This window comes from Sphaerochaeta sp. PS (assembly GCF_032144095.1).
GTDB lineage: Bacteria > Spirochaetota > Spirochaetia > Sphaerochaetales > Sphaerochaetaceae > Sphaerochaeta.
The window spans coordinates 1-48,459 of record NZ_JAVSNJ010000020.1; the positions used below are offsets into that span (position 1 = coordinate 1).

Annotated in this window: 43 protein-coding genes, 1 tRNA gene and 1 riboswitch; of the genes, 13 read left to right on the forward strand and 31 right to left on the reverse strand. The window is 50.6% G+C overall.

Annotation, left to right across the window (positions count from 1 at the left end; genetic code table 11):
- Both ROJ03_RS12235 and ROJ03_RS12240 read left to right on the forward strand, forming a co-directional pair.
- The coding region (locus ROJ03_RS12235) for a 5'-nucleotidase C-terminal domain-containing protein (RefSeq protein ID WP_313727349.1) at positions 1-1,939 on the forward strand (1,939 nt) is incomplete at its 5' end.
- Between the two features lie 124 nt (positions 1,940-2,063).
- A tRNA-Asn gene (locus tag ROJ03_RS12240) sits at positions 2,064-2,136 on the forward strand.
- A gap of 119 nt (positions 2,137-2,255) precedes the next feature.
- On the opposite strand, the gene galE is transcribed toward ROJ03_RS12240, so the two are convergent.
- Genes galE through ROJ03_RS12255 form a run of 3 tightly spaced genes read right to left on the reverse strand, consistent with a single transcriptional unit; the run spans position 2,256 to position 5,085 of the window.
- Entirely contained in the window at positions 2,256-3,248 is a 993-nt protein-coding gene (gene galE / locus ROJ03_RS12245) for a UDP-glucose 4-epimerase GalE (RefSeq protein ID WP_313727350.1), read from the reverse strand.
- A 31-nt stretch (positions 3,249-3,279) separates the two neighbouring features.
- Entirely contained in the window at positions 3,280-4,617 is a 1,338-nt protein-coding gene (locus ROJ03_RS12250) for a phosphomannomutase/phosphoglucomutase (protein WP_313727351.1), read from the reverse strand.
- Positions 4,618-4,626: 9 nt separating this feature from the next.
- Positions 4,627-5,085 carry a hypothetical protein gene (locus ROJ03_RS12255; RefSeq protein WP_313727352.1) on the reverse strand — a complete coding sequence of 153 codons (459 nt, stop codon included), beginning with the start codon at positions 5,083-5,085 and terminating at the stop codon, positions 4,627-4,629.
- Positions 5,086-5,255: 170 nt separating this feature from the next.
- On the opposite strand from ROJ03_RS12255, the gene ROJ03_RS12260 reads away from it, so the two are divergent.
- From ROJ03_RS12260 to rbr, 3 genes are all read left to right on the forward strand, one after another.
- On the forward strand, positions 5,256-7,880 hold the full coding sequence (locus tag ROJ03_RS12260; RefSeq protein ID WP_313727353.1) for a class I SAM-dependent methyltransferase: 2,625 nt from the start codon (positions 5,256-5,258) through the stop codon (positions 7,878-7,880).
- A gap of 387 nt (positions 7,881-8,267) precedes the next feature.
- Positions 8,268-8,672, forward strand: coding sequence for a transcriptional repressor (locus ROJ03_RS12265; RefSeq protein WP_313727354.1), 405 nt, complete (start codon positions 8,268-8,270; stop codon positions 8,670-8,672).
- A gap of 12 nt (positions 8,673-8,684) precedes the next feature.
- A complete protein-coding gene (gene rbr / locus ROJ03_RS12270) occupies positions 8,685-9,227 on the forward strand; it encodes a rubrerythrin (RefSeq protein WP_313727355.1) in 543 nt (180 codons plus the stop codon).
- A gap of 89 nt (positions 9,228-9,316) precedes the next feature.
- Here the strand turns inward: rbr and ROJ03_RS12275 are convergent, their stop codons facing one another.
- The 3 genes from ROJ03_RS12275 to ROJ03_RS12285 form a co-directional block, all read right to left on the reverse strand.
- Positions 9,317-10,570: an amidohydrolase family protein gene (locus tag ROJ03_RS12275; protein ID WP_313727356.1), complete on the reverse strand. Its 1,254-nt coding sequence runs from the start codon at positions 10,568-10,570 to the stop codon at positions 9,317-9,319.
- A 67-nt stretch (positions 10,571-10,637) separates the two neighbouring features.
- Complete coding sequence (locus tag ROJ03_RS12280; RefSeq protein ID WP_313727357.1) at positions 10,638-12,350, reverse strand: glutamine--tRNA ligase/YqeY domain fusion protein; 1,713 nt, start codon at positions 12,348-12,350, stop codon at positions 10,638-10,640.
- Positions 12,351-12,451: 101 nt separating this feature from the next.
- On the reverse strand, positions 12,452-12,973 hold the full coding sequence (locus ROJ03_RS12285; protein WP_313727358.1) for a hypothetical protein: 522 nt from the start codon (positions 12,971-12,973) through the stop codon (positions 12,452-12,454).
- An 85-nt stretch (positions 12,974-13,058) separates the two neighbouring features.
- Here ROJ03_RS12285 and ROJ03_RS12290 point away from each other — a divergent pair, with 85 nt between their 5' ends.
- Genes ROJ03_RS12290 through uvrB form a run of 4 tightly spaced genes read left to right on the forward strand, consistent with a single transcriptional unit; the run spans position 13,059 to position 18,250 of the window.
- Positions 13,059-13,865: a phosphohydrolase gene (locus tag ROJ03_RS12290; RefSeq protein WP_313727359.1), complete on the forward strand. Its 807-nt coding sequence runs from the start codon at positions 13,059-13,061 to the stop codon at positions 13,863-13,865.
- Between the two features lie 9 nt (positions 13,866-13,874).
- Positions 13,875-14,846, forward strand: coding sequence for a PfkB family carbohydrate kinase (locus ROJ03_RS12295; RefSeq protein ID WP_313727360.1), 972 nt, complete (start codon positions 13,875-13,877; stop codon positions 14,844-14,846).
- Between the two features lie 39 nt (positions 14,847-14,885).
- Complete coding sequence (locus ROJ03_RS12300) at positions 14,886-16,178, forward strand: trypsin-like peptidase domain-containing protein (protein WP_313727361.1); 1,293 nt, start codon at positions 14,886-14,888, stop codon at positions 16,176-16,178.
- 2 nt (positions 16,179-16,180) lie between these two features.
- Positions 16,181-18,250 carry an excinuclease ABC subunit UvrB gene (uvrB, locus tag ROJ03_RS12305; protein WP_313727362.1) on the forward strand — a complete coding sequence of 690 codons (2,070 nt, stop codon included), beginning with the start codon at positions 16,181-16,183 and terminating at the stop codon, positions 18,248-18,250.
- Here the strand turns inward: uvrB and ROJ03_RS12310 are convergent.
- Genes ROJ03_RS12310 through ROJ03_RS12335 form a run of 6 tightly spaced genes read right to left on the reverse strand, consistent with a single transcriptional unit; the run spans position 18,247 to position 24,577 of the window.
- Positions 18,247-19,182: a caspase domain-containing protein gene (locus ROJ03_RS12310; protein ID WP_313727391.1), complete on the reverse strand. Its 936-nt coding sequence runs from the start codon at positions 19,180-19,182 to the stop codon at positions 18,247-18,249. The two genes, uvrB and ROJ03_RS12310, sit on opposite strands and share 4 nt — an antisense overlap.
- Before the next feature lie 54 nt (positions 19,183-19,236).
- The gene (locus ROJ03_RS12315) at positions 19,237-20,181 is read right to left on the reverse strand and encodes a caspase family protein (protein ID WP_313727363.1); all 945 of its coding nucleotides are present in this window, start codon (positions 20,179-20,181) and stop codon (positions 19,237-19,239) included.
- Positions 20,178-20,741, reverse strand: coding sequence for a hypothetical protein (locus tag ROJ03_RS12320; RefSeq protein WP_313727364.1), 564 nt, complete (start codon positions 20,739-20,741; stop codon positions 20,178-20,180). The genes ROJ03_RS12315 and ROJ03_RS12320 overlap by 4 nt, the downstream gene beginning before the upstream one ends.
- A 53-nt stretch (positions 20,742-20,794) precedes the next feature.
- The gene (locus tag ROJ03_RS12325; RefSeq protein WP_313727365.1) at positions 20,795-21,832 is read right to left on the reverse strand and encodes an ABC transporter ATP-binding protein; all 1,038 of its coding nucleotides are present in this window, start codon (positions 21,830-21,832) and stop codon (positions 20,795-20,797) included.
- Between the two features lie 16 nt (positions 21,833-21,848).
- On the reverse strand, positions 21,849-23,543 hold the full coding sequence (locus tag ROJ03_RS12330; protein WP_313727366.1) for an iron ABC transporter permease: 1,695 nt from the start codon (positions 23,541-23,543) through the stop codon (positions 21,849-21,851).
- Complete coding sequence (locus ROJ03_RS12335; protein ID WP_313727367.1) at positions 23,540-24,577, reverse strand: thiamine ABC transporter substrate binding subunit; 1,038 nt, start codon at positions 24,575-24,577, stop codon at positions 23,540-23,542. The genes ROJ03_RS12330 and ROJ03_RS12335 overlap by 4 nt, the downstream gene beginning before the upstream one ends.
- 40 nt (positions 24,578-24,617) lie before the next feature.
- A riboswitch (TPP riboswitch) is annotated at positions 24,618-24,709 on the reverse strand.
- Positions 24,710-24,782: 73 nt separating this feature from the next.
- Between ROJ03_RS12335 and ROJ03_RS12340 the strand changes: the two genes are divergently transcribed.
- The 3 genes from ROJ03_RS12340 to ROJ03_RS12350 are packed head-to-tail and all read left to right on the forward strand — an operon-like array spanning position 24,783 to position 27,129.
- Complete coding sequence (locus tag ROJ03_RS12340) at positions 24,783-26,282, forward strand: NAD(P)H-hydrate dehydratase (RefSeq protein WP_313727368.1); 1,500 nt, start codon at positions 24,783-24,785, stop codon at positions 26,280-26,282.
- The gene (locus tag ROJ03_RS12345; RefSeq protein WP_313727369.1) at positions 26,279-26,704 is read left to right on the forward strand and encodes a hypothetical protein; all 426 of its coding nucleotides are present in this window, start codon (positions 26,279-26,281) and stop codon (positions 26,702-26,704) included. Before ROJ03_RS12340 ends, ROJ03_RS12345 begins: the two co-directional genes overlap by 4 nt.
- A gap of 11 nt (positions 26,705-26,715) precedes the next feature.
- Positions 26,716-27,129: an NUDIX domain-containing protein gene (locus ROJ03_RS12350; protein WP_313727370.1), complete on the forward strand. Its 414-nt coding sequence runs from the start codon at positions 26,716-26,718 to the stop codon at positions 27,127-27,129.
- Here ROJ03_RS12350 and ROJ03_RS12355 read toward each other — a convergent pair.
- The 6 genes from ROJ03_RS12355 to ROJ03_RS12380 all read right to left on the reverse strand — a co-directional run bounded on the left by ROJ03_RS12355 (position 27,126) and on the right by ROJ03_RS12380 (position 35,357).
- Positions 27,126-28,268 (reverse strand): hypothetical protein, encoded by a 1,143-nt coding sequence (locus ROJ03_RS12355; protein ID WP_313727371.1) that lies wholly within the window; start codon positions 28,266-28,268, stop codon positions 27,126-27,128. The two genes, ROJ03_RS12350 and ROJ03_RS12355, sit on opposite strands and share 4 nt — an antisense overlap.
- 243 nt (positions 28,269-28,511) lie before the next feature.
- Entirely contained in the window at positions 28,512-29,645 is a 1,134-nt protein-coding gene (locus ROJ03_RS12360; protein WP_313727372.1) for a hypothetical protein, read from the reverse strand.
- 339 nt (positions 29,646-29,984) lie between these two features.
- Positions 29,985-31,136, reverse strand: coding sequence for a hypothetical protein (locus tag ROJ03_RS12365; protein ID WP_313727373.1), 1,152 nt, complete (start codon positions 31,134-31,136; stop codon positions 29,985-29,987).
- A gap of 361 nt (positions 31,137-31,497) precedes the next feature.
- Positions 31,498-33,099, reverse strand: coding sequence for a xylulokinase (locus ROJ03_RS12370; RefSeq protein ID WP_409530499.1), 1,602 nt, complete (start codon positions 33,097-33,099; stop codon positions 31,498-31,500).
- A gap of 52 nt (positions 33,100-33,151) precedes the next feature.
- On the reverse strand, positions 33,152-34,150 hold the full coding sequence (locus tag ROJ03_RS12375; RefSeq protein WP_313727375.1) for a LacI family DNA-binding transcriptional regulator: 999 nt from the start codon (positions 34,148-34,150) through the stop codon (positions 33,152-33,154).
- 145 nt (positions 34,151-34,295) lie between these two features.
- Positions 34,296-35,357, reverse strand: a complete 1,062-nt coding sequence (locus ROJ03_RS12380; protein ID WP_313727376.1) for a LacI family DNA-binding transcriptional regulator — start codon at positions 35,355-35,357, stop codon at positions 34,296-34,298.
- A 288-nt stretch (positions 35,358-35,645) separates the two neighbouring features.
- Here ROJ03_RS12380 and araA point away from each other — a divergent pair, with 288 nt between their 5' ends.
- A complete protein-coding gene (gene araA, locus ROJ03_RS12385; protein ID WP_313727377.1) occupies positions 35,646-37,130 on the forward strand; it encodes an L-arabinose isomerase in 1,485 nt (494 codons plus the stop codon).
- Between the two features lie 146 nt (positions 37,131-37,276).
- Here the strand turns inward: araA and ROJ03_RS12390 are convergent, their stop codons facing one another.
- The 13 genes from ROJ03_RS12390 to ROJ03_RS12450 all read right to left on the reverse strand — a co-directional run bounded on the left by ROJ03_RS12390 (position 37,277) and on the right by ROJ03_RS12450 (position 48,305).
- Complete coding sequence (locus ROJ03_RS12390; protein WP_313727378.1) at positions 37,277-38,575, reverse strand: glucose-1-phosphate adenylyltransferase; 1,299 nt, start codon at positions 38,573-38,575, stop codon at positions 37,277-37,279.
- A gap of 1 nt (position 38,576) precedes the next feature.
- A complete protein-coding gene (locus ROJ03_RS12395) occupies positions 38,577-40,034 on the reverse strand; it encodes a glycogen synthase (protein WP_313727379.1) in 1,458 nt (485 codons plus the stop codon).
- Between the two features lie 72 nt (positions 40,035-40,106).
- Complete coding sequence (trxB, locus tag ROJ03_RS12400; RefSeq protein WP_313727380.1) at positions 40,107-41,042, reverse strand: thioredoxin-disulfide reductase; 936 nt, start codon at positions 41,040-41,042, stop codon at positions 40,107-40,109.
- The gene (gene tsaB / locus ROJ03_RS12405; RefSeq protein ID WP_313727381.1) at positions 41,035-41,748 is read right to left on the reverse strand and encodes a tRNA (adenosine(37)-N6)-threonylcarbamoyltransferase complex dimerization subunit type 1 TsaB; all 714 of its coding nucleotides are present in this window, start codon (positions 41,746-41,748) and stop codon (positions 41,035-41,037) included. The genes trxB and tsaB overlap by 8 nt, the downstream gene beginning before the upstream one ends.
- Positions 41,745-42,164, reverse strand: coding sequence for a tRNA (adenosine(37)-N6)-threonylcarbamoyltransferase complex ATPase subunit type 1 TsaE (tsaE, locus tag ROJ03_RS12410; protein ID WP_313727382.1), 420 nt, complete (start codon positions 42,162-42,164; stop codon positions 41,745-41,747). The genes tsaB and tsaE overlap by 4 nt, the downstream gene beginning before the upstream one ends.
- A gap of 6 nt (positions 42,165-42,170) precedes the next feature.
- On the reverse strand, positions 42,171-43,451 hold the full coding sequence (locus tag ROJ03_RS12415) for a tetratricopeptide repeat protein (RefSeq protein WP_313727383.1): 1,281 nt from the start codon (positions 43,449-43,451) through the stop codon (positions 42,171-42,173).
- Positions 43,452-43,803: 352 nt separating this feature from the next.
- On the reverse strand, positions 43,804-44,160 hold the full coding sequence (locus ROJ03_RS12420) for a hypothetical protein (protein ID WP_313727384.1): 357 nt from the start codon (positions 44,158-44,160) through the stop codon (positions 43,804-43,806).
- A gap of 38 nt (positions 44,161-44,198) precedes the next feature.
- Positions 44,199-44,558: a 50S ribosomal protein L20 gene (gene rplT, locus ROJ03_RS12425; RefSeq protein WP_313727385.1), complete on the reverse strand. Its 360-nt coding sequence runs from the start codon at positions 44,556-44,558 to the stop codon at positions 44,199-44,201.
- A 12-nt stretch (positions 44,559-44,570) separates the two neighbouring features.
- A complete protein-coding gene (gene rpmI, locus ROJ03_RS12430; protein ID WP_313727386.1) occupies positions 44,571-44,768 on the reverse strand; it encodes a 50S ribosomal protein L35 in 198 nt (65 codons plus the stop codon).
- Positions 44,769-44,852: 84 nt separating this feature from the next.
- Entirely contained in the window at positions 44,853-45,401 is a 549-nt protein-coding gene (gene infC, locus ROJ03_RS12435) for a translation initiation factor IF-3 (protein ID WP_313727387.1), read from the reverse strand.
- A gap of 176 nt (positions 45,402-45,577) precedes the next feature.
- Positions 45,578-46,570, reverse strand: coding sequence for a class II fructose-bisphosphate aldolase (locus ROJ03_RS12440; protein WP_313727388.1), 993 nt, complete (start codon positions 46,568-46,570; stop codon positions 45,578-45,580).
- A gap of 126 nt (positions 46,571-46,696) precedes the next feature.
- A complete protein-coding gene (locus tag ROJ03_RS12445) occupies positions 46,697-47,482 on the reverse strand; it encodes a TatD family hydrolase (RefSeq protein ID WP_313727389.1) in 786 nt (261 codons plus the stop codon).
- A gap of 85 nt (positions 47,483-47,567) precedes the next feature.
- Positions 47,568-48,305, reverse strand: a complete 738-nt coding sequence (locus ROJ03_RS12450) for a transglutaminase-like domain-containing protein (protein ID WP_313727390.1) — start codon at positions 48,303-48,305, stop codon at positions 47,568-47,570.
- Positions 48,306-48,459: the final 154 nt, after the last annotated feature.

A 48,459-nucleotide genomic window follows, 5' to 3' on the forward strand; every position in this document is an offset into this window, starting at 1 on the left:
TTGCAAGAGCCTCAACGGCATTGACCTGTTCGTCGACGGAAACGGAGACGCACTGGCCGAGACCGTGAACAACACGCTGATCGTACGAGCAGACGGTGGCCTGAAGAGCATCGGTGCAGTACAGCTCCATGTTGAGAACGGAAAGGTCACCTCGACCTATCCTGTGGTCCTTCCTGCCTCTGATGTGCTCGACCCGATGAAGAGCGCGATTGCCAAGGCGTACGAGCCGTTTGCGAGAGCAATGGGCTATACCCTTATGACCACCGTCCCTGAAGATCCAGCAGTAGTATCCTTGATCGGACCCTCACCGGTCGCCAAGGCTGCCGCTCCTGCACCGGCTCCCGCACCCGCACCAGCACCAGCACCAGCACCAGTTGCTGCCGCACCAGCACCCGCTGTTGCCCCAGCCCCTGTAGCCGTTGCAAAGGGCACTGTTGTATATCCCTATGGTGTAACCGAAATCGTGAAGAACGCTGACGGCGCCAAGGAATTTGACTTATTCATCGTCCACACCAACGATGTCCACGGACATATCGAGGCTGTTGATGGTGGAATGGGTTATGCCAAGCTTGCAACCATGTTGAAGATGGGTCGTGCACTTACCGACAACATCCTCTACCTTGATGCCGGCGATACAACCCATGGAACCAACCTTGCTAACATGTTCGAAGGTGAGACTGTAGGAGTCGCCCTTGACATGCTTGGCCTCGATGCCATTGCTCCTGGCAACCACGACTTCAACTACGGCAAAGATCGCCTCATTGAAGCTGCAAAGCTTGCTTCCGAGTACACGAACATCAAGGTCCTGAGTGCTAACGTACTTGATGCCAATGGGTACCTTGTGTTCCAGCCTTATCAGGTATATGACTTCAACGGCTTCAAGATTGCTGTCGTTGGTCTGACCACCCCCGATACTGCTACCAAGACCCATCCCAAGAATGTTGAAGGTCTTTCGTTCATGAGTGATGTTATTGTACAGAATGCCCAGGCAGCTGTTGATCTCGCCCACACCATGGTTGACTACGTTATTGTCCTTGGCCACATCGGCCTCGACTATGATGGAGCTTCCGGAGTGACCAGCGACTTGATCATCAATAACGTCAAGGGTATCGACCTCTTCATAGACGGTCACAGCCACACTGTTCTTCCCCAGGGTAAGAAAGTTGGTGACTCCTTGATCGTATCTACTGGAGACTTCCTTAAGAATGTTGGCCTGGTCCAGCTACATGTCAAGAATGACAAGGTAACTGCAACCTATCCAATGTTGATTTCCGCTAAAGATGTCCTTGATCCTGCAGCGTCCGAGCTTGCTCGTTCCTATGGGATTACCAGCATCCCTGATGATCCTCAGGTATCCGAATATGTCGGTTACATGAAGGCTCAACTCAGTGATAAGCTGAACAAGGTCATTGCAACCATTCCTGAGGCACTTGATGGAGTACGTGATAATGTACGCACCAAGCCGACCAACCTTTCAAGGTTGATCACACAGGCTATGACAGCTGAAAGCGGCGCTGACTTCACCATCACCAATGGCGGTGGCATCAGAGCTTCCATGAAGGCTGGTAATGTAACGATCGGTGATGTCATCAATGTACTGCCGTTCACCAACATCATTACTGTGTGTGAGATCAAGGGATCTGAAGTGTATGCCGCTCTCGAGCATGGCTACAGTATGCTCCCTGAAACGAATGGTGCTTTCTCCCAGACCGACCTGCAGGTTGTCTACAACCGCTTCGGTGCTCCTGGAAAGCGCATCCTGAGAGTCCTGCTCAACGGTAAGGCCATCGATAAGAATGCTACATACAAGGTAGCTACTAACGACTTTATGGCAGCTGGTGGAGACGGATACTCGATGTTTGGCCGAGTCCTTACTGAGGGTTCCTTGCTCAGCGACGTGTTCATGGACTTCCTGTCCAAGTACTATCCCGCTAAGTAAGAATTACGCACTATCCAGTGGGCGGTTTCCAATAGGAAGCCGCCCACTTTTTCTCTCATCTCAAGAAAATCGCTTGACATAATTTTTTCTATAAGGTATCGTACCAATCGTTCTTAGAGCATATTCGCCTGTAGCTCAGTCGGTAGAGCAGGTGGCTGTTAACCACCCTGTCGGGGGTTCAAATCCCTCCGGGCGAGCTAGGAATTACAAGCAATCCAATTTTTGGGTTGCTTTTTTTTGGCTGCAATGGCATCGTTGCCTGCAGACAGAAACAGCAGGGTTTCCCCTGCTGTATGATGCTTCTCTCCGTTTGCTGCTATTTGAACATTGCGCTTTTCTTCTGGTTTGCCTGATAGACCTTCCATGTTGAGGCAATGATGGATTCCACTGAAGAGTGTTCAGCAACCCAACCCAATTCCTTTTTAGCCTTGGTCGATGAAGCTATGAGCTTTGCAGGGTCGCCTGGGCGTCGTTCGACATACTGGACATCAATTCCCTTGCCAGTGATCTCGCGGGCCGTGTCGATAATCTGTTGCACCGATAGGCCTGATTCTGAACCCAGATTGACTATAAGGTTCTGGTGGTTCTTCAGCAGATAGTCTGCAGCAAGCAGATGTCCTTTGGCCAGGTCGGTGACATGTACATAGTCTCGTACCCCTGTTCCATCCGGGGTATCATAATCATCCCCAAATACCAGAAGGTTAGGACGCAACCCTGCAGCCACTTCCATGACCACGGGAATAAGGTTGGCTGGGTTCATCTCAAGGCCAAGCATCCTACCATCCCCATCATATCCGGCTGCATTGAAATACCGTAATGAGACAAAATTGAAATCCTTGAGCTTTGAGTACCACTTGAGGTTCTCCTCGATACAGAGCTTGGTGTACCCGTAGTAGTTTGTAGGATTAGTAGGATGGCTCTCGTCCACTGGTAGGTAGCTAGGCTCTCCATAGACGGCTGCAGAGGAGGAGAGTATGAAATTCTTCACCTTCGCCCTGACACACTCTGTGATGAGGTTCAGGGAGCCTGTAATGTTGTTCTCGGAATACTTGAATGGTTTGAGCATGGATTCACCGGCTGCCTTGAAGGCGGCAAGATGGACAACCGCATCCCAACCCTCACTGAGGGCTGCCTTGACTTGGTCCTTGTTTAGGATGTCCCCCTCTATGAACCGGCATCGCTCATCTACATTGGATCGCAGGCCTGAGGAGAGGTTGTCGAATATGCCTACCGTGTCATTGCGTTCAAGAAAGGCTAGGGCGACGTGGGTACCTATGTACCCTGCGCCTCCAAATAACAGTACTTTCATGGAAGATACTCCTTCATGTGGAATGGTGGTATTAGTTAAACTGCTTGATTATTGCAGTAAGCGCATCTGTTCGTTCTTGTAGCTCTTCGTTGCTCTTTGCCTCTACGACTAGCCTGAGGTAGGGTTCCGTATTTGATTTGCGAACATTGAACCACCAGGTGGGAAACTCGATTCGGTACCCATCGAAATCAAGGACCTTTTCGGGTTTGTCCTGGGTGACAAATCTTTCATAGAGGGCATCCATTGCCTTATCCTTCTCTTCCAGTTTGAAGTTTATCTCCCCACTATTGGCGTATGCAATGATGGTATCGATGAAACTGCTCAGGGTGATGCCCTGCTTCTTGAGGTCGGCTACCACCTCAAGCACAATGAGGGAGGCCAGGAAGCCACTGTCACAGTTGAAGAAATCTCGGAAGTAGTAGTGCCCTGCAAGCTCTCCTCCAAATATTGCGCCAAGCTCCCTTAGCTTGATCTTTGCAAACGCATGGCCGACTTTCCAGACATGAACCGCTGCCCCATGTTTGGAGAGGTATTCGGTTGTGGACCTGCTGGTTCGAATGTCAACCAGGACATTTCCCTTCTCGCTTTTGAGGTAGTGGTATCCAAGGACCGCTGTAATGTAATCTGGTTGTATGAAGCGTCCTTTCTCATCGATGAACATGACTCGGTCGGCATCGCCATCGTAAATGACTCCGACATCGCTTTTGTTGGAAAGGACCGCCGCCTTGATATCCCGGCAATTTTCCTCTTCAAGGGGATTGGGCTCATGGGCAGGGAACGTCCCGTCAAAATGGTCGTAGAGATAGCTTGGCTTTTCGCCAAACAGGTCCTTGGCCAGGAGATTGGCCATACCGTGGGAAAGGTCAAAGGAGATGTTCAGTTTTGAGGTATCGGGTACAAAGGGTGCAAGGAATGCAAGATAGGGTGTCTTTGCATCCTTTTTGATGATGGTTCCCTTCTTTTTCTCCACGACGATGGGTTCGTTTAGAACCATCATCTCCAGTTCCTTCAGGCCAGAGTCAGAGCCGACCGGGACAGCTTTCGTCCTGCTGATCTTCAAGCCGTTGTACTTGGCTGGGTTATGGCTTGCAGTGATCTGGACCGAAGCGCCGGATGCAAAGTGGACGGTGGCAAAGTAGACCATGGGAGTGGTGGCAAGGCCAATGTCCCAGACATCTGCGCCACTGTCGGTTATGCCCCTGCTCAATGCCTCAAAGATCTCGTCACTGGTAGTACGGACATCCCGTCCTACCACCACCTCTTTGCAGTTCAGCAGTTTTGGGAGAAAAAACCCTATTTTATAGACGGTTTCCTTGTTGAAATCCTGGTTATAGATTCCTCGTATGTCGTATGCCTTGAAAGCACCCATATGTTCCTCCTATGCTTGTAGAGCAACCGCAAATGCCTTGCGATCTATCAATTCGAAGAAATGGACAGTCCCATCCTTGAGGATGACCATTTCAACCATTTGCCTAAATATCCTGTCCAGTAGGTTGGCACTGGGTAGGTCATCGGTTTTCTTCAGCCCTTGGGTTACCTTCAGAGCTTGGGCTTTGACTACCTGTCTGGTGGTACCCAGTTCATCAAGAGAGAAGGAGCCTTCATATTTCTGAAACGGTTGCTTGCTCTTCTTGGGTTTGAGGGAGATGCCAAACATGCTTGGGTTTCTTTCAAAATCCTCAAAGAAAAAGGTGTCGCCGCATCTATAGAGGAATACTCCGAACTCCCGGGAGATCTCATGGTTATTCCCATACCAGGTTGCATAGGTTTTCCATGTAATTTTGGCTTGGTGGCGTGTCTCCAGTTCATCAATAAAGGCTTGAGCATCTTCATCCATAATAGTTTTTCCTTCGCTTCTCTAGCTTTTTTCTATAGTAGCATATACACTGCATTGCAGAAAGAGCTATCAGGGGCGTCATGGATTATACGGAAAAGGATTTTGGAAAGATTTTAAAGGCAAACGCTTTGAAAATGCGTCGTTTGATGCTGAAAAGTGGAACGACGTGCATGAGAGTGTATGATAGGAATCTTGAAGGATTTCCTGTTACTGTTGATATTTATGGACCCTATGCACGAATTACTGATTTCAGTGAAGACGGATTGGACGACCAGACTGAGGCAAGCTGCTGTGATATTGTCTCGAGGATGCTCTATGTCCAGTCTACCCATGTAGTGTTTCATCGCCGGCCAAAGAGAGTCGGCAAGGAACAGCATGAGGTGCAGAGTGAAGAGTCTCTTCTGGTTCAGGTAACGGAAAACAACTTGATTTTTACCGTCGATCTGACCAAACGTATCGATACCGGGCTATTCCTGGACCATATGGTTACTCGTGATATGGTCAGGTCTATGAGCGAAGGGCTTTCGGTACTGAATTTGTTCTCCTATACTGGATCTTTCTCTGTGTACGCTGCAAAAGGCGGAGCAAGGAGAGTCGAGTCGGTGGACTTGAATGCCAGCTATACAGCATGGGCTCAGAAGAACCTTATGGATAATGGGTTTCCAGAGGAACTCTTCCCCTGTATTGCCAGCGATGCTTGGCAATATGTTGTAGATGCGGTACAGGAAGGGCGGAAGTATGATCTGATCGTGTTCGATCCGCCAAGTTTCTCCAATAGCAGGAAAATGGACCATGACTTTGATGTCCAGAGAGATTACCTGCGTTGGATACGGGTGCTGAATGCACTGTTGACAAGGGATGGAATTCTCTTGTTCTCTACAAACCTTAGTTCCTTCGGAATGGACAAAGGCAGAATTCGCGGTTATGAGATTCAGGAAATAAGCTCGAACGTAGCAGCACCGGGCTTTACACACAAGTTGGGGATCGCGAAAAGTTGGTTGCTCTATAAGCAACAGGAAGTACGGATCTATGCAGAAGACCTGCAAACCGTTGACAAGAAAGCTGGCAAGAACCAGCGCGATATTGAAAAAGTGGAAATAATAACCATGGCTAAGAAAAAAGAAAAGATTGAAGAAATGATTGAAGACGTCAAGATTGACGCAGTAGTTACTGAAGATACCGTACAGGCTGATACCAACGTAGAAGAAACTGTAGAGAAAACTGTAGTTATTGAAGAAGAAATCCCTGAAGAAATGGAACTCTCTGATGATGACACCCTCGAAGAGGATGAGTATCAGGATGAAGAGGAAGGCGAATTTGATGAGGAAGAAGCCCCAGTGGCAGAAGCCAACAGCATCGAAGACGATGTCCTGACCCTTCAATGGGATGATGATGATATTGCCCTTGCTACTCCTGTAACCCAGGAAGAAGCACCTGAAGCAGATCGTAGGGCACCACGCTCATATGATGACCGTGCTCCAAGAGACGATCGTGGTGGTCGTGATGACCGCCGCCCCTCCTATGGTGACCGTGGCGATCGTGATGGTGGCCGTGGCGATCGTGATGGTGGCCGTGGCGATCGTGATGGTGGCCGTCCTTCCTATGGCGACCGTGGTGGTCGTGATGGTGGCCGTCCTTCCTATGGCGATCGTGGTGGTCGTGATGGTGGCCGTCCTTCCTATGGCGACAGACCCTCCTATGGTGACAGAGAGCGCAAGCCCTTTGACCGTGATGGAGCCCGTCCTTCCTATGGCGACAGACCCTCCTACGGCGACAGAGAGCGCAAGCCCTTTGACCGTGATGGAGCCCGTCCTTCCTATGGCGACAGACCCTCCTATGGCGACAGAGAGCGCAAGCCCTTTGACCGCGATGGAGCCCGTCCTTCCTATGGCGACAGACCCTCCTATGGCGACAGAGAGCGCAAGCCCTTTGACCGCGATGGAGCCCGTCCTTCCTATGGTGACAGGCCCTCCTATGGCGATCGTGAGCGCAAGCCTTTTGACCGCGATGGAGCCCGTCCTTCCTATGGTGACAGACCCTCCTATGGCGACAGAGAGCGTAAGCCCTTTGACCGTGATGGAGCACGTCCTTCCTATGGCGACAGAGAGCGCAAGCCCTTTGACCGTGATGGAGCCCGTCCTTCCTATGGTGACAGAGAGCGCAAGCCCTTCGACCGTGATGGAGCCCGTCCTTCCTATGGCGACAGAGAGCGCAAGCCCTTTGACCGTGATGGAGCCCGTCCTTCCTATGGCGACAGAGAGCGCAAGCCCTTCGACCGCGATGGAGCCCGTCCTTCCTATGGCGATCGTGAGCGCAAGCCCTTTGACCGTGATGGAGCCCGTCCTTCCTATGGTGACAGAGAGCGCAAGCCCTTTGACCGCGATGGAGCACGTCCTTCCTATGGCGATCGTGAGCGCAAGCCCTTTGACCGCGATGGAGCACGTCCTTCCTATGGCGATCGTGAGCGCAAGCCCTTTGACCGCGATGGAGCCCGTCCTTCCTATGGCGACAGAGAGCGCAAGCCCTTCGACCGTGATGGAGCACGTCCTTCCTATGGCGATCGTGAGCGCAAGCCCTTTGACCGTGATGGAGCCCGTCCTTCCTACGGCGATCGTGAGCGCAAGCCCTTTGACCGTGATGGTGGCCGTCCTGCTTTTGATGGTCCAAGCAGAGAGAGAAAGTCTTCTCCCAAACCGTATGGCTTTGACAAGTTCAAGGAAACACGAACTAGGGGTGAGGAAGAGAGCAGAGACTCGTTCTTCTGGCTTGATGACAAGAAAAAGGATGACAAATAACCACATAGGTTATCCAACGAAAGATCCCAGGCCTAACGGCTTGGGATTTTTCATTGAGGGTAGAAATGAACACCAAAGTGGGGTTTCTGCCATGAAGGAATATCTTGTAACCATTCTGATAAAAATTGCTGTAACCATAGCTTTGCTATGATATACTCCCATTTATACATACTAATGGGTACGCGATGGTGCTATTTTTGGAGATCCTCTTATGGATTTGGACAGGCAGTTTGGAAATAGACTCTTGCTTCTCTGCTTTTGCAAAGGTTGGTAGGGAGAAGACTTTCCAAAATCGAATACACATGTGTTGATTTGCTTAGATACGTTGACACACGGGAATAGGTGAGTTATTCTCTTATATGAGAAAAGCTATCAATTAGGATTATTATGAAAGAGAAAAGACAAACGATACAGAAAGGCTTGATTTGGGAAGCCGTCTCTGCAGCCGATAATCATCCCAATGCAGAACAGATATATGATAGTATAGTGGTTAAGCATCCTTCCATCAGCCGTGCCACTGTATATAGAAATCTGAACATGTTGGTCGATGAAGGAAAGGTGAAGCGTATCCGGGTTCTTGGAGGACCCGACCACTTTGATAGGACTCTTGGCAACCATTTTCATATCCAGTGCATAGAATGCAAGAGTGTTGGTGACATTGAGATGCTGGCGGACCTCTCCATTTCTGCTGATAGCCTTGAGACCTATGGGTATGAACTGGACTCTTATGAACTGGTCTTTAACGGGGTTTGCCCCGATTGTAAAAAATCGCATGCTGCCAAAGTGCAGTGAAGGAGCAATTGTATGGAATTGAAAGGATCGAAGACTGAAGCTAACCTGGCCGCAGCTTTTGCAGGAGAATCACAAGCAAGAAACAAGTACACTTACTTTGCCTCAAAGGCTCGTAAGGAAGGATATGTCCAGATTGCCAACCTTTTTGAGGAAACTGCAGGAAACGAGAAGGAACATGCCAAGATTTGGTTCAAGCTTCTTCAGGAAGGTGGCGAAATTGCCGATACTGCAAGCAACCTCAAGGCTGCTGCTGCCGGTGAACACTATGAATGGACCGACATGTATGTAAATTTTGCCAAGGATGCCCGTGCTGAAGGCTTTACCAAGATTGCTGCCCTGTTTGAGATGGTTGCTGCCATTGAGAAGCACCATGAGCAGCGCTACCTTGACCTGTTGAAGAATGTTGAGGATGGTGTGGTATTCAGCAGAGACGGTGAACAGATCTGGAGATGCTCCAATTGTGGTCATATTGTCATTGGAAAGAAGGCTCCTGCCATGTGTGCTGTTTGTGCGCACCCCCAGGCCTATTTTGAGATCGTTGCAAAGAACTACTAAGAGTTGTCCTTCGGGACGCACTTGGAACAAACGGCAGGCTGTGAAAAGCCTGCCTTAATTATTATGCAAGGGTCAATGCCAAATGTTCCTTACTCTACGATTCCCATGTAAGCCATTGGGTTGGTCTGGACAAACCTGTGAATGTTCTCATCCGCGAATGGGGAAAGCTCAAACATCCTGTAGTAGCTGGTGTAGGATTCTACCTTCAGTAAATTTACATTGAAATCTGAACCAAAGAGGGAACGGGAGAGTACCGTTTCGGCCTTCATCTCATCCAAGGTCTTGATATAGTTGTCAAGCAGTATATAGAAGTCGCTGTTTGTCCCGCTGAAGGAGAAGTCAGCATATACATTGGGATAGAGGTGCATCAGCTCCACCAGCTCAAAGAACCAAGGGGAGTCAGGAACCTTGGCTGCCGCCGCAGTCAGGATGGTGAGAGGTTTCTTGTGCAGTGGATTGTACTGCCAACCGTAGTGGGCAAAGTCGATGCGCAACGTTGGATAGGCTTCCAGAACTGGCTTGTAGGTTGCTGGGGAGGTGTACTTCCACGCTTCCTTTGGCGATATCCCACGAAAGCCCTGGTCATCACAATGGGTCATGATAGGTACATCATACTTTGTGCAGAAGTCGTAGATGAGGGTAACCTTATCCCTCTCCTTCTGGTCTGATGGCCACGGGTTGTAGCCCAAGGGTGGATAGAACTTCACCCCATAGAATTTCTGCTTTCCTTCCTTGAACTGGCCTTGCCTTGAATGGGTTTTGGTCACATAGGTCTCAAGCAACTCCTCGATGAACTCAATGGAGTGCGTTGGAGGGGTAATGCCAATGAAGGGGAAGAATTCAAACAGGCCCTCAGGATGGTCCTTGCGATAGAGGTCGAAGCCTGCAAGGGTATCTTCAGCATATTTGAGGATCCTACTGGTCTTTTTTGATGGATAATAGAGGCCTTCCCGGCTGATCTCATTGCTGGAGAAATCCATCAGTTGAGGGCACATGGCAAGCTTGTCATAGCTCTGGCTACGCATGTGCATCTTTCCCTCCCTGATGTAGGGCTGATCGGGTTTTGGGGCTTCTTCCTCATGGGAGGTGAATTTTCCCTCCAGGTCATCCTCCATGACAGCCAGCGTCTCCCCGATTGGTTGTTCGAAGGTGGTGAGCGTGTTGGTTATTCTGTTGAGCATCAAGGATCCCTTGAGGTTCTTGCCGGTGAGGATGTAGTTTGGTGAAAGGGCCCCGCTGGTGATGAGGTCGGGTATGCCCGTGTCAAGGGAGGCGAAGAAGGAGAGAAGGTTAGGGTGTTCGATGTTCATGACATGGAAATGCTGGTCGAAAAAATAATTCATAGCAATCTCCTGTTGGACCGTGAAGATAGGGTAGAGGACAAGGTTGCCCATCCTCCACCCTTGCTGCTTATTCCTGTTCCATTTTCAGTTTTAGCTTCGCCCAGGAGTCCTTGAGGGTTACTGTCCTGTTGAAGACAGGATGCCCTTCAGTGCTTTCCTTGCTTTCCAGCGTGAAATATCCGTTTCTGATGAATTGTAGGTAGTCTCCGCGTCTTGCCTTGAGGATCTCAGGCTCAGCCTTGGCATCCGGGACTATCACCAGGGAATCCGGGTTGAGGTCATCAAGATAGTTCCCTGTTGCCTTGCCTGGGTTCTCGGAAAGGAAGAGCTTGTCATAGAGCCTGGCCTCGATGGATACACCTTCAGAGGCACTTACCCAATGGCTCGTTCCCTTAACCTTCCTTTCGTCGGGGGTCGTACCTCCCTTTGAGAGGGGGTCATAGGTACAGTGGACTTCAAGGATATTCCCAGCCTCATCCTTGACTACAGAATTGGCTGTGATGTAATAGGCATACTTCAGGCGTATCTCGTTTCCAGGATAGAGACGGTGGTACTTTTTCGCAGGGATTTCCATGAAGTCTTCCCTTTCGATGTAGAGCTCACGAGTGAAAGGAATCTGGTGGGTGGGGGAGTTCTCTTCCTCAGGGTTGGCGACTGCCTCGAAATACTCGACCTTGCCCTCTGGGTAGTTGTCGATGACGATCTTGAGAGGGTCGAGGACGACCATAAGTCGCTTTGCCCTCTTGTTGAGATCTTCACGGACACAGAACTCCATCAAGGAGTAGTCGACGACGCCCTCTACCTTGGCAACACCTACACGGCCGATAAAATCCTTCATGGCTTCAGGGGAATACCCACGACGACGGATGCCGCTGATGGTTGGCATCCTTGGGTCATCCCAACCAGTGACGATGCCAAGCTTCACCAGGTTCAAAAGCCTTCGCTTGCTCATGACCAGATAGTTGATGTTCAGACGGGCAAACTCATACTGGTGGGGAGTGTGTTCAACGCCATCGATAGCTGTAGCCCAGTCGTATGCGGGACGGTGGTCTTCGAACTCAAGGGTACAGATGGAGTGGGTTATCCCTTCAAGGGCATCGCTGATGGGGTGGGTAAAGTCATACATCGGGTAGATGCACCACCTGTCGCCTGTCCTCATGTGATGGGCAAACTTGATGCGATAGAGGGCAGGGTCGCGCATGTTTATGTTTGGGCTGGACATGTCAATCTTGGCCCTGAGGATATGGGAACCCTCTGGGTGCTTGCCTTGGCGCATCTCCTCAAAGAGTCTCAGGTTCTCTTCGATGCTGCGCTCCCTGTAAGGACTGTTCCTTCCCGCCTCGGTAAGGGTGCCGCGGTACTCTTTCATCTCCTCAGCAGAAAGGCTGTCAACGAAGGCCTTGCCCTCCTCGATGAGCCTGACGGCTATCTCATAGAGGTTCTGATAGTAGTCAGATGCGTAGTATTCATGGATGCCCCAGTCAAACCCAAGCCACTGGATGTCTTCCTTAATGGCATTGATGTACTCCTGTTCTTCCTTTTCGGGGTTGGTGTCATCAAGGCGGAGATTGCACCGTCCACCATATTTGTCGGCTAGCCCAAAGTTGATGCATATGGACTTGATGTGCCCGATATGCAGGTAGCCGTTGGGTTCTGGGGGAAAGCGTGTAATGATCTCATTGTTGGGAACCCGCCCGTTGGCAAGGTCATCCTCGATGATACGCTCCAAAAAGTTTAGTGAGGTCTTCTCTTTGACCTCGAGGTCATCTCTCTCTTCCATGTAAAGTCCTTCCTTGTACCCTTTCAAAGGGGTGTGCTATGAAGCTGGCCTATCGTATCATATCAGCGATGGTTATACGAGTATAACCGGTTGGCCCCTCTTTACTTTTTTGCATACCGTAGGCTATGGGCTGTCGCCTCAAAGGGTGTCCCAGTCCCGTTGGTGAAGAAAGGACCAAAACTGACAGCCTTTTCCATCCCCGGCAGGGTTGTCGTAACGACCCATTCGACACTCTCTTCAGAGGGAAGCTGGTATCCGATCCTAATCGCTTCCCCCTGGTGTTCCATCCTCCAGGTGATGGACTCATCCCCTGTCTGCAAGGGTAGGGTACTCCGGGTTTTGTAGGAGTGTATCGCACTCTCAAGCAACAGGTGTGTACTGGAGAGCCCTACTGCCGCATAGCTTTGTTCGCTATGGAAGAGGCAGAGGCCACAGAAGCCCCCTTCAGGGGCGATGGAGGTTACCAGGGAGAGGGAGAAGTCCTCATCGCTTACTGCCAATAGCAGGGGACCTCCTGGCAGATTCTGCATGCCATCGACACTCAGCTTCACTTCCCTATAGTTTTTTTCCCATCTGTCAGGCTTGCCCAACCAGCGGAAATCGTTCATTGTCACTCGTTTCATGGGCCCAGTATAGGATAGATGGGCTCTTTTATCCACTGGAGCCTAAACCCTTTCCCCAAACCAGAAGTTGTTGTACTCTTAGGGTATGAAATCACAGAAAGAACATAGTGTCAGCAAGCAGCTGCTTGGCCTGTTGGAAAAAGGTTCCGACAGCTACCGCCTTGCCCAGATGTTGTTGGAGGACGAGGAGATTGAAGCTCTGCAGGAGTATGGCAACACCGTCTCCATCAAGCGATTGAACTATAATGACCATGGGCCAGTCCATATGCGCCAGGTAGCCTGCAATGGAGTGAAGATGCTCTCCTTGCTGCGCGAGGCAGAGGTTCCCACCTCGATTGTCAATGAAAATTCAGGTACCTATGAAGATAGCCTCTGCGCCCTGCTGCTCGCCTCCTTTGTGCATGACCTGGGGATGAGTGTCTCACGCACCGAACACGAGCTTACCGGACTCATCATAGCAAGGCCCATCATGGATAGGATTCTCAAGGCCCTATTTCCCGAGGAGATGGGCAGGCGAATTGCCATCATCAGCGTCGCAACCGAAGGCGTCCTGGGTCATATGGCTTCCAGGAAGGTCTACAGCATTGAGGCTGGACTCCTTCTGGTTGCCGATGGCTGCGATATGGAGAAGGGAAGGGCGAGGATACCCCTAAGCATTACCACAGCCCCCAAGACCGGAGATATCCACAAGTACTCAGCAAACTCGATAGAGAAGGTAACGATCAGCAAAGGGGAGGAACATCCCATCATGATCGATGTCTCCATGTCCAGTGATGTGGGATTCTTCCAGATCGAGGAGGTCCTGTTGCCAAAAATCATGATGAGCAGTGCAAAAGAGTATGTCGAAGTATATGCAGGTGTCCTTGGACAACCAAAAAAACGATATTTGTAGGAGCTGGAAATGATTGGAGTTATTGGAGAAGCCCTGATAGATTTTATTGGAAAAGGTAAGGAAGGTTCTTCGGTTACTTTTGCCTCGTACATTGGTGGTTGTGGCCTCAATGCTGCTACGGCAGCTGCAAGGCTCCACGCTCCAGTAGGGTTCTTTGGCAAGATATCGGCCGATATGTTTGGGGTGAGGATGCTGGAGCATCTGGTTGACAACAAGGTGCTTTTCGATCCTGCCCTCTGTGCGAGTCCCCTTCCCTCGATGATCGGGTTTGCCTCCCTCGATGATAAGGGAAAGGCCAGCTACGCCTTCTACAGCAAGAACACCGCTGCCACGACCCTGGACCGTGATATGCTGCTCACCTCCCTTTCAGACCATTCCGACCTCAAGGTGCTCCATATTGGCTCGGTCTCGCTTGTGGTCGAGCCAGGCTGTGATGCGATCCTTGCAGCGGTTGACATGCTCAAGCCTGCCCCCATCATATTCCTCGACCCCAATGTCCGGCCCACGGTTATCGAGGACTTTGCGGCATACAGGGAACGTCTTCAGCTGGCCATCCAGCTGTCAGACCTCATCAAGCTCAGCGACGATGACCTGCTTTTGCTCTATCCTGACCTCGGCGTTGAAGAGGCGGCCAAACGCCTGAGCAAGGAGAGTGGTTCCCATATCATCCTGACCCGGGGCAAGGAAGGGAGCACCTGGTACAGCCCCCAGAAATTTACCGTTGATTCCCCAATAATAGACCTGCCTGTTGTCGATACGGTAGGGGCAGGGGACACCTTCAGCGGTGCCTTGCTATCCTATCTCGATCGTGGGGGCTTCTTCGGCCCCGATGGACAGGAGCCCCACCTTGAGAATCTCTCCAAGGAGACCATTGCCTCTGCGATGAGGTTTGCCAATGCAGCGGCATCGATAAACTGTTCCAGGAAAGGGTGCGACCCCCCAACGCTTGATGAGGTTGAAGCGCTTCTTGCCTCCTTGTAGTTGTTGCCAACCTGAGGGGATTGGCAGTACACTTAGCTAATGCTCAAGGATACAAAAAGAAGGATCCTCCAGATGCTCATAGCTGTGGTGGTCGCGATTGCGATCATCCTCGCTTCTATGGTGCTATGGAAGTGGACCCATGCAATACAGTCAGACCAGGACAGGAAGAACCTGCAGAAGGTCTTGAGGACGATAGTGAAGGACCAGGGAGAGAGTGCCCTTCTCTCCCTCTCTGGAATCCCTGTCTCCGACATCTTCTATGGTGATGAGGGGCTCTCCCTCTTTGAGGAGGGGGCCCAGCCCTGGCGTTACAGTGCCTCAGAGATGCAGAATATCAGTGTCTATGACAAGGTGAACCGTAGTGTGGTGCACATAACCACCACCATGGATGTTACCGTCAACTCCTTCATGGATGTCTTGCCCGCACAGGGTACAGGCAGCGGAATCGTCCTCTCCCTGGATGGGTATATCCTCACCAACGCCCATGTGGTGGAGAAGGCAAAAAGCCTGAAGGTGACGCTGTACAACGAGCAGTCCTATGAGGCTAAGCTCATCGGGCTCGATAGTGAGGATGACCTGGCGGTAATCCAGATAACGGTGGACAAGGATACCACCCTCTACCCCATTGATTTGGGTACCAGCGATGACCTGAAGATCGGGCAGAAGGTGATAGCCATCGGAAATCCCTTTGGATATGACCGTACGATGACCGTCGGGGTGGTAAGCGGACTTAATCGTCCTGTGCGTACCAGCGAGGGAAAGATCATCATGAATGCGATCCAGACCGATGCTTCGATCAACCCTGGCAACAGTGGTGGCCCTCTTTTGAACAGCCAATCCGAGGTCATTGGCATAAACTCATCCATCTACTCGACCAATGGGAATTCACAGGGGATAAACTTTGCCATTCCCATCGATACTGCAATTGCCATCATCCCAGACCTGATCAAGCTGGGTAGGGTCAGCAGGGGGTGGCTGGACATTGCAACAGTCCAGCTCACCCCACAGCTGGTTTCCTACGGCAAGCTTTCAGTCGACAAAGGTGTATTGGTCAGCCAGGTGGTCACCGGCGGATTGAGCGAGAAGGCCGGGCTCAAGGGCGGAACCCAGATGGTCCAGTATGGCTCGAGTGTCATCTATCTTGGTGGGGATATCATCACCGCCATAGGCACAACAGCCATAAAGGACCTCAATGATCTCTATCTGGCTCTTCTGCATACCCGAAGTGGCGACAAGGTAAAAGTGACGGTCAACCGAAAAGGGGAGACCAAGACGATAGACGTGCAGCTCATTGAACGGACTGCACAGCATGTGAGTGCATTGGTACGGTAAAGATGAGCGAGATTCGCGTTGATGAAAAATGGGGCGGCGAACCAGTTGAGAATGTCCACGGTGATGTTACCTACGAACAGAAGAAGTTCAAGGTCTATGCAGAGTATGAGCCTGCAGGGGACCAGGCCCAGGCCATTGAGAAGCTCTCCCAAGGCTTGAAGGATGGCAATAGGTTCCAGACCCTCAAGGGAGTGACCGGTAGTGGAAAGACCTACACGATGGCAAAGATCATCGAGCAGGTCCAACGCCCCACGCTTGTGCTGTCACACAACAAGACCCTTTCGGCCCAGCTGTTTAGGGAGTTCAAGTCCTTCTTCCCAGAAAATGCTGTCGAGTACTTTGTCTCGACATACGACTATTACCAACCTGAGGCGTATGTTCCAGGTAGGGACCTCTATATCGAGAAAGATGCCGACATCAACCAGGAGATAGACAGGCTACGCCTCTCTGCCTCATTCTCCCTGATGGAAAGGCGCGATGTCATCGTGGTAGCAACGGTATCCTGTATCTTTGGCCTGGCTAACCCGGTTTCTGTCAGGGACATGGTCCATACCTTTGAGGTGGGAGAGCCTTTCCACCACCACGATGTCCTGGACCAGTTGGTGAGGATGCAGTACGAACGCAATGACGCCATCCTCAAGCGGGGAGCTTTCCGGGTTCGGGGGGACATCATCGAGATCTGCCCTTCCTATCTGGAGAATGCAGTCAGGATTTCTGTCGACTGGGATGAGATCTCATCGATCCAGTGGTTTGACCCTGTGTCGGGGGCGAAGCAGGAACAGGTTTCCAGCTATACCCTCTACCCTGCAAAACAGTTTGTCATGCCTCCCGAGCAGGTGAAGGCTGCCATCCAGAGGATCCGAAGCGAGATGGAGGACCAGGTTGAGTTCTTTACCAGCTCTGGGCGCCCACTGGAGGCTGAACGCATCAAGACCCGTGTCGAGTACGACCTGGAGATGCTTGAGGAGATCGGCTATTGTGGTGGTATCGAGAACTACTCCCGTCCCCTCTCCGACAGGCATGCAGGGGAGCGCCCAGCTGTCCTGCTGGACTACTTCCCCCCTGACTTCGTCACCTTCATCGATGAGTCCCATGTGACGCTTCCCCAGGTCGGGGCCATGTATGAAGGGGACCGATCGCGCAAGCTCAATCTGGTGAACTATGGGTTCCGCCTTCCTTCAGCATTGGACAACCGCCCCTTGAAGGCCTCGGAGTTTACCGAGGTGGTCAAGCAGAGGGTCTTTGTGTCGGCTACCCCCGGTCCTGTAGAGATGCGTGATAGTGTGCAGATCGTCGAACAGATGATCCGTCCAACCGGCCTTTTGGATCCGGAGATTGAGGTTCGCCCCACAGAGGGACAGATGGAGGACCTCTATGCAGAGATCCGCAAGACCATTGCAAAGAAACAAAGGGTTCTGATAACCACCCTCACCAAACGGATGAGTGAGGACCTCACCGATTACCTTGCCTCGCTGGGCCTGAAGGTCCGCTACCTCCACTCAGAGATAGAGACCTTCGAGAGGGTGGAACTGCTTAGGGATCTGCGCCTGGGGGTCTTTGATGTGCTGGTAGGCATCAACCTGCTCCGGGAGGGGTTGGACCTCCCGGAGGTCTCCCTCATAGCAATTCTCGATGCTGACAAGATAGGCTTCCTTCGCTCAGCAACCTCCTTGGTCCAGATAATCGGCCGGGCTGCACGTAACAGTGAGGGCCGGGTCATCATGTATGCTGACAGGATGAGCAGTGCGATGGAGCAGGCCATAGGGGAGACCAACCGCAGAAGGGCTATCCAGATGGAATACAACAAGGAGCATGGCATCACCCCGACCACCATCATCAAGGCTGTGCATGACATCCTTGAGAGGGAGAAGGAAGATGTCAAGCAGAACCAGAAGCAGGATCTGGCAATCCTCAAGGGAGGGTTCAACCTGCTGAGTTCTGGCGATCGCAAAAAGTATGTGAAGGCTCTGGAAAAGGAGATGCTCATAGCAGCCAAGAACCTCGAGTTCGAACGGGCTGCCATCATCCGTGATGAGATAGAGCTTATCCGAGAGGGGCAGTTCATCACCTAAAACAGGACAAGGGCGTACGGGCCTCCGCTAATGGTGGGGTGCTGGTATCTCTTTGTGTTGATCCCCCTCAGGGGGAAGTTCTGGTGGCCAAGGATATAGGAGAAGAGGGAGTCTGTAGTGAGGACTCCCTTTTCCTTTGCTGGGCTACCATCCCCCAAGGTCATGGCATCATCATCCCACCCTAGGCCCTCAAGCAACGCCTTGGTGAAGTACCCATGGGAGTGGATCCCCCCTGGTTCCTTGCTGGTGTTGTCCTTCGTTGTTGCTGTCAGGACAAAGAGGGAAGGAGCGTAGGAGTCAGAGGAGAAGAAGGTCTCAAAAGCCTTGTCCAGGTAGGTGTCCCTTTCGATGAGGTTGACTGAGCTGCCGCTCTCCCCTACAAAGGCTCCGCTGTAGCAGCTGTCGAAGATGAGCAGCTTCTTTCCTGGAAGGGATGAGAATGCTGCCAACAACTCAGTGACACTGACCAATGCCTCCTCCCTGATGGTTTCATCCTCTGCAAAGATCTTGCCATTCTCGGTTGCCAACACCAACGACCCATCATCGTAGCCATGCCCGCTATAGGAGAAGATGGTCAGGTCCTGTTCTGCAATGGTTGGTTTCAGGACCTCGATGAGGGAGAACAGGTTCTCCCTGGTGGGAAGTGAGGAGGAGTATCCGTCAAATGCATAGGATGCTGTTTCAGGGATAAACGTTCCTGTTTGCAACAGCGAGTAGGAGTGGTACTCCCTCTCATGTCTAACACTCAGTTCAGAGAAACACATCTCCATTTCAGTTGCATCGTGGATGGTTCCCCCCAGGGTATTCACATCTGTGCCCTGGTAGTTGAGGCCGACAAAGATCGCCTTGATTGAGCCTAGAGGTGCCTCTGGCCAGAAGAGCTCACACCCAGAGAGCAAAAGCGCACAGAGCAGCAAACTGGCTAGGAACATCCTTTTCACTGAAAACCCCTCGCCCTGTTAAGAAAGATACTTCAAGCATACGCTTCAGAAGGAGAACAGGACAAGGTCAAGGGCCCCTCCTGTGGTCAGTGGGTGCTGATGGAATCCTGTGTAGTTGAAAATCTTGAACCGTGAATCGATCCCCTGATGGTTGAGTATGTACTGGTAGAGCCCATCCACGGTAATGCGACCACCCTTCGCTGCAGGGGGGTAGCCAGGGGTTACTGTAGTCAGATCCACCGCATGGGGGTGGTCCCACCCCAGTGCCTGTAGGAGTGCATAGGAAAAATAGCCATGGTTGTGGTCTACCGTTGATGGGAAGGAATCTTCATAGGAGTCGGTGTGGGCACTGGCGGAAAGCACGAAGAGGTCGGGCTTCCTGTACGTTTCTGCCGAGTAGTAGGTTGCGAAGAACTTGGCTATCGAGTTATCGAGGATTGTGCTGGTAGAAGAGGGGCTGGATTGAACTGCCATGCCGCTAAAGCAGCTGTCCAGGATGATGAGTTTCTTGCCCTTGATCTCACCCATCAGGGAGAGCAGTTCCGTGACATCCATGTAGGTATCGGAGTCTGGATCGGTGGTGCCGAACACAAGCTCTCCGCTGAGTTCAACCCCATGGCCAGAGTAGGTGAGGATGGTGAGGTCATCCTCTGTGGAAAGTGCTTTGATGGCAGCCAGGTTGTATTCCACATTGCTCTTTGATGGGTAGTTGGAAGGAAACGATGAAACAGAAGGTACAGAACCTTCTTCCTGGATCATGGGGTAGTTGTGGTACTCCCGCCCGTCCCTCTCTGCGACGGCTGCGAAGGTTTCAATAAGCTCCTTGGCATCATTGAGGGTACCCGAAAGGTTGTCATGGGAGGAGTTTTCATAGTCCAAGCCGATGATGACAGTGTATATCTTCCCTTTCATGAGAGGCTCCTCCATGAAGAGCTCACAGGAGGAGAAGAGAAAGAGGGTCATGGCAAGGAAGATCAAAAGCTTCTTCATGGCTTCTCCTCTTTGGTGTAGGGGGCAAGGCTGTAGCGCATCCCCACGCCGATCATGGGGGCTGTGATCTCCTTCCTCAGGTGGATAGTTATGGGAATGGTAAGGTCCAGGGTGTGCATCCCTGTGTCCAGCAGCCTGAACTGGGGTCCTGCCTGTATCGAGAAGGAGATGAAGGCCTCCTTGATGGTACGGTAGTAGTTTACCTCATTTCCTATGCTGGCAAAGATGCCGACTACCGGGTTGAACTGGTAGCTTCCCCTTAGCCTGAAGCCTACGGAGTTGAACCCTCTGCCCTGGTAGTTCCCAAAGGGTATCGACGGGGTGACAAACAGGGCCGTCAGGTCGAGGCTTGCTGAGAAGGATGGTTCAAAATACCCAATCGCTCCTATGGATATGGAGGTGGCGTTGCTGCTACGAAAGGGGATCTCATCTGCAAAATGGGGAATTGCCGCATAGTAGGAGTCCGATACATCGAGGGCGTAGTTAATCTTCCCATGTGCAGGGAGTAGGGCTGTGGAGGCGAGAAGTAGGGCTAGGAAGGCCAATGGTATTCGTCTCATACCCTAAGTATACAGATTCCCTACGGTTGTACTATTCCCAACCTAGGGGATATTCAGTTTTTTATCACTAATTGGCCATTCAGGAACTCACGTATCTTCTCAATCCGTATGCCGAGCCTGACTTTGGCAGTTCGTGGTCTCTCCTCTGCATGGGCGATGATTTGGTGGCCTTCCCACAGCAGGGAGATCCTGAAATGGTCTCCCTGGAATTCACAGCCCACCACCTGGGCATCCCTGAACTCCAGGTGGGTGAAGAATTCCGGAAGGGGAAGTGTCTCATCGTCCTGGATGATGACATGCTCTGGGCGGAAGAAGATGGTGTGTTTGCCCTCAAGGGGTTTGAAGAGAAAACCGTTGCCACCCATCTGGCTTATTACGCTTCGGGGAATGATGTTGTAGGGAAGGGTATTGCCCTCCCCCATGAAGGTGGCAACAAAGAGGGAGTTTGGGCTGTGATAGATCTCTTCCCCTGAGCCAACCTGCTCAACCTTGCCGCCCTGCATGACGATGATGGTATCGGCGATGGCAAGAGCCTCCTCCTGGTCATGGGTTACATAGAGAGTGGTTATGCCTGTTTCCTCGTGGATCCTGCGAATTTCAGAGCGTAGGTGCTTGCGCAATTTGGCATCGAGGGCGGAGAGTGGTTCATCAAGTAGGAGCAGCTGTGGCTGGGAGGCCAGGGCCCTTGCCAAGGCAACACGCTGTCGCTCCCCACCAGATAGTTCCTGTGGTTTCCGTTTTTGGTACTCGGTCATGGAGACGAGGGAGAGCAGCCTGTTCACTTCCTCAAGCCGCTTTTCCTTGGGGACTTTTCTCAGTTTCATGGGGTATGCAATGTTCTGAGCAACGTTCATATGGGGAAAGAGTGCATAGTCCTGGAATACCATGGCGATCTGTCGCTCATGGACAGGGGTTTGCATGATATCGTTTCCGTTGAGAATGATGGATCCCTCTTCCGGGGTGATGAGCCCTGCTATGAGCTGCAGTGTGGTACTTTTCCCACACCCTGAAGGGCCTATGATGCAGGCGAGCTCCCCTTCCTGTACAGAAAAGGCGGCATCGAGCCTAAAATCCTGATACGATGCTTTCATTGCACAAGATAGCCCTCTATCGGCCATTGCTCTCTCCCTTTGCCAGTTCGCTGACGATGAATACGATGCTACATACAAGTATAAGCACTGATCCCAGGGCGCATGCCCCCTGGAAGTTATACGAGCCTATGAGGCGGTACATGACCACAGGCAGGGTGACGATGGCACTGTTTGCCAAGGTCAGGGTTGCGTTGATCTCTCCCATGCTGAGGGCAAAGGCAAACATCCCCCCCGTGATCATGGCACCCTTGAGCAGGGGTACCTCAATGAGGAAGAAGGTTCGTAAGGGCCCGGCCCCTAGGGTCAAAGAGCTCTGGGCATAGGAAAGCGGCATCTTGCGATACTCCGGGAGGATGGTCCTCAGTACGAACGGTATGGCAATTACCATATGGGCAAGCACAACCAGGGTGTAGCCAATGCTCACCCCTCCGCGGATCCTGTTGGAGATGATGTAGTAGCCCAAGCCGATGATGACCGAGCTGACGGTCATGGGAAGCATCCCGAACAGTTCCAGCGACGAGGATGCAAACCCCTTCTTGCGGATGGCTGTAGCCATGGTGAGGGCGATGGGGACGGTGATGAGGGCAACGATGGTCGCAATAGCTAGGCTGTTGGTCAACGCCTGGAGGGCCGAGCCCATATGGCCGGTTCCCCGTTCAATGGCAAACAGTTGCCTGTACCACCGGAAGCTGAAACTCTCCGCCCCTGACCGGGTGGTTGATGCCATGAAGGAGCGAACTACGATGGAGGCTATGGGCCCAAGGATAAAGAGCGAAGTCGCCAATGAGTAGAGCAGGGCTAGCACTTTCCCCGCCACAGTTGCGGGCCTCTTGTCCAGACGTTTTGTTGAGGTGGTGTAGGCTTCGCTTCTGGCGAGCATCTTCTGGCTCTTGTTGTACCAGATGAGCAGGAATGAGGTTACCAGGATGGAGAAGAGCGAGAGGGATGCTGCCGCCCCGCTGTCCATTGAGGTTCTGGCCAGGCGGTAGATCTCAACCTCCATGGTGGTAAACTGCGGCCCGCCACCAAGGACAAGAATGATGGCAAAGCTGTTGTAGCAGAAGAGGAATACCAACGTCGAGGCAGAGATGATGGAGGGGAGCAACCTTGGCAATGTGATGGTCCTGAAGGTCTTGCCCTTCCTAGCCCCCAGCGTCCATGCAGCCATCTCGCAGTGCATGTCCATGTGCTCCCAATAGGATGAGACAAGGTTCATGATGATGGGAAAGTTAAAGAAGGTGTGTGCAAGGATGATCGCCTTGAAGGAGTAGAGTATCTGGATGGGAGGCTTCTCCAGGGAGAAGGTCTTCATGAGAAACTGGTTGAGAAACCCATTGTTCCCGAAGAAGATGACAAAGCCAAGCACCACAAGGATGGAGGGGATGACAAACGGTACGGTGGTCAGGGCCCTGATGAATCGTTTTCCCCTGAAGGAGTAGTTTGCCAGCAGGTATGCACCAGGGAGGGCCACTACGACCGAGGCCAGGGTGCTCAGGGCCGCCTGATAGAGGGTAAAGAGCAGGATCCTGATGGTGTAGGCTGACGTGAATGTCTGTTGGACGCGGGATAAGGTGAAGCCTTCCTCACTGAGGAAGGCTGTGGAGAGGGTGAAAAAGAGGGGGACAAGAAAGAGCAACAAAAGTACTGCCGCACCAGGTGCTGGCATTGCCTTGTAGAACCCTTTGTACTGTCCTCCATCCTGTTGTTTCATTTACTCATTACCTGTGTCCACTCAGTAAGCCATCTATCGAGGTTTTTTTCAATAGTGGCTGCATCGAGTGAGAGATTTTTCTGGGGTTTTGGGGCCCAATCGAAGGCGGGAGGAAGTTCTGTTGTGCTGTTTACCGGGTACATGGAGTTTGCCGTGGCAATTTCCAGCTGGGCATCGGTGAGCAAGAAGTCGATGAATGCCTTTGCATGCTCCTTATTCTTGCTGGAGGAAAGCAATCCTACGCTCTCGATGGTTGTGCTGTGTCCCTCAGAGAACAAGAGCGTCTGGTACCGGGTGGTATCCTCATAGGTTACGTGGTAGACAGGGCTTGTCGTATAGCTGAGCACCAAAGGAGCTTCACCCTCTGTGAAGAGCCCATAGGCGCTGGACCACCCCTCTGTGATGGTCAGGGCATTCTGTTTCATCGCCTTCCACCAGGAGAGATACTCCTGTTCACCGTATACCTCGATGGTCCAAAGCAACAGGCCCAACCCTACAGAAGAGGTGCGGGGGTCGATGAGCAGCACCTTGTTCTTGTACTTGGGGTCGGTCAACGCCTGCAGTGAGGTCGGGAACATCTCTGAGGGCAGTTTTTCCGTATCTACCACAAAGGCAAAGTTGCCGTAGTCGAAGGGTAGCAGTTTGTGGGATGGGTCAAACTGTAGGAAAGCAGGAATGGAAGCGAGGGAAGGGCTCTGATATGCTTCAAAGAGGTCTGCCGCATATGCCTTGGCTGCCATGTCATCGCTGATGCCCACCACCACATCTGCGATGGGGTTGTTCTTCTCGCTTTGCACCTTGATGAGCATCTCAATGGCATCACCTGCACTTACCAGGTTTACCTTGATGCCTGTTTTGGCTTCAAACTCCGTCACAATTGCCGGGCCGGGGCCCCAGTCACCGCAAAAGGCATCATAGGCGTAGACTGTGATGGTGTTGTTCGTGGATGAGCTCTCCTTGGCACCTTGTGCAAAGAGAAACGACGAAACCAAGAGAATGGCTAGAACTGCGAAATAATTGCGATGCTTAGTCATAAGCACCTCCTTATAGGTATTCTGCCATGGGGAATAGGAATGTTTGAGAGGACTGTCTCCCTCCGCTGGTATTATCCAGATCAGGTTAACGGGTGTAATCTCAGGCCGTTAGGCCACCCCAGGACACCCTTACACTACCCAAATCGGTTTAGCCTGTCAATAGTGGTTTGTTGACCGCCCTCTTTTCCTGCTGTACAGTACTGCTATGAAACCTGTTGTACTGTCATCCACAATTGCCGCCCTTGATGCTGAGGCCCAGCTTCTCTTCAGACTGCCTGCCCTCTCCTTGATGGAGAGTGCGGCGATGGGTTTTTGGCGCATACTGGAGGGGAGGGTCAGTCTTGACGACCGGTTGGTCTTTCTCTGTGGCAGTGGCAATAATGGTGGGGATGCCCTCGCTGTGGCCCGTCTTGCATACAATAGTGGCCATCGCAACTTGGTTTGCATAGTGGTGGGGGAAACCAGTTCCCCTTCGTGCCAACGTCAGCGAGAGATAATCGGGTGCTATGGCATCGTTTGCATCCCCCTTGTAGAGAATGTCTCAGAACCTGCAGAGCAGGCACTACTGCAGGCCACCTGCATCATCGATGGCCTGGCAGGGACTGGCTTGAGGGGTGAGGTCAAGGGCCTGGCCCTACAGCTCGTGCTGTTGGCAAACGAAAGATCTGCCCTCAAGGTTGCCATTGATACCCCTACAGGGGTAAGCGAGGGAGCGAAAGCTTCAGCCAGCCATTTCCAGGCCGACCTAACCATAACCTTTGGGCAGAGGAAACTGTGCATGTACCACCCCCAGAGCCGTGCCAGTTGCGGGGAGATCCGACTTGAGAACCCTGCATTTCCCCCTCAGCTGTTGGATGCTGCTCCCTCGGTCGCTGAGCTCTTCACGACAGAGGATTTGCATCTGGACGTATTGCGAACATCCTCCTACAAGAATAGCCGGGGCCATCTTGCCATCATTGGTGGCAGTGAACACTACACTGGTGCTGCACGGCTTTCGGCCCGGTCTGCATTCGCCTCTAGAGTTGGTCTAGTGACCCTGTTTTGCGATAGGGAGGTCTACCCGATAGCCTCTACGGAGCAGCCCTCAGTCATGGTTCGGGTTCTGGATGAAGCGAGTGATTTCTCACCCTATGATGCCCTGCTCGTGGGACCGGGGTGGGGAAGTGGCCGTAAAGCCTTATTGTCCAAACTTTTTGACCTTGGTAAGCCCATGGTCCTTGATGCCGATGGGATCAGGGCGTACGCCTCTCTCTTGGAAAACCAGAAGAGGGTCAGCCATGGACCCCTTATCCTGACTCCCCACCTTGGGGAGTTGAGGCAACTTTCCAAGGCTCTCTACCCTGAGGAGCAAGCCGATGATGATACACCCCAAGCATTCTTTGACAGGATCCAGGATATTTCCAGCCGCCTTGATGCCGTGTTGGTGGTGAAAAGTTCCCTTGTGCATATTGCCTTTCCCCAAGGCAGGAGCCTTGCCATCATAGAGGGGCTCAACCCCTCCCTAGGGGTAGCTGGTAGTGGGGATGTATTGGCAGGAATCATTGCCTCATTGGTGGCATCTGGCCTCGGGCTTATGGACTCTGCCCTGGCCGGATCGTTGCTGCACCAGAGGGCGGGAGCGTTGGCACATGCAGAGAAAGGGTATTATGATAGCCAGACCCTCATAGGGTATGTGGGCAGGGCTGTTATGGAGGCCGAACGATGATGCAGATCTACCTACTTTCCATCGTGTACCTTTTGGTTGGTTCTGGTTTCTTGCTCAGCGACACCTATGGGGGACAGTTTGCTTTGCTGCTCACCCTCAGATATGCTTTTCGCACCAGCAAGGCCTTTCGCAGGGCTCTTATCCTTGGTGGGTTTGCCTTGACCCTTGCCTTAGGGTTTTTCCCTATGGAACCGGGCCCAGCCCTTCTTGGGGATCTTGTCCCGATGGCGAACATTCTTGTACTCACCCTTTGGTATCTGTTCCGTGCCCTCAGGCATAGCGATGAAAAGGAGAACCTAGAAGAGCAATCGGTGCTTGAGGCTACAGGGCTGTATTTTGAGAAAAACAAGCGAAACTTCGGTTTTGTTACCTGTATCGTTGCCTTGTTACATTTTTTCGTTCCTGTTTCAGTCTTGTTATAAGGAAGGTCTGTATGGAAGCATATACCAATCAGAGGATAACCACCGCAGGAGCTCTTGTGCGTGAGGGGAAATATTTTGTGGCTAAACGTGAGGACAAGGGCTCTATCGGAGGCCTTTGGGAGTTTCCAGGGGGGAAGAACCGGTGGATGGAGAGTGAGGAGGAGACCTTGAAGCGAGAGTTTCAGGAGGAGCTCCAACTCGATATCGAAGTGGGTTCCCTTTTCCACACCCATGATTTTATCAACAAGGAGACTCTCTACCACCAGAAGGCGTATTTTGTATCTTGCCCCAACTGGACGGACCCTATCCTGAGTGTTCACACCACCTATAGGTGGGTGACACTCCAGGATCTGGAGAGCCTCGAGTTTGCCCCAAGTGACATGAGGATCATTGAAACCCTGAAGAAAATAGCCACCAGTTCTTAGGTTTGGGTCAGGATACAGTAGATGGTTGAACTATAGGTCCCTGCAAGTGGATAGGTCTCAGCAGGCAGGAAGATACGAAGGTCGCCCTCAATGATGTTGGCAGGGGTCGACGACCCGTCAATTGGCGAGATTGTCGATAGATATGCTGATTCATAAGAAATACCAGCAGAAGTGATGAGCTCTGCATTCTCATTTGGTTTGGTAAGATCAAAGACCAGGCTATACGGAACTGGATTGACTCCTGCTGAAGTGAGGGTGAACGTTGCTGCTGTCCCTGCTGGATTGGAGGAGAACTTGACATCGGCCGAATCCAAGAGGGAGAAGTATCTCAGTTTCCCGACATGAAGGGAATTGCCCATACTGTTTTTGGAAAAGAGATCGGTATAGGGAAAGGGGTTGGAAACTACGCTCTCAATTCCGAAATAGAATGCAGAGGGTTCCTGTTGGTTGTTGTTTGGGTCCACCTCTCCTATCAACTGCAGGGTATATCGTAGGTTCGTAGTGGTGGTCGCATTGAACTGGGTTATGTAGTAACCCTTCTTGAGGTTCTTCTTTTGTGAAGTCAGGATGACCGTAACATCAACCCAGATGAATTGATATTTATACCTGTACATGTAGCCATTGGTTCCATTGTAAGTTCCATTACCGCCTGAATCGTTATACCCTTGCTGTCCTGGTGAAACCAGTTCGGGTCCAGCTCCAAAGGCAATTGGTACCGATCCTCCGTTGGTTGCGATTGCGGTGTTTACTCCTGAAAAATCATGTTGGCTTCCATTGTGATAGAGTCCCTTGACCCTGGCTACCAAGAAGAATTCTCTCCAGCGGTCCAGCTTGGTGGTTCCATTGGTAAAGAAGGTGAAATAAAAACGGTTATATACTGTTCCTGATGCAATGGGTCCGGAATTGGTGAAGGTAAGGGTAGTTGGGTCTCCCCGATAGGTAAGCCTTCCCACAAACCCGTCGTTTTGCCAGACCTCTGTCGAGTTTTCATACGATCCTGGGGCATCAGGGTTATCTGGTGTGGTGAGGTCAAATCCTGTAATCTTACCAGTAGCCATGTCATAAGTTAGCTCGCCTGCTGAAACAAGAGAGATCATGAGCATTATATGTAGAAGCATTGTGATAGCTGGTTTTTTCATGGTTCTCCTTGGATATTTTCGGGAAAATATGACTATTCTTGTACAAAAATGAGAAATACTGCTTTAAATATACCTAAGATACCCTCTATTAGCAATAGATGGCCAATTATCCCAAAGAAGAATTATACAATAGTTGAAGTATTTAGTGTTTTGGAAAACCTTTTTTGTAGGTCTATCAAGACAAATGGAAGCGTAGTTCCCTATCATATGACAGAAGATTAGTGGTGAGAACTCGCGGGTCTTTTAGTTTGTTTGTGTCAGGATGCAGTAGATTGTTGAGGTATACTTTCCTGACATGGGAAGCGTATTGGGATTAACATAGATCAGCAGGTCTCCTTCGATCACATTGGCTTTGTTTGTAGTGGTGCCATCTATAGGAGAGATTGAAGAGGTGTATACTGAATTGAATCGAACTGAAGTGGTATCAATTGGAGTGGGAGCCAATGCTGGCTTGTTGCAGTCAAACCCTACTTTATATGGAAAAGAGAATGCTCCTGAAGTAAGGGTAAAATTTATGGCATTGCCATTGGGTGAGGATGAGAATTCTAGCTTTGCAGCATTCAAGGAGGAGTAGTAGGTAAGTTCTCCAACCTTTAGCGAATTCTGGATAGTATTCTTGGTTTGCATATCTGTGAAGGGAAAGGGTGATGGAGCAACATTAATTACATTGAACAGGAAATTTGAGGCCCCATTGGGATTGTTCTCGCCGACGAGAAGGAAATTGTACGAACAGGAGGGGGTTGTGCTTGCAGTTGCAGAGAATTGGGTCTCATAGAACCCTAAAGGTAGCGGGGTTGGTTTTATCACATTCGTTCTGATGACAGTCAAGTCCACCCAGATATATTTGTATTTATACAGGTATTTATACTGGCTGTTGGAGTTGGTTCTTTTTGCACGCGCTCCTGTATCATTATAGCCTTGCTGTCCTACTGCGACCTCTTGGGAGCCTGAGTCGACTGGGATTGATACGGTTCCTCCATTTTGAGATATTGCAGCACTTCTCCCGACAAAGTCATCCTGTCCACCACCCTGGAAGAGGCCTTTGACCCTGGCAACCAAGAAGAATTCCCTCCACTGGTCAAGATGGGATACACCATCGGTCAGATAGGTGAAATAAAACCTGCTGTTTGTGGTTCCTATTGCATTGCTACCCAAATTGGCAAAAGTGATGGTAGTTTCTGGTCCAATATAATTTAATCGCCCGATATACTGGTAAGGGGATTCCCAATATTCATTTACTTTATTGGTATAATCGGAAGGGTTTACCTTGGAGTCAGCAACAGAGAGCTCAAAGCCGACGAGTTTTCCGGTGGCTTGGTCAAAGGAGAGTTCAGCAGCAGCAAGAGAAGCGGTTACGCAGAGTGCAAAAATGCACACAAGTAAACGCCTTGGCAATTCGATTTCTCATGTTTATTCCTTTGCCGGTGTGATGCTTGTTGCTGTCCTTGATTGTGATAGAAAACTTGGTCTACAGGTATGACTATATCGTTTGTATGGGGATAGTACAAGAAAAACTGTATACACGCTACATTGGTGATTTGACTGATGCAATACCAGCATGAATGTAACATATCTATCGGAATAGTCGCTAGGGGTTGGATGATTTATTCTATCCATCTCAAGCCCATATGTGGCCACCCGTACCTAATACAAGAGCCTTCCTTTTTTGAAAGGACACCCAGCGTGAAAGCATGCAATTGATGTTTCCTGGGGAGACTAATTCCCCTTCGTCAGAAAGCAGTAGATGTATGAGCTATAGAGCCCTGAGAGAGGAAATAGGTTGGCATTTACGTATATCCTAACTTCCCCTTCCATGAAATAGCCTGTATTGGAACCTCCGACAGGTGAGGCTACCGATGTCTGGGTGGCAGGAAAATACGTGGTAGCGGAAGTGATCGCCGTGGCAGCTGTATTGGGAAGCGTTGGATCAAAAACCAAGGTATAGGCAAACCAGTCGCTTCCTGTGGTGGAGGTTAGGCGAAAGTCTGTTTGGTTCCCTGCTGCATTTGAGGCAAAGCTGACCTTTGCAGTGTCATCGGTGGAGTAGTATTTGAGGTTTCCTACGATCAGGGAGTTGGCAACTGTGTTTTTTGCCAAGAGTTGTGAGAAGGGGAATGAGGCTGGCAGCAAGTTCTCCACACCAAAATAGTAGTTCCATGGGGTTGCCTGGCTTGTACGAGGATTATATTCAGCAAATAGTTGCAAGGTAGTATTTACCCCTGATGCCGTGTTCACCGTGATGGTAGATTCGTAGTATCCTCTTGTGGTCGTTGCATTCTTGTTGGTGGTCCTTATGAGGGTAATGTCAAGCCAGATCAGTTTGTAGGGATATTTGAAGGAGTAGGCATTGCTTCCATTGTATGTGCCACTTCCTCCACTGGTATTGTAACCAATCTGCCCTACTTCAGCTGTTTCTGTCCCAGCCCCCTTGGTCAGGACAAACTGTGCTCCGCTGGTGGTGATGGTAAAGTTACTGTTGTTGAAATCATGTTGGTTCCCGTTGTGGTAAAGCCCCTTTGCTCTGCCTACAAGAAAAAATTCTCTATAGATCGAGGTATCGGGTGTTGTCTGGAACGTGAAGTAAAACATGGACTTTGGATTGGTTGTCTTCTGCGGGCCGGTATTTGTGAAGGTGAAGGTGGTAGGCTCCCCCAGATAATTCAAACGTCCGACAAATCCTGGGTATGTCCATACCTCTCCTTTGCCCGGATAATTGGTTGGGTTGGTATCAGCTTCACTGGTATTAACATCAAAACCTGACTGGTTCCCTGTGGCCATATCATAGGTAAGGGAAGCCGAGCCAATGGGTGCAAGGATGCTAAGCAAAACTGCAAGGAAAAGAGAGGTAAGCCTGGTGGAAGTGGTCATATGACTCCTTGCTGTCAAAGCAATAAAATATCGTGGTAATGAGAATACAGAAGAGGATCCCTACAAGAAAATATACTGAGAACAATCATTCATGGCAAGAGTGGAACTGGGTAGTTCTCGTGGATTGATATCAGTTCTCAATAGGCTAGAGGAGATTGCCTCGGTTTAGTTTCCAATGGCTATGTTGGTCATGGCCTGGATGCATTTCTGCACCGGGATTTGGGACAAAAAACCCAGAAACCGAAGGATTGGTTTCTGGGTTATGGTGTACGATCTGGGTTTAGGCCCTCCTGCACAAAAGCAAAGGAACGCTCTGCCTGAAGGTGATGATGTCCAACCGGACCAGGAAGAGCTGTTCCCTTTAGGGCAGGTACTCTACAGCTGCCTTTTCAACTGCCAGGCCTTTTTTGTAGTTGACAAAGAAAGCATTGAAACCATCGATATCCTCCTGTGTCGGGACTATGGTAGATGCTTCGCTGTTTGCAAAAACCTTCTCTGTGAGGAAATCCTGAAGCTTCTTCTTTTCGTTGTGGACCAGATAGGAAGCAAGAAGGGCTATGCCCCAGGCCCCACCTTCCCCTGCGGTTTTCAAAACAGAGATGGGCGTATGCAGTGCAGCGGCCATCATGGTCTGTCCCACGATAGGGGTCTTGAAGAACCCACCATGGCCGTTGATGGCATCGACTTCGACCTTCTCATCCTCAAACAGGATGTCCATGCCGGTGCGTAGGGCTCCGAGGGAGGTGAACAGTTGGGCACGCATGAAGTTCTCCAGGGTAAAGTCATTTTGGGTGAGGCGGATAAAGAGAGGTCTCCCTCCATAGATGCCTGTCATCGTCTCACCGGATATGTAGTTGTAGGGCAAGAGGCCACCACAATCCTTTGCACCATCCAAGGCCTTGGCAAGCAGGGCATCATAGAGCTTGCCTTTGGGAATCTTGTTTCCTGTAGCTTCTAGCACCTGGCCAAAGAGCGCCATCCACCTGTCATAGTCACCGGTGCAGTTGTTGGCATGCGCCATGGCAACCAGGGATCCGTCAGGGGTGGTCACCAGGTCGATGAACTTGTTGTAGCTCCTTGAAAGCTCATGTTCCAGGACGATCATGGCAAAGACGGATGTCCCTGCAGAGACGTTTCCTGTCCGTTGTGCGATGCTGTTGGTTGCCACCATTCCTGTACCTGCGTCTCCCTCTGGTGGGCAGAGGGGAACCCCTGATACAAAATTACCTGTAGGATCGAGCAGCAGTGCCCCTTCTGGGGTAAGGTAGCCGGCATCCTCACCTGCAACCAGGGCCTTTGGCAGCAGTGACTCGACCTTCCAGCCGTAGTTGTGTTTTTGCACCAGCTTGTCAAAGAGGGCAAGCATGGTCTTGTCGTACTCACCTGTCTTGATGTCGATAGGGAACATGCCTGAAGCATCACCGATGCCCAGGACTTTCTGACCGGTAAGTTTCCAGTGGACATAGGCAGCAAGGGATGCAACATAGGCGATGTCCTTGACATGCTTCTCGCCGTTGAGTATCGCCTGGTAGAGGTGGGAGATGGTCCAGCGCTCAGGTACCGGGTAGCCAAACAGGTCGGACAGTTCATCAGCAGCCTGCTGGGTAGTCGTATTGCGCCAGGTCCTGAAGGGTACCAGCAACTTGCCACTCTTGTCGAAGGCGAGGTAGCCATGCATCATGGCACTGAATCCAAGGGACTTGACCCTGGTAAGGGGGACGCCAAACTTCTCGTGGACATCTTTTTTCAGGTTTGCCACACAGGTGGACAATCCTTTCCAGACATCGTCAAGGGAGTAGGTCCAATACCCATCGAGCAGGGTGTTTTCCCAATCGAAGCCACCTTGGGCTATTGGCTCGTTCTGGCTGTTGACCAACACGGCTTTTATCCTGGTTGATCCAAGTTCAATACCCAGTACTGCCTGACCATTCACAATTTCTCTTTTTGTAGTCTCTTGCATCATGCCCATCCTTTTTCCAAGATTCCGATTTCTTCCGGTTTCGTAGTATTGTTGGTTACTCCCTGAACAGGGAAGAACGTCCTTCTATTGCACAAGTGAGAATTATTTTTTTGCTGCCCTGAGTGCTCTGTGGGTTTCTGATCTTGCTTTTCAGAAGCTGTATTGAGGCAACCGCTATGTCAGTAATGGGTTGGGTGACTGCGTCAACGGGGAACGATACATGGTCAAGCCACTTGTTGTTGTCAAAAGTGGTGAGGTACCGGATAGGGTTGCTTGCACCCAAGGCCTGCATCTTCCCGAGCACTTCGTAGCAGATGTTTGAGTTGGTACAGAGTAGGGTATCGATATGGGGATTTTCAAGCAGGAAGCTCCGTATCTTCGATGGGTTGGAATCTGCATCCGGCTCGATGAGCAGGATATGGTCATCGTGGAACCGGTTGCTTTCCAGCATCGCCAGCCGATAGCCCTTGGTCCGTTCCCTTGCACAAAAGTTATCCTGGGAAAAGGTAACCAGCCCGATGTTGGACCTTCCTTTTTCCAGAAGGCTTTTTGTCAGGTCATAGGAGGTCATCATATTGTCGATGCCGACAAAATCATAGGTTGCTGTGTCGACCATCCTGTCAATCTGGACGATGGGGAACTGGGAACAGCTGCTGAAGTCGGAGTGGGTGGAGCTTGGCGCTATAAGAAGCCCTGAGACCTTGAGGTCCATCATGGTAGCAAGGCAGAGCTTCTCCTTTTCGGGGTTCTCCTCACTGTCCATGACGATTACCTGGAAGCCCTCCTCGTAGGCAAGACCCTCCAGTTCCTTGATCAGTTCGTCAAAAAAATCAATCCTGATGTCCGACACTATTACACCAAGGAGGAGTGCCTTGGAGAATTGCTTACGCTTTGATGGCATCTGGTATCCAAGGGCCTGGATTGCTTCCATGATGGCCGTCTGGGTTGATTCGTCTATATTGCGGGTCTTGTTGATGAAGTGAGAGACCGTGGAGATGGAAAAACCGGTGGTTTCGGCTATGTCCTGCAAACGTACCTTTTTTGTGCGTCCCATGCTCTCTCCTTCAGCTCAGTATACTTGGGCTTTGGCATGCAAGCAATAAATATTTGCTCAAATTTGCGCAAAATACTGTATCCCTACGATTAGTTACCGCCACCACCACCTGTTGGACGAGCAATAGGAGAGGAGCTCTGACGTGCTAGCCTCTTTTTCCCATGGCCTGGGAGCTACCCATACCGCAAAAGGTCTTCTCGTCCATGAGGTTTTCGGGCAGTACTATATCGATTGGGACACAGATGTTCGTTTCAGGCACCTGGTTGAGCATTCCTTTGCGATAGAGCTGGTATACCGCAGTGTAGCCCTGGAAGTCTGGTCTTTGCGAGAGGAGGCAGTCCACCTTCCCATTGAGGACAGCCTTGCGGTTCTGTTCGATCAGGTCATAGCCGATGAGGATGGTCTGTCCCTTTCTCCCCAGAAGGGATACAAAGTTTGCAATCCTGTGCACTGCGTCGTTGACCACAAAGATTCCCCTGATGTCAGTGTAGTGTTGGTATGCCCTTTCGATGAAATTCTCCCCTTCATTGTTCATCTGCATCTCAAGTTCAACCATATGGTAGGATTCCTTGTCGGCAAAATAGGAGTTGAAGCCTCTGGCCCGTTCGAGGGAGTTGTAGGCAGTCGTATGCGTTTGGACCGTGATGTAGGTACCTTCATGGGGGCTGAGCAGATGCATCATCCTTCCGGCCATGAACCCGCCTCTGAAAGGGTCCTGCACAACCGAAGAGACAGGATGGGTTTCTGGTAGTGGGGAGTCTATGAAAACGTAATCGAGCCCCAGGTATTTCGACAGTAGGGCCCTCGCTGCATCTGGAATAACTGGAGCCATCAGGATGGCATCGGAGCCTCCCTTCATCAGTAATTCACCCTTTTCCAGGAAAGAGATTGGATTGGAACGGTCGAACTCCTCCACCCTGATCGTCACCGATAGTGGAGCCAGTTCCTTTGCCGCTTTCAGGACCCCCTCATAGATGAGGTTCCAGTAGCCATACTCTGAGTGGAGCAACGGCAACAGCACCCCGATCTCGAACGTCTTGCTCAGTTTGAGGTTTCTTGCGAAGGTATTTGGTTGATACCCATTGTCCTCAACTATTTTTTTTACCTTGACAATGGTTTCCGGTGCAACACGGCCTCTGTTGTGCAGTACCCTGTCCACAGTTCCAATGGAGACGTTAGCAAGTTTGGCAATTTCTGAGATAGTCATCTGGTTTTAGTCCTAGTGTTGTAGCCTGCAAGAATCAGTTACGATAACGCGACTCATATGTATTCTCATATCAAGGCATGGTAATAGCAATCGTTTCATTAGTCCAGTAATTGTTTGTTAGAAAATGGTATGGAAATGATTCAGGTAAGTTCTGTAATAATTCTTGACAAATATTCAATTCAATATAATGATGGTAATAGGATGCGTTAACGTAAACGCATTCATATACGAAGAGATTTTTTACGTGGGAAACGCCCATATCGGTTGTATTGAAAGGAAGGATATGTAATGAACAGAAAGCCGCTGAAAGAATATGAATTTTGGTTCCTGGTCGGTTCTCAATTCCTCTATGGACCTGAGACCTTGGATAAGGTTGCCGAACACTCCCAGATTATTGCATCTGGCCTGGATGCTTCGGACCTTCTGCCCTGCAAGGTAGTCTATAAGGCAACCTTGAAGACCCCGGAGGAGATCGAGGCATGTATCAAAGAGGCAAACTATGATGATTCTTGTGCAGGAATCATCGTTTGGATGCATACGTTCTCCCCCTCCAAGATGTGGATAAACGGACTCTCACTCCTGCAGAAGCCCTACTGCCACCTCCATACCCAGTTCAACCGCAATATCCCTGACCAGGGAATCGACATGGACTTCATGAATCTCAACCAGTCAGCCCATGGTGACCGAGAGCATGGCTTCATTGCTGCACGGATGCACTTGAAGAGGAAGATCGTTGTCGGCTACTGGGAGGATGAGGATGTCCTGCAGAGTATCGGCAAGTGGATGCGCTCTGCCATGGGAGCGATTGCCAGCAGAAACCTCAAGCTCGTACGTTTTGGAGACAACATGCGTAATGTAGCGGTCACCGAAGGTGATAAGGTCGGGGTCCAGATGCAACTCGGTTGGCAAGTCAACACCTGGGGTGTTGCCGACCTGTCCAAGGAATTGGAGAGAGTCACCGAAAAAGAGATAGACGAGCAGATGGCCAAATACCATGAGCTCTATGAGTTCAGCACCAAGGATTTGGAAACCGTACGGTACCAGGGGCGTGAAGAGATTGCCATGAAGAGGTTCCTCGAGAGGGAAGGGGCTCATGCCTTCTCCAATACCTTCGAGGATCTCCAGTCGATGCGCCAGCTGCCGGGCCTTGCCTCGCAGGATCTCATGCGTCAGGGGTATGGCTATGGAGGGGAGGGGGACTGGAAGGTATCGGCAATGACCTCGATCATCAAGAGGATGACCGAAGGGATGGGCGGTGGTACCTCTTTCATGGAAGATTATACCTATGACCTTGAAAAGGGAAAGGAACTCTCCCTCGGCGCACACATGCTTGAGGTCTGTCCCTCCATAGCCCAGGATAGGGCAAAAATTGAAGTTCATGAGTTGGGGATCGGAGGGAAAGAACCTCCGGCCAGGCTTGTATTCGAAGGACACCCAGGACCTGCAGTGCTTGCATCCCTGGTGGATATGGGAGGCAGGCTCCGCCTTATTGTTCAGAATATCGAAGTGGTCAAGCCAATCTACAAGATGCCGAATCTTCCTGTAGCAAGGGTGATGTGGAGACCGGAACCTAACCTCAAGGTTGGATCCCATCTCTGGATCCTCGCAGGAGGAGCCCACCATGCTGTTCTCAGCTATGATGCCGATGCACAGATGCTTGAGGACTGGTGTGAAATCATGGGGATCGAGTACGTGCATATCACCAAGGATACGACCGTAGAGTCCCTGAAACAGCAGCTGTTCCTTTCCGACCTTGCCTGGAAATTCATGTAAGATTCCTTTTGTTTCATCTCCTTTTTGTCCGGCGACTGATCATCGCCGGACTTTTTTGCTGTTTCTGTTGTACCAATAAAAGGGCTTGCAAGATGCAAACCCTTTTGGCCTAGCCACTATTCAGATGCCCATTGGCTCTCTAGCCCCTACAGGACTGACCCGTTCTTGATGATGGCATTCTTGTTGATGACAATGATTCCATCATGAATCGAATACATTGCATAGTCCCCTTCCTGGCGAGGGATATCATCGATACCGATTCGACATCCATCTCCGATCCTTGCATTCTGGTCAATGATGGCTTTCCTGATGATGCTTCCCTTGCCAATACCAATGTTGGGAATCCCCTTACGGGTATTTGCCTGTTTTTCTTCCTCCGTTTCATAGTAGGAGGCACCCATGCAGTATACACCGTCAAGCGAGGCCCCTGATTCAATGAGGGTGCGGACACCGATGATGGAGTTTACGATATAGGCGTTGGTGATGATTGAGCCTTCTGAGGCCAAGGAGGAGCTTACATTGCAGAAGTTGACCTTGGTTGCAGGAAGATGCCGGCGGTGCGTGTAGATCGGCATCTCCTCATCGTAGAAGTTGAACTGAGGGTTGATGGAGGCCAGGTCAAGGTTGGTTTCATAGAATGCCTTGATCGTTCCGATATCCTCCCAGAATCCATCGAACAGGAATGTTGCGACCTTCCTGTCATGGATAACCCCTGGGATTATCTCCTTGCCAAAGTCGGTCTTGTCGTTATTGAGGACCTCTTCCATGGTCTTGGCATTGAAGACATAGATACCCATGCTCGCCAAATACTCGTTGGAGGAGTCTACCTTCTTGTTCAGCGATGCGAGCATGAAGGATTCTGAGACCTTGTAGTCGGATATGTCGAGGTCGATGGCAGGTTTCTCATAGAACTTGTTGATGATGCCATCCTCGTCACAGCCGATGATGCCAAGGCCCGTTGCATGTTCGCGGCTGATGGGCTTTGCCGCTATGGTAAGCTCGGCCCCACTTGAAATATGCCGGTCAAGCATCTCCTGGATGTCCATCCTGTAGAGTTGGTCACCGCTGAGAATGATATAGTAGTCAGCATTCTGGTCATGGAAGTGCTTGAGGTTCTTGCGAACCGCATCGGCTGTTCCCTGATACCATGTGTTGGTCTCGTTGGTCTGCTCTGCCGCAAGTATCTCTACGAACCCACTGCTGAAGGTATCAAAGATATAGGTATTGGCGATATGGTTGTGTAGCGATGCCGAGTTGAACTGAGTCAGGATATATATCTGCCGAATGCCACTGTTTATGCAGTTGGAGATGGGTATGTCAACCAGTCGATACTTTCCTGCAAAAGGGACTGCGGGCTTTGCGCGATCCATGGTCAAAGGATAGAGCCTTGTCCCTTTGCCACCCCCCAGAACGATCGCAATTGCCTTCTGTTTTCTTGCCTTCATCTTACTGTTCCCCCTCTATGTTTGTTTCGTAAATTGCTAGATATGAGCGCGCTGAACGTAGCCAGGTGCTATCCCATGCCATGCACCGTCTTTGGATTTCTGCAACGGCAGAGTGTCCTTTTGACCACCAGTGGAGCGCCCTCTTTGTTGCTTCAAGTATACCATCGGCGCTCATGGTTTCAAAGAGAATTCCCGTTCCCGATTTTGGATGGGTATCCAGATCGATGATGCTGTCGGCCAAACCCCCTGTCTTGCGTGCAACGGGCATCGTCCCATACCGTAGGGAGTAGAGCTGGTTAAGCCCGCAAGGCTCATAGCGGCTTGGCATCAGGAAGAAGTCGGAACCAGCTTCCACACGGTGGGCCGCACGGTTGCTGAAGAGTATGTTGACCGATAGGTTTGTATATTTCTGCCCAAGCCTGAGCAGTTTGTCCTCAAGCTTCTTGTCCCCTGTCCCGATGATAATCATTTGCAAAGGAAGATCCCTGACCATTTTTTCCAGGGCACAGGGATTGCCGCTGAGCAGCTCCACAAACCCCTTCTGGTCTGCAATTCGGCTGATCATCGAGAACAGTGGGATGGAAGGGTCCTCCATCAGGCCGAACTCCCTCTGGACCTCGGCCTTGGTTTTCGCCTTTCCTGAAAGATCCTCTGCTGAAAAGTGGTGATTGATGAACTTGTCACTCTCTGGGTTCCACTCCTGGTAGTCGATCCCATTGATGATGCCTGTCAGCGAGCCGCTGCGTCCACTCAGAAGGTCTTCCAGGTTGCAGCCATACTCCTTGCTCTGGATCTCCTGGGCATAGGTAGGGCTTACCGTGGTAATGGCATCGGCAAATTCGAGCCCTGTCTTGAGCATGTTGACACGTTTGATGGGGTTGTGCCCATGGAACATCTTGTGGTTTGGCTCAAGGGAGGTGCCAAGCATCTGCAGACGGGAGTACTCACCCTGGAAGGCAAGGTTATGGATGGTTACCACGCTCTTCGTCTTGGCGAAGAACGGGTCGTTGTTTGTCTTTTGCAGATAGGGGACAAAGCCACAGGTCCAGTCATGGCAGTGGATTACATCCGGCTTCCAGGAAAGGGCCGTGCAGAGGGGGAGTGCTGCCTTGTTGAGCAGGGAATACCGTTCAAGGTTGTCTTCATAGGGAGTGAAGGAGGTGTCACCATAGATGCCCTTCCTTTCATTGAAGAAGGGATGGCATAGGAAGTAGTAGAGCACTCCATCCAAGGTTTTTTCCATGAAGGTCACAGATTCCTGTGATCCTAGCAGATCCAGGGGAAAGGTAATGTCACTCATGACAAAACCAGAGGTATCCACACTGCCATAGCAGGGCAAAAGTACACGAACCTCGGCATCGAGGTCGTGAAGCGCAGTAGAGAGAGCTCCAACTACATCAGCGAGTCCCCCTGATTTGGAAAATGGGACTGACTCGCTTGAGACCATGAGTATCTTCATAGTCCCAATTAGAGCACTAAGGGCATGTAGCCGTCAAGGATAAATGAGTGATATATGAGATAGGATGCAGAATTAGACGTATTCCATTCCTTCAAGCTCGTCGATGTACTCGCTTGAGCAATGTGCGGCAATGGCGCCATCACTGGCTGCTGTTATCAGTTGCCTGAACACTGTGTCACGGACATCCCCGATCGCGTAGAGTCCTGGGAGTCTGGTCTCCATCCTCTGGTTGGTCATGGCATACCCGTCATGGTCAAGCAGTGTCTTGTCGAGCAGTCCTGTCTGGGGAAGCATCCCTACAAAGATGAAGACTGCATCGAAATCACGGTGGTACTCTTTGCTCTCCTTAAGATCATGGAGGATGACACCGGTAACCTTGTTTCCATCACCTTCAATCTTCGTCAGGGTGTGGTTCATGACAATCTCGATGTTCTTGTTTCGTTCCACCTGTCTGACCAGGTTGTCCTGGCCTCGGAAACGGTCTTTTCTATGGATAATGGTGACATGCTCACTGAGTTTTGAGAGGAAGATCGCATCGGTAAGGGCGGTATCGCCACCCCCTACAACCAGGATCTTCTTGTTGCGGAAGAAAGGCCCGTCACAGGTGCCGCAGTAGGATACTCCCTTGCCTGCATACTCTTCTTCACCTTCCACTCCGAGATGCCTGTGCTTGGCGCCAGTGGCCAGGATTACGGCCTTGGCCCTGTATGTCTCGTCACTGCTCTTTGCTATGAAGGTATCCTTCTCTTTTACCAGTTCGGTCACAGAGGCGTATGCAATCTTTGCACCGAATCTCTCAGCCTGGGTCTGGAATTTTACAGCCAGGTCATAGCCACTGATAGGTTCCTCGAAACCAGGATAGTTCTCGATCATGTCGATGAACATGGTCTGTCCACCGGGGGCGAGCTCCTCTATAAGGGTAACCGAGCGCCCTGCCCGGGATGCATACTGCGCAGCAGACATTCCAGCGACTCCGGACCCGATGATCAGGATATCTTGATCAACCATTTTTTTCCTCCAAGGAACGTATTTTTTCTTGCAAGGCGAGTTCAGCGTCGCTCTTTCTCACATAGGTTGGCCCCACCCCAATATCGTCAGGGCCATCTTTCTGGAATTTCTCCCACCCTAGCTGAACGAGGGTGAGGGGGAGATTTGCAGAGCATCTCTCGTCAACGTACAGGCTTCCAGTGTATCCGGATAGTTGTGAGGCAAACTTCTTTGCATCAAAGCCTGTGATGAGGGCGCTAGGATAGCCTTGCAAAAGGGTTGCCATCTCCTCGACACCGAGGTCGAGGTCAGCGGTCACTCTTTTTCCCTCTGCATAGAGGGCTGCATAGTAGCGCTGCTTCCTTGCATCGATGACTGGGACCACAACACCAGAAAAATGAGGGACACACCCAGAGAGTGCATCCATCGTAGAGATGGAACATAAGGGGATGCCGCTAGCCAAGGCGATGCCCTTGAGGGCACTCATGCCGATCCTGAGCCCTGTAAAGGAACCAGGACCATTTGTGCATACCAACAGGTCGAGATCCTTGAAAGAGAGGCCGTTGCGTTGGCACAGGGAGAGCATAAGGGGAATCAAGGCTTCTGAATGTCGTGTACCATTGGCCACAATCTGCACCTCATACCGGCTGAACAACGACTTTTCGTCGCCGAGGGTCAAGGCAAGATGTATCGCTTCGCTTGCAGTATCAATGGCTAGGATGTTCACAGTTCTATTCCTTCGATGGTAATTTCCCGGCTTTGGTCGGGCATGATCCTAATATCGACAAAAATAGTCCAATCGGGAAGCATATCCTCAATCTTTTCACTCCACTCGATGAGGGTAACCCCATTTCCATGCAGCATTTCTTCGCCACCTATCATTTCGAACTCATCGCTGCCGCTGATCCTGTACAGGTCCATGTGGTGGAGGCTTAGCCTTCCCTCATACTCCTGCATGAGGGTGAAGGTTGGGCTGACAATGGCTTCGGTGATGCCAAGAGCCCTGGCAATCCCCTTTGCCAATACGGTTTTGCCTGCACCAAGGCTCCCCCTGAGCGAGATGACCGTACCAGCCGAACAGGCCTGGCCTAAGCGAAAGCCAAGCTCAGCGGTTTCCTCTGCTGAGGTGCTGCAATATAGCATAGCTCATCACTCCCCTGTCTCATCATCGGCCATTTCCTCAAACGACACCTCAACCTCAGCACTGCCTTCCTTGCCTTGGATAAAGAACGGGTTTTCCTTCTTCTCCATGGAATGCTCCTTTTCCTTGAGTTCGGAGGTGTCGACAAATTGCTGGACGATGGGGTCGGAAAGCTTTTCGCCTGTGGTTTGTTCATAATCGTTCATGAGTCGAACGATCACAGGGTCATTCTGGTCGATATTTCTGGCAAGTTCGAGGAACTCCCTCGCCTCATCCCACTCCTCATCCTTGAGATGGAGGTAGGCTAGGTTGGAAAGAAGGGTCAGGTTGGTCTCCTCGAGGTCGATGGCAGTATTGAGGTAGTTCTTGGCCAATGCAGTCTTTCCTGTTTCCAAGGCACAGATGGAGAGTTCATTGTAGATGTCGCTGCTGCTTTCCCCTAGGGTAAGGCAGGTGAGGAATGGCTTTTCAGCTTCTTCGAAGCGACTAAGCCGCCTAAGGGCCCAACCCTTGAGAAACCATGCATTCCATACCTTGGGGTTTTCTGCAAGATAGAGCTCGAGGTTGCCAAGGGCTTCCTCTTCTTTTCCCATCTGAATCTGGTCATAGGCCTGCATCAGGGCCTTGTCATTGTTCAGCTTGTTGTTGATGTCTCCCATGATTTTTTCCACATGGGTTCTCTTCTCCCCTGGTTCTGCAACCTCAAGGAAACGGTCGAGATACTCTTTTGCAATTTCGACATTACCCTGGTAGAGGTGGAAGAAGCCAAGCTCGCTGAGCAGTTGGGCATCATCCTCAAAGAGGGAGACTCCCTCCTTGAGGGTTTCCATTGCTTTCTGCTGATAGAAATCATATGCGGTGCCTTTTGTTGAGTCCAAGGCTGCACGTTTGCTGTAGAAGGTTGCAAGGTTGATAAAGGTTGCACTCATGGGTGCAAGATGGTTGACCGTCAAGAAGAGCTCTTCAGCAAAATCGAAATTGCCTTTCTGCTCCTGGGCAATGGCTGCCAGATTCAGTTCCTGCACCGCATCTTGTTGTACGGTGAGGACAAAGTCACGGTAGTAGGAGAAGTTCTTGTGGTCGGGGTCAAATGCTATGATCTTCAGCATTCCTGCCACGAGCAGTTCTATGCTGATGTCGCTTGTCGCCTCAAGGGAAGTCTGCCCTGCTGGTAGCTGGATGGGTATTTCGATTGATGGGTCTATACGGAAACCATCAAGATTGCGCTCCATGGAGGAGGGGAGACGAATAAAGACCAGGTTTTCTAGGGCTTTGTTTGGTTGTGTCATGGAATAATCCTGTGTATAAGATAAAACCTGCAGTGCCGGTCTCGGAACTAGCTCTTGAACCTATGGTTCAAGGGGGAAACCAGTTGAGCTGAAAATTCTGTTCCATTAAACTTCCGAAGAAGTCGGATCAATGCAAATCAGCTATGCCGTATCCCATATGTGTAAGTTGAGCCAAGAGACGATTGCTCCAAGCGTACACCGCAGGAAAATGTCAAATATCTTGGGCAGGCTGTCCTGCCTCACCTCTATCCTACAATAAGAAGAGGGTTTGTTAAAGAGGGTTAAGAGAAAAGAAAACGAGGCCATCTGGCCCCGTTCTCTTGGACTTAATCCGCACACGTACTGTGCTTTCTCAAAGGCTAGGAGATTCATCCAAAAGGATATCAAGATCGATTTCATCAGAACCGTTGGAATCTCCGACAGAGAATCCTTCGGCAGCTTCCAACTCAAGAGCTGCATCATCCATGAGAGGAATATCATCCAACCCTTCGATGGTTGCAAGATTTTCCATTGCATTGGCAATGCTATCTTCAATGAGCTTGTTGCTGGTAGTGAATTTCTCCACATACTCTTCCAGTTCAGCATTGTGCGTATTTACCAGATCGAACCTTTCTTGTAGCTCGGCCTTCTCTTTTCGCAGCATTGCTATGAGGCCTGCAGCCTTTTTGGTCCGCAGTTCCAGCATCTGAACAGTATCAACAAATGACATAGCCCCTCCTTAACAAATCTCGGTGAACTGTCTTGGGCTTATTTGCCCAGGGCAACCTTGGCCTGTGAAACGAGAGCAGAGAAAGTGCCTTTGTCTTCAATAGCCATATTGGAGAGGGCTTTTCTGTTGATCTCGATATTGGCAAGAGTCAAGCCATGCATGAACTGGGAGTAGTTGATCCCCTCAGCCTGCACTGCTGCACTGATTCTGGCGATCCAAAGCTTGCGGAAATCCCGCTTTCGCTCTTTACGACCACGGTATGCATACTGACCAGCTTTGGCAACTGCGTCTTTTGCAACACGGTTGTTGGTGCTTCTGCGACCATAGTAGCCCTTTGCGAGCTTCAGAATCTTCTTACGTCTGTCCTTGTGTTTTGTTCCGTCTACTGCTCTTGGCATATTTCCACCCTCCTATGCGTAGGGAAGCATGGACTTGACCCGTTTAGCTTCCACATCTGATAGGATACCAGTCGCACGAAGGTTACCCTTACGCTTACTGCTCTTTTTGGTGAGAATATGGCGAAGTCCCTGCTTTTTGTAGCGGACCTTACCAGTTCCTGTAACATGGAACCGCTTGTTGGCGGATCGTCTTGTTTTCATTTTGGGCATTTTGTGCACCTTCCAAACTTGCGCTCTCAAGGAACAAGAACCCCTTGGAGCAGCATATTCACTATCCCATGCGGGATACTGTTTCTAATTCTCTTTCTTGGCCACGGGTTGGTTCTTCAGGGGGCTGATGATCATGCTCATCATTTTGCCTTCCATAAGAGCCCCACGGTCAAGGTTATACCCTACACCAAGTTCGGTAAGCTTTGCAAGTATCTTATCCAGAACAACCTTACCCAGCTCGGTATGAGCAAGTTCTCGGCCACGGAATCGGATACTGACTTTTACCTTATTGCCTTCACCAAGGAAATCCGCAATGAACTTGGACTTTGTCTCAAGATCGTGTTTCTCGATCTTGGGCTGCATCCTGATTTCCTTCATCTTGACTACTGTTTGGTTTCTTTTGGCATCTCTGAGTCTTTTTTCCTGCTCATATCTGTACTTTCCGAAGTCGAGTATCTTGCAAACTGGAGGGTTAGCATTTGGGGAAACCTCCACCAGGTCCAATCCAACTCCTTCAGCCAGCATCACAGCATCAAATGTGCTCATAACGCCTTTCTGATTTCCTTCTGCATCAATAACGAATACTTCTCTAGCACGGATCTGTCTGTTGATCCTCAAATCCTTCGTAGCCAATCGAACTCCTTAGTGTTTTCTGGGAAACCACGGTTTTTTATAGGGTTAGCCTGCCAATATAGCCAGCGCTATCAAATATAGCATAAGCAGAAACCTATGTCAAAGTGCTGTCCTATAATACGGTGTGAAAAGCCATCCGATTACTCTTCGGATGGCTTGCTCAGATATACTCCAGGTCAGGCTTTGCCAGCTGAGCCCAATACATTCTCGTTCTTGTGCATGTACATTTTCTTCAGTTCCGTACGGGCTGGGGCGAGGTACTTGCGGGGGTCGATCTCACCGGGCTTCTCTGCGAGCACCTTGCGGATGATGGCTGTCATGGCAAGTCTTCCATCGCTGTCGATGTTGATTTTGCAGACTGCGCTCTTTGCTGCCCTACGAAGCTGTTCCTCAGGGATGCCTACGCTGTCCTTGAGCTTGCCGCCATGCTCGTTGATCATGGTCACATATTCCATGGGAACAGAGGAAGAGCCATGCAATACGATGGGGAAGCCAGGAAGGATCTTTTCGATCTGCTCGAGGATGTCGAAGCGAAGCGGAGGGGGAATAAGCACGCCTTCGGCGTTGCGGGTACACTGTTCAGGCTGGAACTTGTTTGCTCCGTGGCTGGTCCCGATGCTGATGGCAAGTGAGTCAACCTTTGTCTTGGAGACAAAATCAAGGACCTCTTCAGGCTTGGTATAGTGGCTGACAGCTGATGACACTTCATCCTCAATACCAGCAAGCACGCCCAATTCACCTTCCACGGTCACATCAAACTTGTGTGCGTATTCTACGACCTTCTTGGTCAGTGCAACGTTCTCAGCATAGGGGAGGTGGGAACCATCGATCATGACCGAGGAGAAGCCGTTGTCAATGCACTCTTTGCAAGTCTCAAAGCTGTCGCCATGGTCGAGGTGCAGGACAACAGGGATATCAAATCCAAGTTCCTTGGCATACTCAGTTGCTCCACGAGCCATGTTTCTGAGCAGATTGATGTTTGCATAGTCACGGGCTCCCTTGGAAACCTGGAGAATTACAGGAGATTTGGTTTCTACGCAGGCCTGTATGATAGCCTGGAGCTGTTCCATGTTATTGAAGTTGTATGCAGGAATGGCATAGCCACCCTTCACTGCTTTTGCGAACATGTCTCTGGTATTGACCAGGCCGAGGTCCTTATAGGATGTCATAGATTGCTCCTTCTTAAAGGTAAGGTATTGATTCGGTACAAAGTTACTCAATCTAGCAAAACTGGTCAACCGGGACAGAGGGGTTCTAGGCCCTGTAGGAAGGCAGAACCGTGAATCTTCTTCTTTTCAGCCGCTGAATGTAGAGAAATTGGTGGCCATCTGCACAATGAGCTGTTCCCTTTGTACGTTCAACAGTGACGAGGCATACTCATAGATATATACCATATGCAGGGGTGTATTAGTTTTTCCCCTCTGGGGGACAGGGCTGAGGTAGGGGCCGTCGGTTTCCAGGAGCATATGGTCGAGTGGGATTGATTTGCACAGTTCCCTCATGGCATCGTTTCCCTTATAGGTCAGGGGCCCTGCAAAGGAGATGAACATCCCTTTGGAAATTGCGAGCTTGGCAAGGGCAGGGGAACCCTGGAAACAGTGCATGATGCCCTGTCTTGAAAAGGTCCTGCCTACCAGCATGTCCATCATCTGGGTATCTGCCTCTCTGGTATGTACAATGATGGGCAAGCCCAACTCTTCTGCCAGGTCCATCTGTGAGGCAAACAAATCTTGTTGGCTCTCCTTGGTCCCGTAGTTCCAATAGTTGTCCAAGCCTATCTCACCTATGGCGCAAACCTTGTGCCTGGATAGGGAAGCGGCCATCTGGCCAAGTTGCTGGGCAACTGGCAGCAGGCCCTCGGCGACCCCCCAGGGTCCGATACCTGCACTGAGATGGATGAAGGGAAAGGGCGAGACAAGTTCTGACCGTTCGTCCAGATCATCGAATTCGACTCCGATGTCTACTCCTTGCATGTTGAGGCGCTGCATCTCCTCCATCAAGCTAAAGATATCAATACCTTTCTTTTGCATGGCAAGGAGGTGGAAATGGGAATCTATAAGACCGGAAGGTAGTTCGTCCATAGGACCGTTATACCGAAGTTCGCTCTCTCTTGCAAGCAAAGGGGGGGGGAAGGGCAGTGGAGACTGGTTGGAATATTTTCTTTCCCTATTGCTTGCTGTTCCTCATTGCTGTGATGGAGTGGTTGAGTCTTCTCTTGATGATGGTCTTGTAGCGGAAGGATTTTGTGTAGGACCCAGCTTTGGGAAACTGGGAAAAGAAGGAATCTGGAGTATGGAAGGTTCCCAAATCAGTCTCAACCGCCTTATGCTGCACATAGGTGTGGTTCTCTTGCCATCTGTTGTCAGGATTCTTGAAATTAAGCACTGCTATGCCATATCCATAGAAGCTACCCATGTAGTCTGGGAACCTTTGTTGCAATTTCTGCAAATAGGGTTTGTCGATGATGTGCCCCTCCAACTCGAGCCATCTGTTGTTGAACAGAACTTCTACCCAAGCATGGTAGTGTTGGTCTCGTGCAATCCTATAACTCAGTGGAAGCAGGAGCCCCCGATATATGACTTTGCTTATGGTCGAGGCATGGAAACGGCAGGGAATACCAACTGCCCTGAGCAGGGCCATCAGAAGCGTGCTCTTTGAGAGGCAATTGCCATATCCATCAAGGAGGACCTGGGAAGCGTTTACAGTGAAGGACTCAGAATAGCCGTAGGGGATCTCATCACGCACGAAGGTGTAGATCTGGTCTATGAGCTCTGTCTGACTCTTACAGGTAGTCCACCCATGACCAGCTATAAGTTTGGTGATCGTCGGATGTGAGTAGTCCAAAAGCTGGGTTTGTTCCAAATACTGATTTGTCTGAGTTTCGCATGCAAGTCTAGCATTCATTTGTTACATCTCCAAAAAAAACGAGTTCCTTTTTTCTTGTTTTTATTTGGAGTAAAAACATGGGTGAAAAAAGAAACTCCCAAACTAGAATAAACCCTTTTGTATAAACAAAATATACAGAGGGCTAACATTATATATATTTGGAGTATGCATA

Coding starts and splice junctions, on each gene's coding strand:
- rpmI (WP_313727386.1), bottom strand. CDS start 44,768: ATGCCCAAAATGAAAACAAGACGATCCGCCAACAAGCGGTTCCATGTT.
- ROJ03_RS12420 (WP_313727384.1), bottom strand. CDS start 44,160: ATGTCATTTGTTGATACTGTTCAGATGCTGGAACTGCGGACCAAAAAG.
- ROJ03_RS12380 (WP_313727376.1), bottom strand. CDS start 35,357: ATGACTATCTCAGAAATTGCCAAACTTGCTAACGTCTCCATTGGAACT.
- ROJ03_RS12340 (WP_313727368.1), top strand. CDS start 24,783: ATGAAACCTGTTGTACTGTCATCCACAATTGCCGCCCTTGATGCTGAG.
- rbr (WP_313727355.1), top strand. CDS start 8,685: ATGGAATTGAAAGGATCGAAGACTGAAGCTAACCTGGCCGCAGCTTTT.
- ROJ03_RS12280 (WP_313727357.1), bottom strand. CDS start 12,350: ATGGAAGAGAGAGATGACCTCGAGGTCAAAGAGAAGACCTCACTAAAC.
- ROJ03_RS12395 (WP_313727379.1), bottom strand. CDS start 40,034: ATGAAGATACTCATGGTCTCAAGCGAGTCAGTCCCATTTTCCAAATCA.
- ROJ03_RS12350 (WP_313727370.1), top strand. CDS start 26,716: ATGGAAGCATATACCAATCAGAGGATAACCACCGCAGGAGCTCTTGTG.
- ROJ03_RS12355 (WP_313727371.1), bottom strand. CDS start 28,268: ATGAAAAAACCAGCTATCACAATGCTTCTACATATAATGCTCATGATC.
- ROJ03_RS12325 (WP_313727365.1), bottom strand. CDS start 21,832: ATGAAAGCATCGTATCAGGATTTTAGGCTCGATGCCGCCTTTTCTGTA.
- ROJ03_RS12370 (WP_409530499.1), bottom strand. CDS start 33,099: ATGATGCAAGAGACTACAAAAAGAGAAATTGTGAATGGTCAGGCAGTA.
- araA (WP_313727377.1), top strand. CDS start 35,646: ATGAACAGAAAGCCGCTGAAAGAATATGAATTTTGGTTCCTGGTCGGT.
- ROJ03_RS12315 (WP_313727363.1), bottom strand. CDS start 20,181: ATGAAGAAGCTTTTGATCTTCCTTGCCATGACCCTCTTTCTCTTCTCC.
- ROJ03_RS12285 (WP_313727358.1), bottom strand. CDS start 12,973: ATGAAACGAGTGACAATGAACGATTTCCGCTGGTTGGGCAAGCCTGAC.
- ROJ03_RS12260 (WP_313727353.1), top strand. CDS start 5,256: ATGAGAGTGTATGATAGGAATCTTGAAGGATTTCCTGTTACTGTTGAT.
- ROJ03_RS12265 (WP_313727354.1), top strand. CDS start 8,268: ATGAAAGAGAAAAGACAAACGATACAGAAAGGCTTGATTTGGGAAGCC.
- ROJ03_RS12320 (WP_313727364.1), bottom strand. CDS start 20,741: ATGAGACGAATACCATTGGCCTTCCTAGCCCTACTTCTCGCCTCCACA.
- tsaE (WP_313727382.1), bottom strand. CDS start 42,164: ATGCTATATTGCAGCACCTCAGCAGAGGAAACCGCTGAGCTTGGCTTT.
- ROJ03_RS12445 (WP_313727389.1), bottom strand. CDS start 47,482: ATGGACGAACTACCTTCCGGTCTTATAGATTCCCATTTCCACCTCCTT.
- ROJ03_RS12390 (WP_313727378.1), bottom strand. CDS start 38,575: ATGAAGGCAAGAAAACAGAAGGCAATTGCGATCGTTCTGGGGGGTGGC.
- ROJ03_RS12415 (WP_313727383.1), bottom strand. CDS start 43,451: ATGACACAACCAAACAAAGCCCTAGAAAACCTGGTCTTTATTCGTCTC.
- ROJ03_RS12290 (WP_313727359.1), top strand. CDS start 13,059: ATGAAATCACAGAAAGAACATAGTGTCAGCAAGCAGCTGCTTGGCCTG.
- ROJ03_RS12330 (WP_313727366.1), bottom strand. CDS start 23,543: ATGAAACAACAGGATGGAGGACAGTACAAAGGGTTCTACAAGGCAATG.
- ROJ03_RS12375 (WP_313727375.1), bottom strand. CDS start 34,150: ATGGGACGCACAAAAAAGGTACGTTTGCAGGACATAGCCGAAACCACC.
- rplT (WP_313727385.1), bottom strand. CDS start 44,558: ATGCCAAGAGCAGTAGACGGAACAAAACACAAGGACAGACGTAAGAAG.
- ROJ03_RS12365 (WP_313727373.1), bottom strand. CDS start 31,136: ATGACCACTTCCACCAGGCTTACCTCTCTTTTCCTTGCAGTTTTGCTT.
- ROJ03_RS12335 (WP_313727367.1), bottom strand. CDS start 24,577: ATGACTAAGCATCGCAATTATTTCGCAGTTCTAGCCATTCTCTTGGTT.
- ROJ03_RS12295 (WP_313727360.1), top strand. CDS start 13,875: ATGATTGGAGTTATTGGAGAAGCCCTGATAGATTTTATTGGAAAAGGT.
- ROJ03_RS12345 (WP_313727369.1), top strand. CDS start 26,279: ATGATGCAGATCTACCTACTTTCCATCGTGTACCTTTTGGTTGGTTCT.
- ROJ03_RS12440 (WP_313727388.1), bottom strand. CDS start 46,570: ATGACATCCTATAAGGACCTCGGCCTGGTCAATACCAGAGACATGTTC.
- ROJ03_RS12300 (WP_313727361.1), top strand. CDS start 14,886: ATGCTCAAGGATACAAAAAGAAGGATCCTCCAGATGCTCATAGCTGTG.
- ROJ03_RS12250 (WP_313727351.1), bottom strand. CDS start 4,617: ATGGGTGCTTTCAAGGCATACGACATACGAGGAATCTATAACCAGGAT.
- ROJ03_RS12275 (WP_313727356.1), bottom strand. CDS start 10,570: ATGAATTATTTTTTCGACCAGCATTTCCATGTCATGAACATCGAACAC.
- ROJ03_RS12255 (WP_313727352.1), bottom strand. CDS start 5,085: ATGGATGAAGATGCTCAAGCCTTTATTGATGAACTGGAGACACGCCAC.
- ROJ03_RS12310 (WP_313727391.1), bottom strand. CDS start 19,182: ATGTTCCTAGCCAGTTTGCTGCTCTGTGCGCTTTTGCTCTCTGGGTGT.
- ROJ03_RS12450 (WP_313727390.1), bottom strand. CDS start 48,305: ATGAATGCTAGACTTGCATGCGAAACTCAGACAAATCAGTATTTGGAA.
- trxB (WP_313727380.1), bottom strand. CDS start 41,042: ATGGTTGATCAAGATATCCTGATCATCGGGTCCGGAGTCGCTGGAATG.
- galE (WP_313727350.1), bottom strand. CDS start 3,248: ATGAAAGTACTGTTATTTGGAGGCGCAGGGTACATAGGTACCCACGTC.
- uvrB (WP_313727362.1), top strand. CDS start 16,181: ATGAGCGAGATTCGCGTTGATGAAAAATGGGGCGGCGAACCAGTTGAG.